The organism is Lysobacter sp. Soil_N_23 (assembly GCF_057656135.1).
Window position 1 is genome coordinate 113,359 of the sequence record NZ_JBDGKY010000005.1, and the last position, 55,795, is coordinate 169,153.

The window sequence follows — 55,795 nt, forward strand, 5'->3', positions numbered from 1 at the left end:
CCGACGGCGGCATCCGCTACTCGGGCGATATCGGCAAGGCGCTGGTTGCCGGTGCCTCCACCGTGATGGTCGGCGGCCTGTTCGCCGGCACCGAGGAAGCGCCGGGCGAAGTCGAGCTGTTCCAGGGCCGCAGCTACAAGAGCTACCGCGGCATGGGCAGCATCGGCGCGATGGAGCAGGGCTCCAAGGACCGCTACTTCCAGGACGCGTCGGATGCCGACAAGCTCGTGCCCGAAGGTATCGAAGGTCGCGTTCCGTATCGCGGTCCGCTGCGCAACGTGGTCCATCAGCTCGCCGGCGGCCTGCGCGCGACGATGGGCTATGTCGGCTGCGCGACCATCGAAGACATGCGCAAGAAGCCCAGCTTCGTGCGCATCACCAACGCCGGCGCGCGCGAGAGCCACGTGCACGACGTGCAGATCACCAAGGAACCGCCGAACTACCGCGCCGGGTGATGCCGGCGCCGTTCGGCGTTTGTTGTTACCGCCGCAGTAGACCGTCATTCCCGCGAAGGCGGGAACCCAGCGACTTTGCTTCGAGCGAATGATCGCTGGGTTTCCACTTGCAACCGGGGACGACATCAACAGCGCAAGACACTGGGTTCCCGCCTTCGCGGGAATGACGAGCTGCAAGAGAGATCTGGCCCGAATTCCGATGACCGACATCCACAGCGACAAGATCCTGATCCTCGACTTCGGCGCGCAGTACACGCAGCTGATCGCCCGCCGCATCCGCGAGATCGGCGTCTACTGTGAGATCTGGGCCTGGGACCACGATCCAGCCGAGATCGCGAAGTACGGCGCGAAGGGCATCATTCTCTCCGGTGGCCCGGAGTCGACGACCGAGCACGGCGCGCCTGCCGCGCCGCAGGAAGTGTTCGATTCGGGCCTGCCGATCCTGGGCATCTGCTACGGCATGCAGACGCTGGCCGCGCAGCTGGGCGGCGCCACCGAAGCCGCCGATGCGCGCGAGTTCGGTCATGCCGAGGTCGAGCTGGTCGCGCGCGACGCGCTGCTCGGCGGCCTGTCCGACCACGACGGCGAGCCGCGCATCGACGTGTGGATGAGCCACGGCGACCACGTTGCCAAGGCGCCGCCGGGCTGGACCGTCACCGCCGTCACCGACCGCATCCCCGTCGCGGCAATGGCGCTGGAATCCAAGCGCTGGTACGGCGTGCAGTTCCACCCGGAAGTGACCCACACCAAGCAGGGCACGACCCTGCTGCGCCGCTTCGTCACCGAGATCTGCGGCTGCAAGACGCTGTGGACCGCCGCGCACATCATCGATGACCAGATCGCCCGCGTGCGCGAGAAGGTCGGCTCCGACGAAGTCATCCTCGGCCTGTCCGGCGGCGTCGACTCCTCGGTCGTGGCCGCGCTGCTGCACAAGGCCATCGGCGAGCAGCTGACCTGCGTGTTCGTCGACACCGGCCTGCTGCGCTGGAACGAGGGCGATCAGGTGATGGCGATGTTCGCCGAGCATATGGGCGTGAAGGTCGTGCGCGTGAACGCTGCCGACCGCTACTTCAAGGCGCTTGAGGGCGTCAGCGACCCGGAAGCCAAGCGCAAGATCATCGGCAACCTGTTCGTCGAGATCTTCGACGAGGAGTCGTCCAGGCTCGCCAACGCCAAGTGGCTGGCGCAGGGCACGATCTATCCGGACGTGATCGAGTCGGCCGGCAGCAAGACCGGCAAGGCGCACGTGATCAAGAGTCACCACAACGTTGGCGGCCTGCCCGAAGACATGAAGCTCGGCCTGGTCGAGCCGCTGCGCGAACTGTTCAAGGACGAAGTGCGGCGCCTGGGCGTCGAACTCGGCCTGCCGCGCGCGATGGTCTACCGCCATCCGTTCCCGGGTCCGGGCCTGGGCGTGCGCATTCTCGGCGAGGTCAAGCGCGAGTACGCCGAACTGCTGGCCAAGGCCGACCACATCTTCATCGAGGAGCTGCGCAAGGCCGAGCTGTACGACCGCACCAGCCAGGCCTTCGCGGTGTTCCTGCCGGTCAAGTCGGTTGGTGTGGTGGGCGATGCCCGTGCCTACGAGTGGGTGATCGCGCTGCGTGCCGTTGAGACCATCGACTTCATGACGGCGCATTGGGCGCACCTGCCGTATGACTTCCTTGGCAGGGTTTCAAACCGTATTATCAATGAGTTGCGCGGTGTATCTCGGGTTGTTTATGACATAAGTGGCAAGCCGCCCGCGACCATCGAGTGGGAGTAGGCGGGGCGCCACATTTACAGGGAGCGTAAATGAAGAAGATCGTGTTGCTGGTGATTCTGGCGGGGCTGGCATTCTGGTATTTCGATTTCAGTCGCCGTATGGATGAGGCGTCGATTCGCGAGGCGTATCGGGAACAAGCCGGGGCCATCGAGGCGGCCAACGCTTCAGCAGTGTGTTCGCGGATGACCGACGATTACCGCATGGTCGACACAACCTTCGGTCCGGAGGGTAAACAGACGCGGACGATGGGGCGCGAGGAAGCCTGCGCGGAACTGGAACGGTCACTGAAGATTTTCGACCGGCTTGGCGATGCGTCGGGCGGTTTGTTGAGCCCGGAATTCGATGTCGAGATCAAGCGCATCGAATTGTCGCCCGACCGAAAGACCGCCACCGTGGACGGGGTCAGCACTATCAGGATCGGTGGCACCATGGTTGCGCGCAGCCGCGGCCAGGACCGGCTGATCCGCCGTGCCGGCCGGATCCTGAGCCAAGGCGGTGAATCGAAGTCTTGGGTATACGCGCAGTGACGGATCTCCTCGCCATCGACACGCAATGGATGCGCCACGCGCTGGCCCTGGCCGAGCGCGCCGAGCGCGAGGACGACGAGATTCCCGTCGGCGCGGTGCTGGTCTCGGCGGCCGGCGAGGTGCTCGGCGAAGGCTGGAACCGCAACATCACCGAGCAGGATCCGACCGCGCACGCCGAGATCGTGGCGATACGCCAGGCCGGACGCCGACTGGGCAATCATCGACTGCTGGGCACGACGTTGTACGTGACCCTGGAACCGTGCGCGATGTGCGCGATGGCGATGGTGCATGCACGCATCGGGCGCGTGGTCTTCGGCGCCAGCGACCCCAAGACCGGTGCGGCGGGCAGCGTGTTCGACCTGCTCGCCGATCCGCGCCACAACCATCGCGTGCTGGTGCACGGTGGCGTGCTGGGTGAAGAGTCCGGTGCGCGATTGACGGCCTATTTCCGGCGCAAGCGCGGCAAGGTCTGAGTAGTTCCGACCCCTCTCCCGCGTGCGGGAGAGGGGTTGGGGTGAGGGCGATCGGAAGCGACAGCGCAAGAGCGCCCTCATCCGCCCCCGTATCAAGTACGGGGCAGGCTCTCCGGGCCCCTTCTCCCGCAAGCGGGAGAAGGGGCACATCGCTCAGAGTTCCGAGCCCCTCTCCCGCGTGCGGGAGAGGGGTTGGGGTGAGGGCGATCGAAGCGACAGCGCAAGAGCGCCTTCATCCGCCCCCGTATCAAGTACGAGGCAGGCTCTCTCCGGGCACCTTCTCCCGCGAGCGGGAGAAGGGACAGATCGCTCAGAGTTCCGAGCCCCTCTCCCGCGTGCGGGAGACGGGTTGGGGTGAGGGCGATCGGAAGCGACAGCGCAAGAGCGCCCTCATCCGCCCTTCGGGCACCTTCTCCCGCAAGCGGGAGAAGGGACAGGTCGGTCAGTCGTTGCTCAGGTCGATCCTGTCCTTGGCCAGCTGCTCGTTGAGCTCCAGGTCGAGCATGTGCAGGCCCAGCTTGGCCTCGCGCCCCAGGCACAGCGAGGCGGCGAACATCAGCAGCACGCCGACCATCGCCAGCCCGGTGGGCAACAGGTCGAGCCGGTAGCCCAGGAACGCATCCACCGCGATGCCCAGGCTGGTGCCGACGAACGCGCTGATCGACGCATACAGCATGCGCACCGACGCCAGCACCAGGTAGGAGCGGCGGCGATGGGTGGCGATGCGTGCTTCCAGCGCGACCCGGGCCGGTCCCTGTTCGGTCGCGCGCAGCACCTCGATCTCGCTGCGCATGCGATCGACCACGCGTGCCAGGCGGTTGTTCGACGAGATCAGCAGCGAGCTGGCGGCGGTCAGGAAGAACGCGGGCGTGATCATCGCCGAGACGACGGCGTAGTGCGACGGGTCGATCGCGAGGGGTGAAGGCATGCGGATTCCGTGACTGCGTTGCGGGCGGCGCGGGTGCGGGCTGGCTGTATGATGCTACCGACATCCCTTCAGTGCGAGCCCATGGCTGCGAGCAACGACGAGCATCTGATCTGGATCGATCTGGAAATGACCGGCCTGGATACCGACAACGATTCGATCCTCGAGATCGCCACGCTGGTGACCGACAAGCAGCTCAACATCCTGGCCGAAGGGCCGGAGCTGGCGATCGTGCATCCGGTGTCGCGCCTGGAAGCGATGGACGAATGGAACCGCAACCAGCATGGCAAGTCCGGCTTGTGGAAGCGCGTGGTCGAAAGCAGGGTGACCCTGGCCGAAGCCGAAGCGAGCACCCTGGCGTTCCTCGCTCACTGGGTGCCGGCCGGCCGTTCGCCGATGTGCGGCAACTCGATCTGCCAGGACCGCCGCTTCCTGCATCGCCTGATGCCGCGGCTGGAGCGCTACTTCCACTACCGCAATCTCGACGTCAGCACCGTCAAGGAACTGGCCCGGCGCTGGGCACCCGAGGTGCTGGCCGGCGTCAGCAAGGACGCGCGGCATACGGCGCTCAGCGACGTGCACGACTCCATCGCGGAGCTGCGGCACTACCGGGCGTCGATGGGGAAGCTGGGCGGGTTGTAGGCCCGCCGGCTGCTACTCCGGCTTGGCCGGTGTCGGGGTCACCACCACCTTCACCCCCTGGTCCTGCGCCACGTGGTGGTACATGCGCACGTCGCGCTGGGGGTAGGGGATGCTGATGCCATCGCGGTCGAAGGCGGCCTTGATGCGCTCGTTGAGATCGCACTTGGTGCTGAAGTGGTCGGCGTTGCTGACGTGGCAGCGGATGCCCAGCTTCACCGCGCTGTCGGCCAGCTCGTAGACGACCACGTCCGGCGCCGGCTCGGGCAGGATCCGCTTGTCGGCATGCATGATCGACAGGACCGCCGCGCGTGCGGCCTCGATGCTGTCGTTGTAGCCGATGCCGACGATCAGCTCGATGCGGCGAACCGTATCGGGCGTGAGGTTGATGATCGGTGCGGTCGTGATCAGGCTGTTGGGCAGCACGATGGTCTGGTTGTCGGAGCCGCGCAGCCTGGTCTGGAAGATGCTGACCGATTCGACCTTGCCGCTCTTGCCGCCGATGTCGACGATGTCGCCGACGCGGAACGGCTTGAGCGTCACCAGCATCACGCCCGAGGCGACGTTGGACAGCGAGTCCTTCATGGCCAGGCCGATCGCCAGGCCGGCCGCGCCGAGGACGGCGAACAGCGATGCCGGCGAGACCTTCAGGAAGATCTGCAGGATCGCCAGCACGAACACCATCAGGATCAGCACGTACGTCACGCGGCTCAGGAACTGCTGCGCCGTGGGTTCGACGTGGGCGCGCGTCAGCGCGCGCGCGACGGCGCGTGCGAGCCACTTGGCGACCTGGATGCCGATATAGAGCGCCAGCAGCGCCGCACCCAGGCGCAGGCCCCATTCGATGGCGACGTCGGACCAGCCATCGGCCCGCTTGATCTCGTTGACGATCTGCTCGGGAGTCAAAAGACACCTCCTTCAAAATGCGACGCCCCGCATCAGCGGGGCGTCAGGTTCAGCGCAAGTCTAACGGCACCGGCGTTAGTGGCTCGTCATCGGTCGACAATCACGCCGTCGAAAATCACACCGCCGAAAATCACGCCGCTTTCGACTTGGCCTTGGCCTTGGCCAGGCGCAGCCAGGTGTCGACGACGGTGTCGGGGTTCAGCGAGACCGACTCGATGCCCTGGTCCATCAGCCACTCGGCAAGGTCGGGGTGATCGCTCGGGCCCTGGCCGCAGATGCCGACGTACTTGCCCTTGGCGCGCGCGGTCGAGATGGCCATCGCCAGCAGCTTCTTCACCGCCGGATCGCGCTCGTCGAACAGCTTGGCGACGATGCCCGAGTCGCGGTCCAGGCCCAGGGTGAGCTGGGTCAGGTCGTTGGAACCGATCGAGAATCCGTCGAAGATCTCGAGGAACTCCTCGGCCAGCAGGGCGTTCGACGGCACTTCGCACATCATGATGATCTTGAGGCCATCCTTGCCCTGCTCGAGGCCGTTGGCCTTGAGCACTTCGACCACCTTGCGGCCTTCATCGAGCGTGCGCACGAACGGGATCATGACCCAGCAGTTGGTCAGGCCCATTTCCTCGCGCACCTTCAGCACCGCGCGGCATTCCAGCGCGAAGGCGTCGGTGAAGCTCGGGTCGACGTAACGGCTGGCGCCGCGGAAGCCGATCATCGGGTTCTCTTCATGCGGCTCGTAGCGGTTGCCGCCGATGAGGTTGGCGTACTCGTTGGACTTGAAGTCCGACAGGCGCACGATCACGGGGTTCGGCGCGAACGACGCGGTGATGGTGGCGATGCCTTCGGCCAGGCGGTCGACGTAGAACGCAACCGGGTCGCCGCCGTAGCCGGCGATCTTCTCGTCGATCTTCTTCTTGGTCTCGGCGTCCTGCTGCTTGTACTCGAGCAGGGCCTTGGGATGGATGCCGATGTGGCTGGCGATGATCATTTCCAGGCGCGCCAGGCCGACACCGGCGTTGGGCAGCATGGCGAAGTCGAAGGCACGCTCGGGGTTGGCGACGTTCATCATCACCTTGAGCGGGGCCTCGGGCATCTTGTCCAGGTCGGCGGTGTGGCGTTCGAAGGGCAGGGCACCGTCGTAGATGAAGCCGGTGTCGCCTTCGGCGCAGCTGATGGTGACTTCCTGGCCGTCCTTGATGGTGTCCAGCGCGTTGCCGGTACCGACCACGGCCGGGACGCCGAGCTCGCGGGCGATGATCGCGGCGTGGCAGGTGCGGCCGCCACGGTTGGTGACGATCGCCGCCGAGCGCTTCATCACCGGCTCCCAATCGGGGTCGGTCATGTCGGCCACCAGCACGTCGCCGGGCTGCACGCGGCTCATGTCGGCCAGCGAGCGGACCACGCGGGCCACGCCGGTGCCGACCTTCTGGCCGATCGCGCGGCCTTCGCAGATCACCTCGCCACGCTTGCTGAGCTGGTAGCGCTCGATCTGGGTGGCCTTGGCGCGCGACTTCACGGTTTCCGGACGCGCCTGGACGATGAACAGCTTGCCGCTGACGCCGTCCTTCGCCCACTCGATGTCCATCGGGCGGCCGTAGTGCTTCTCGATGACCAGCGACTGCTTGGCCAGTTCCTGCACGTCCTCGTCGTTGATCGAGAACGTGTTGCGCAGATCGGCCGGCGTCTCTTCGATGCGCACGCGCTCACCGGGCACGTCGGAATAGACCATGCGCTGCTGCTTGGCGCCGATGCCGCGGCGCAGGATCGCCTTCTTGCCCTGCAGCAGGGTCGGCTTGTAGACGTAGAACTCGTCCGGGTTGACCGCGCCCTGCACGACCATCTCGCCCAAGCCGTAGCTGGAGGTGATGAACACCACGTCGCGGAAACCCGACTCGGTGTCCAGGGTGAACAGCACGCCGGAGGAACCGAGGTTGGAGCGCACCATCAGCTGCACGCCGGCCGACAGGAACACGTCCTCGTGCTTGAAGCCGTGGTGCACGCGGTAGGCGATGGCGCGATCGTTGTAGAGGCTGGCGAACACTTCCTTGACCTTGTGCACGACGTCGTCGGCACCGGTGACGTTGAGGAAGGTCTCCTGCTGGCCGGCGAACGAGGCATCGGGCAGGTCTTCGGCGGTCGCCGAGGAGCGCACGGCCACGGCGACTTCACCGCCGCCGTTCTCGTCGCACAGCTGCTTGTAGGCGGTGCGGATGTCGGCATCCAGCTGCGGCTGCAGCGGCGCGTCGATCACCCACTTGCGGATCTCGCCACCGGCCGCGGTCAGCGCCGGCACGTCCTCGACGTCGAGCGTGGCGAGCTTGTCGTAGATGCGCTGGTGCAGGTTGTTGTGGGCGATGAAGTCCTTGAAGGCTTCGGCCGTGGTGGCGTAGCCGCCCGGGACGGAAACACCCAGGCCCGCAAGGTTGCCGATCATCTCGCCGAGCGAGGAATTCTTGCCGCCGACACGGGCCAGATCGGTAAGGCGCAGCGCGTGCAGCCAGAGGATGTTCTCGTTCAAGCGGGCGGTCTCCAGGGGGTGGGGCACATGCCTGCGCAGGGGGCGGGGCGCATGCGGGCGCAGTGATCCGGATATGATCGCCTCTGCGTCGGATGCATACAAGCTTGATTCGACGGGGTTTTTCGTATTGTGAATGGCAAATTCAGACGGAGCGGGACCATGGCAGGCGTGCGACCGGTGTTCTACGTGTCAGACGGAACGGGCATCACCGCCGAAACCATCGGCCACAGCCTCCTCACCCAGTTCACCGATACCCGGTTCGTGACCGACCGGATCGCCTTCGTCGACAGCATCGACCGGGCCCGGGAGGCGGCGGAGAAGATCCGCGGCGCCGCCGAGATCCATGGGGTCCGCCCGGTCGTCATCAACTCCTGCATGGACGCCGACGTCAGCGCGGCCCTGGCCGAGAGCGGGGCGCTGATGCTGGACGTGTTCGCGCCCTTCATCGAGCCGCTGGAGCGCGAACTGGAGCAGACCCGCCAGCGCTACGTCGGCCGCGCCCACGGCATGGTCGACTTCGACACCTACCACCGCCGCATCAACGCGATGAACTTCGCCCTGACCCATGACGACGGCCAGGCGATCGACTACGCCGATGCCGACCTGGTGCTGGTGGCGGTGTCGCGGGCGGGCAAGACGCCGACCTGCGTGTACCTGGCGCTGCATTACGGCATCCGCGCCGCCAACTACCCGCTGACCGAGGAAGACCTCGAGCACGACCGCCTGCCGCCGCGCCTGCGCCCGTACCGCAACAAGCTGTTCGGGCTGACCATCGACGCGGGACGCCTGCAGCAGATCCGCCAGGAGCGCCGACCGAACTCGCGCTACGCGCAGCTGGAAACCTGCAAGCGCGAAGTCGCCGCGGCGGAAATGATGTTCCGCGCAGAGAGAGTTCCGACGCTGAGCACGACCCATACCTCGATCGAGGAGATCGCGAGCAAGGTGCTGACGACGCTGGGAATCCATCGCGAGATGTTCTGAAGCGCCGTTGCGGCGCGAAAGCCCGGGTGGGAAGGCCCGAAAAACGGCCCGGAAACAGCCTCGGAAAAGCAACGCGAGGAATGCTTACCGTAGGCCTACCGGGGCAGTGCGTCAACGCTGCCGCGCGGGCGCCATGGCGTGTAGGATCGGGCGCATGATGACGTCCCTGGCCACGCGAACCGCACGCATTCCCCGCCTGAGCCGCTTCGGCTGGCTGATGGGTCTGTACGCGGAGAACCACGACAGGTTCACGCGGATGTTTCCGCCGGCGGGGCTGCTGGTCGGAACCTACTGTTCCAGTGCCGGCGACCACCTGGACCTGCAGCTGGACGTGATCGAGCAGCACCGTTACACCACCGAGCTGCGCATGACCTACGCCATGCGCGATCCGGTCACCGGAGAGCCCGATCCTTCGGCTTTCCTCCGCCTTTACCACGACGCCCGCCAGCTCGAAGTCACCCATTGCTACGTCGGGCGACGCTGGCAGGACGTGATCGGGATGTACCCGCCACCGGCGGAAGTGCTCGACCACCGCACGCAGATGAACACGTTTCTCGGAAAGTGGCTCGAGTATCTAGCCGAGCGGGGACATGGTGTGGCAACATTGCGCCCCGTTGACGCCGGCACAGCCGCTGGCGGACACGACGAAAGAAATCTGGCAGCGAACGCTTGACGACATCGCTGAACGCCCGCTAGAATTTTCGTCTTTCCAGCACACGTGGGGCCATAGCTCAGCTGGGAGAGCGCCTGCATGGCATGCAGGAGGTCGGCGGTTCGATCCCGCCTGGCTCCACCATCTCTTCGACGGGATGTGTGCCGAGAGTTTCACAACCAAGTTTTGTCCCCATCGTCTAGAGGCCTAGGACATTACCCTTTCACGGTAGCGACCGGGGTTCGAATCCCCGTGGGGACGCCATACTAACCCCGGCCGAAAAGCCGGGGGCCACCAGAAGAATCGGTGGCAGCATGTTTAACTTAGGGCTGCCGCAAGGCGGCCCTAATTTTTTGGAAAGATCATGGACAAGATCGACCTCGGTCAGGCCTTCCTGAATCGTGAAGTGATTCCTGGCGTGTCGTACTTTCATAACGATTTCGTCCGGGTCACTGCTGGCAGATATGCCGGAAATTCAGGCTCTTTGGTGACTGTCCTTGCGTTGGAACCGGAGCCGAAGTTCGTACTAGAACTCGAGTCGGGTTTCGACGTGGAAGTCACGCAATCGGAAATCAGTCTCGTCAGTCGGGAATGATTCCCGGGTCGCCACTCCGTCGCCGGCGTCCGGCAGGTACCTGGAAGGCCACTACCGCGCGGATTGTGGGGCCGGGGTTGCCAACCAATCGCCGTGGGGACGCCAGTTGGACAAGCAATCAGGGCTGCCGAGAGGCGGCCCTGATTGTTTTTGGCGATTGAGTCTTCTGCGAATGCCTGGTCTGCGCTGGCGCGCTACCTGTTTCGACCTGCCGCTCGAAGGATCAGCTCCGCGACTTCCCTGGGATGCGACACCAGCGAAAGGTGGCCGGCGTCGAGTTCGATGGTCGTTGCGTTCATCCGCTTGGCCAGGAATCGCTCCAGGTCCGGATTGATCGTCTGGTCGAGCCGCGACACGGCGTAGTACGAGGGTTTGGTTTTCCAGGCGGCCTGGGTGGTGCGTCCTGCGAACAGGGACGATGCGGTCGAACCTTGCACGGCGTACAGCGTCTTCGCCTTCGTGGGCTCAACGCCATTGGCGAAGAACTTCAGGAAGGCTTCCTCCGCCAGCAGGGTGTAGCCGTCGTAGGTCTGTATGCCCGCGCGCACCGCGCCGGTGGGAAACTTTGCCGACAGCGCGACGAAATCCTCGGCGGCATCCGGCGCGCGCGCCGCGACATACACCAGTGCGCTGACCTTTGGATCGGTGCCGACTTCGCTGATCACGGTGCCGCCCCAGGAATGGGCGGCCAGCACCGTGGGGCCGTCCTGCAAGGCCAGTGCCCGGCGCGTTGCAGCCACCGAATCCTCCAGCGAACTGAGCGGATTCTGCGCGGCGGTGACTTTCAGGCCCCCGGCCTGCAGTCGCGGGATCACCTCGGCCCAGCTGGAGCCATCGGCCCACGCGCCGTGCACCAGCACGACGTTGGTTGCTTTGGCAGGTGCGCTTGTCTGCGCGTTCGCGGCGGGCAAGGCAAGCAGGCAGGACACGGCAGTGAACACCGCGAACATCCAGCCATTGGCACGGATCGATGGTTTCATCGTGTCCACTCCACGAGTTCGTGAGCAAGGCACGCCGTGGTCCTGGCACGCCGCCTGCCACATTGGCTGACATGGCGTAAACGCGGAGTCGTTGCCGCGGCTGCCTGCGGGCATACGCAAGCCGTTAACACCGCCCGGGGCATATTCCGCAGCAATGCCGCGTCTACGCGGACATGCAGGAAAGTGCCATGCCAGCTGCCGACACCCGTCCGAGCCCGATGCCTGAAACCATCCTGCCTGCCGGAACGATGGCGCCGGATTTCACCCTCGGCGCCACGCCGGACCAGACGCTGTCGCTGAGTGAACTTCGCGGGCGTCCCGTGATCCTGGCCTTCTATCCGGCCGACTGGAGCCCGGTCTGCGGCGACCAGATGGCGCTGTACAACGAAGTGCTGCCGGCGTTCAAGGAAGCGGGCGCGACGTTGCTGGGGATCTCGGTCGACAGCGTCTGGTGCCATCAGGCCTTCGCCCAGGACCGCCATCTTCACTTCAACCTGCTGGCCGACTTCGAGCCGAAAGGGGACGTGGCGCGACTCTATGGCGCCTACGATGCCCAGCACGGCATGACCCGACGGGCGCTGTTTGTCGTCGACAAGGAAGGCGTGATCGCCTGGAGTCATCTATCGCCAACGGCGGTCAATCCGGGTGCCGACGGCATCCTCGATGCGCTGGACAAGCTCCAGGCCCCATCTCCCGGAAAGGCTGGATAAACCGCCATGGCGAATCTCAAGAATCCGGTTGGCCCGGACGATCACGTCCAGGGCGATGAAAGCGCCGCGGTGACCCTGGTCGAGTACGGGGATTATCAGTGCCCCTATTGCGGCGAGGCCTATCCACAGGTGAAGCAACTCCAGGCGGAATTTGCGCAGGATCTGCGATTCGTGTTCCGCAACTTCCCGATAACCCAACTGCATCCCAACGCAGCCAGTGCGGCGGCTACCGCGGAGTTCGCGGCGAGCAAGGGTCACTTCTGGGAAGCGCATGACGCGCTGTACGAGAATCAGGAAGATCTCGGTGCGCCGTTGTATGTGGAACTGGTCAGTCGGCTGGGGCTGGATCCGGTCGAGCTTCGCGACGCCATCCAGGCCGACGCTTTCGACGAGAAGATCCGCAGCGACTTCAACGGCGGTGTGCGCAGCGGCGTCAACGGAACGCCCTCGTTCTTCATCAACGGTGTGCGCTTCGACGGGCCGGATTTCGAGGCGCTGCGTGACCGCATCAGCGATCTCATCTCAGGCGCGCGCCAGTGAGCGGCATGGACGCATCGATGGCCGTTCCATACGGAACGCGAGCCGGACGACAGTGATCGTCGGCTGATTCGTGCCGAAAGGGAACCATGGCGTTGCCGCCTGCACCGGTACCGGGTACCGCTGCTGCATGCTTGAATCGAGCCAGATCAGGCATCCCATGCCAACGTGCTATCGATCATCGCGCCGCGGTCTGGCCTGATGGCGGTCGTCAGTTTTCTGTCGCGCAGTGCGGATCGCACGGAGACCCACCATGGACAAGCCTGCAACGGAACCTCTCGACCAGAACCGCCGCCTGTTGCTGGGCACTGCGGCATTGGGCATGGCGATGACGCCGCTGGCGCTGGCCGGCGGCGCCCAGGCGCAGACGCCCCCCGAACCGGCGACCGCATCCGCGGCCGGGCGGTCGAGCCGCAATTCCTTCACGCCACTGAAACAGGTCCGCGCCGGTGTCCTGGATGTCGCCTACGTGCAGGAAGGCCCGGCCTCCGGTCCGCCCGTCATCCTCCTGCATGGCTGGCCGTATGACATCTACAGCTATGTCGATGTCGCGCCGCTGCTGGTGTCGGCAGGTTATCGCGTGATCATTCCCTACCTGCGCGGCTACGGCACGACACGTTTCCAGTCCGCGCAAACGCCCCGCAATGGTCAGCCCGTCGCGCTGGCGCAGGACGTGATCGACCTGATGGATGCGCTCGCAATCAACAAGGCCATCGTCGCCGGTTATGACTGGGGCGCGCGCTCGGCAGGCATCGTCGCCGCGCTCTGGCCCGAGCGGGTCAAGGCCCTCGTGTCGGTGAGCGGTTACCTCATCGGCAGCCAGAAGGCCGCGCAGGCACCGCTCGCGCCGGAAGCGGAGCTGCAGTGGTGGTACCAGTTCTACTTCGCCACCGAACGCGGCCGCGCAGGCTACGACAAGGACCGGCATGACTTCGCCAAGCTGATCTGGAAGCTGGCGTCGCCGAAGTGGGCGTTCGACGATGCGACCTTCGACCGCAGCGCGGCGGCGTTCGAGAATCCCGATCACGTCGCCATCGTCATCCACAACTATCGCTGGCGCCTGGGTCTGGCCGAGGGCGAAGCGAAATTCGACGCGATGGAAAGCCGGCTCGCCGAATTTCCCTCCGTGACCGTGCCGACGATCACCCTGGAAGGTGATGCCAACGGCGCGCCGCATCCGCCGCCGGAGTCGTATGCGAAGCGTTTCACGGGCAAGTACGAGCATCGCCTGATCACCGGCGGCATCGGCCACAACCTGCCGCAGGAAGACCCGCATGCGTTCGCGCAGGCAGTGATCGATGTCGATCGGCTCTGATTCAATCAAAGGAGAAGCGGATATGAAGACCCTGTTGGTCGCGCTGGCCCTGGTCGCCGGCACCCTTGTTGGCGCCGACGCCGCTGCGCAGGCGGCAAAGCCGACCATCGTCCTGGTGCATGGTGCATTCGCGGATGCGTCGAGCTGGAACGGCGTGATCGAGATCCTGAAGAAGGACGGTTATCCGGTGGTGGCTGTGGCCAATCCGCTGCGCGGTGTCGCCAGCGATGGCCAGTATGTATCGGATGTCGTGGCCAGCGTGACCTCGCCGGTGGTGCTGGTCGGGCATTCGTACGGCGGCAGCGTCATTTCCGCGGCGGCGCGCGGCCATGGCAACGTCAAGGCGCTGGTGTTCGTCAGCGCGTTCGCGCCCGAAGCCGGGGAGACCGCGGCCGGGTTATCGGGCAAGTTCCCGGGTAGCACGCTCGGTCCGACGCTGGCTCCACCGGTGAAGCTGGCCACTGGCGGCACCGATCTGTACATCCAGCAGGACAAGTTCCATGCGCAGTTCGCTGCCGATGTGTCGTCGGCGGATGCGGGCCTGATGGCGGCCACACAGCGTCCGATCACCGAAGCCGCGCTCAACGAGACCTCCGGCACGCCGGCCTGGAGCAGTGTGCCTTCGTGGTTCATCTATGGCGACAAGGACAGGAACATCCCGCCGCAGGCGCTGGCATTCATGGCCAAGCGCGCCGGATCGAAGCAGACCGAGGTCGTTGCCGGCGCATCGCACGTGGTGATGGTGTCCCATGCCGGGGCCGTGGCGAAGTTGATCGAGCGCGCTGCGGCGACGCGGTGATCGTCATTCCGGCGCAAGCAGTCGGCGGGCAGCGTCGCCCACCGTGCCCGCGTGCGCCAGGTCGTCGAGGATGGGGCAGTCGGGCCGGTCGTCGCCATGGCAGCGACGGGCGAGGTCCTGCAGGGTGCGTTGCATCGCCTGCATCTCGTTGATCTTCACCGTCAGCTCGTCGACGTGCGCCTGTGCCAGCTTCTTCACTTCGGCGCTGGCGCGGCTGCGATCGTCCCAGAGGCCGAGCAGGACCTCGATCTGCTTCATCGAGAATCCAAGCCGGCGCGACCGGTGTATGAAGCCCAGGCGGTGCACGTCGGCGTCGCTGTAGATGCGGTAGCCGGCAAACGTGCGACCGGCCTGCGGGATCAGGCCGATGCTCTCGTAGTGCCGGATCATCTTGGCGCTGACGCCGCTCAGTTGCGCCGCTTCGCCGATATTGTGCAGGCCTTGCTGGCGGGCATCGGCGAGTTCGGGGCGTGGAGGACGGGGCATGACGGGATTCCTCTGTACGTCCTGAATCAATGGTGGGGGTGCCAGCGCCGCAGCAACAGGGTATTGGACACCACGCTCACCGACGACAGTGCCATCGCCGCGCCGGCCACGACCGGATCGAGCAGGCCCCATGCGGCCAGCGGGATGCCGACCACGTTGTAGACGAACGCCCAGAACAGGTTCTGGTGGATCTTGCGGGTGGTGCGGCGGGAGATGTCGATGGCGTCGGCGACCAGGCCGGGCTCGGGCCGCATCAGGGTCACGGCCGCCGCGTGCATGGCGACGTCGGTGCCGCTGCCCATGGCAATGCCGACGTCGGCCGCGGCCAGCGCCGGGGCATCGTTGATGCCATCACCGACCATCGCCACCACGCCGTGTTCGCGCAGCGATGCGATCGCCGCGGCCTTGTCGGCTGGCGCAACGTTGGAGCGAACTTCCTCGATGCCGGTCTGGGTGGCGATCGCATTGGCGGCGCCTTCGTTGTCGCCCGAGATCATCACGGTGCGCACGCCGATGCGATGCAGCCGCTGCACCGCCTCGCGTGCGCCTGGCCGCGGCTGGTCGCGGAACGCCAGCAGGCCGAGCAGGCGCAGGCGGTCAGCGTCGCCAAGCCAGGACACCGTGTGCCCGGACATGGCCAAGGCCTGCGCCTGGTCGCGCAGTGGCGCGATGTCGATGCCGGCGTCTTCCATCATCGCGCTGCTGCCGATCAGCAGCGCGCGGCCGTCGACCGTCCCGCGCAGACCGCGGCCCGGCACTGCGCGCACGTCAACGGCAATCTGGCTGCGCGGCAAACCACGCGCGGCCTCGACCACGGCCTTGGCCAGCGGGTGCTCGCTGCCTGCCTGCAGCGCCGCGGAGAGAGCCAGCAACGCCGGCACGTCACCATCGACGGCCACGGTATCGGTCAGCTCCGGCCGCCCTTGCGTCAGCGTGCCGGTCTTGTCGAACGCCACCGTTGCGATGCGGTGCGCGTTTTCCAGCGCCTGCGCGTCCTTGATGAGAATGCCCGCGCGGGCGGCGACGCCGGTGCCGGCCATGATCGCCGTCGGCGTTGCCAGGCCCAGCGCGCACGGGCAGGCGATGACGAGGACGGCAACGGCATTGAGGATGGCCTGGTTCCAGTCGCCCGATGCCAGGCCCCAGCCGAGCAGGGTGACCAGCGCGATCGCGATGACGACCGGCACGAACACCGCGCTGACCCGGTCGACCGTTCGCTGGATCGGCGCCTTGCCGGCCTGCGCGTCCTCGACCAGTCGGATGATCCGCGCCAGCGCGCTTTCGGCGCCGACGGCCGTGGTTTCCACCACCACCAGCCCCTCGCCGTTGACCGCGCCACCGGTAACGCGGTCGCCCTCGGACTTGGCCACCGGCAGCGATTCACCGGTGACCATGGACTCGTCGGCATGCGTACGGCCTTCGGCGATCACGCCATCGACCGGAAAGCGTTCGCCGGGACGAACGATCACCAGGTCTGCGAGCCGCACGTCATCGATGCGGACATCGACGTCGCTGCCGCTGCGACGTACACGCGCCGTGGTCGGGCGCAAGGCCTGGAGTGCGCGGATCGCTTCGGTGGTCTGGCGCTTGGCGCGTGATTCCAGCCACTTGCCCAGCAGCACCAGTGTGATGACCACCGCCGATGCTTCGAAGTACAGCGCAGCAGTGCCGTGGTGCGCGCTGGCGCTGAGCAGGCTGGCGTTGAGTAGGTGATAGACGCTCAGACCGTAACCGGCGCTGGTGCCGAGTGCGACCAGCAGGTCCATGTTGCCGGTGCCGGCCTTGAGTGCGTGCCATCCGGCCTTGTAGAAGCGCGCACCGAGCCAGAACTGCACCGGCGTGGCAAGGGCAAACTGCAACCAGCCCGGCAGCATCCAGTGCTGACCGCCAAGGAGGCCGACCATCGGCAGGACCAGTGGCAGCGACAACGCGATCGCGAGCAGCAGGTGGCGCGTTTCGCGCGGCATGCCGACGCGGCCCGCGGTCATCGTGTCCGCGGTTGGCGACGTGTCGGGCTGTTGAGCGCTGTAGCCCGCTGCGCGTACCGCGGCCTCTAGCTCGGCCGTAGTGACGCGGTCGATGGCGCGCACCTGGGCACGTTCCGTTGCCAGGTTGACGCTGGCGTCCAGCACGCCGGGCACTGCACGCAGCGCCTTCTCGATACGGCCTGCGCAGGAGGCGCAGGTCATGCCGCCGATGACGAGGTCGATGGTGCGGGTCGGCACCGAATAGCCGCTCGCGGCGACGGCGTCGGCAAGTGTGGGCAGAGCGACCGTGCCGTCGGTTCCGACTTCGGCGGTTTCGGTGGCGAGGTTGATCTCGGCGTGGGTCACGCCGGGCAGGGACTTGAGGGCGCGTTCGATACGGCCGGCGCAGGAAGCGCAGGTCATGCCGGCAACGCCGAAGCGCCAGTGGCCGGACTCGGCCGTCACGGGGAGGGCAGTGCTCATGTCGGACTCCTTTCAGATCAATCAGATGGAGCAAGCCTGAGGGTTCCCATGATGGGAAGGTCAACCCGCGTGGTCCATACGGCTTGACTTTGAGTCATTAATTCGTAAATTCGCGAACTATGGAAATGACATCCGCTCTGGCAGCCCTCAACGCCCTCGGCCACGAGTCGCGCCTTGCCGCCTTTCGTCAGCTGGTACAGGCCGGGCCCGACGGCATGTCCGTCGGCGAACTGCGGGAACGGTTGGGTCTGGCCCCGGCCACGCTCACGGCCCATCTGAACGTGCTGCGCGCCGCCGCCCTGGTGCATGACCAGCGCGAGGGCAGGGTGATCCGGATTCGCGCCAACTACCTGCAGATGAACGACCTGCTGGCCTACCTCACCGAAAACTGCTGTGCCGGCGTCGCCCAATGCGAACCGGCCGTCGCATGCGTCCCTCGCAGAACAGGAGCTTCACAATGAACCGCTTCCACGTGCATCTGAACGTCGCCGACATTGCCGCCAGCATCGACTTCTACACCGAACTGTTCGCGACGCCGCCGTCTGTTGTGAAGGACGACTACGCCAAATGGATGCTCGCCGATCCGCGCGTGAACTTCGCCATCTCGAACACGGGGCGCGCACCCGGCATCGACCACCTCGGTTTCCAGGTGGAGAGCGAGGGAGACCTGGCGGAGATCGGTCGGCGCCTGGACGTGGCCGGAGGCACGGTCGTGCCCGAGCAGGGGGCCGTCTGCTGTTACGCACGATCGGACAAATTGTGGACGCACGATCCGCAAGGCACGCGCTGGGAAACGTTCCGCACCGTCGGTGAGGCAACGACCTACCACGGCGAAGAGGCTGCCTGCGCTGCCGGTGAGGCGAACTGTGGCCCGGGCATGGAGTCGGTGAAACCAGATGTGGAAAAGGTCACATCCTGCTGCACACCGCAATCGGCCTGCTGCTGAGCGAAGTCGGTTAGCGAAGAACACCGTCTGATCTGTCCTGCTTCCGCAATCTGCATGACCAAACCTATTGGAGCGCCTCCGTGAGCGAACGGACCTATGAAGTGTTGTTCCTGTGCACGGGCAATTCCGCGCGCAGCCAGATGGCCGAAGCCCTGCTCAACGTCATGGGCAAGGGGCGTTTCCGCGCCCACAGTGCCGGCAGTCATCCGGCCGGAGCGGTCCAGCCGATGGCCGCCGAACTCATTGCCGAGTTGGGCTACCCGGTTGCGGGCCTGCGCAGCAAGAGCTGGGACGAGTTCGCCACCCGCGATGCGCCCGAGATCGACATCGTCATCACCGTCTGCGACAACGCCGCCGGCGAGGCCTGCCCGGTCTGGCCCGGCCTCCCCGCCGTGGCCCACTGGGGCGTGGAGGATCCAAGGCCTGGCGACCTGCAATCATTCAAACAAGCCTGGGTGACGTTGCGTCGCCGTATCGAGTTGCTGCTTGCACTGCCGATGGAAAAGCTCGATCGGCTCGCACGCGAACAGCACCTGCGACAGATTGCCCAGGACACCTGACCCTACCGTGATGCCTCAATCCATGAAACGTGTCCTGTTCGTCTGTATCGAAAACTCCAACCGCAGCCAGATGGCGGAAGCCTTTGCCCGGATCCACGGTGGTGAGGAAGTGGAAGCCCTTAGCGCAGGCTCAAAACCCTCGGGCCAGATCAACCCCAAGGCGATCCGCTTCATGTCCGAGCTTGGCTACGACCTGAGCGGGCACGCCTCCAAGTCGCTGGACGAGGTCGACGGCGAGTTCGATGCCGTCATCACCATGGGCTGCGGCGACGACTGCCCCTGGGTGCCGGCTACGCGCCGCGAGGACTGGGCCTTGCCCGATCCCAAACACATGGACGATGACGGCTATCGCGCCGTGCGCGACGAGATCTCGTTGCGGGTGAAGAACCTGCTGGCGCAATTGTGATGCAACCGACACTGCTGCAGAGGCTGACCGCGGAGTTCATCGGCACCGTGCTGCTGCTGGCGACGGTGGTGGGCTCGGGGATCATGGGCGTTGCCCTGTCGGCGGGCAACGATGGCATCGCGCTGCTGGCCAATGCCGCTGCCACGGCCGGGGCGCTGTATGTGTTGATCGTGTTGTTCGGTCCGATCTCCGGCGCGCACTTCAATCCGGTGGTCACGCTGGCGATGCGAGCCCGCGGCGAGCTGCGCAGCGACGTCGCCGCGGCCTACATCGTGGTGCAGGTTGTCGCGGCGATCGTTGGCGTGGTGCTCGCCCACGCCATGTTCGGGCTGGCGCTGATCCAGCCGGGTGACCACGTGCGCAGCGGACCTTCGCAGTGGCTCAGCGAGGCCGTTGCGACGTTCGGGCTGCTGCTGACGATCCTGCTCGGCATTCGCCATCGAGCGGCGGCAGTGCCGGCCCTGGTCGCCTGCTACATCTTTGCGGCGTACTGGTTCACCGCGAGCACGTCGTTCGCAAACCCGGCGGTCACACTGGCGCGGGCGCTGACCCGCACCTTCGCAGGGATCCGGCCCGACGACATCCTCGGCTTCGTCGCCGCGCAGCTGGTCGGGGCCCTGGCGGCACTGGCGGTCTCGCAGGTGCTGGTGCCCGTGGACAAGCACACGCGTCGTGCAGTGCCGGCGCCACTGGTGAAGTGGTGGTCGGCCCGTCGTCGTTGACGGGCCGACCCATTCGCTCAGAACCAGAGCCTGAGGCCCGCGACGAAGCGGGTGTCGCGCGCATCCTCGCCTTCGGCCCGCCGATAGTCCGCGGTGTCGCCGAAGGCGCGCTCATGGCTCACGCCGATGTAGGGCGCGAACTGTCGCGTGACCTCGTAGCGCAGGCGCAATCCGGTCTCGACCGTGCTCAGTCCCGATCCGATGCCGCGGCGGGGATCGTCCTTGCCGTACAGCTCGACTTCCAGCAGCGGTTGCAGGATCAGGCGGTTGGTCAGCAGCACGTCGTACTCGGCTTCGAAACTGGCGGCGCTGCGGCCGTCTTCGCCCAGGTACACGGTGGCCTCGATCTCGAACTTGTAGGGCGACATGCCCTGGACGCCGAACGCGGCCCAGGTCCGCGAATCGCCCGGCTTGAAGTCGTGCTTCACGCCGGCGACGAGATCCCACCACGGCGACACGCTGTGCCCGTACAGCAGCTCGACGTCGGCCGATTCGGTGTGGCCGCGTGCGCGTTCGCCCTCGCTGCGGAACCAGAGGCGATCGATGTCGCCACCGGCCCAGCCCTGCAGTTCCCAGGCTTCACCACTGCCGTGGTCGAGATCGACCGCTTCGAGCCGGTCGATCAACACGTAGTGGTTGATCCCGGCCCCATGCTCCATCGAATGGCTGAGATCGGGAAACGCCGCTGCGCGATCGGCGTCGGTCACCGGCGGGATGGGTTCGACCGGTGCGACGGGTTGACCGGATGCGTCGTGACCCATCGCAGCGTGATCGTGCACCGGCACCTGTGTCGGAGCGGAAGTCGCATGGCCTGCATGCGGGTCTTCGATCTTGGGCTCCGGCTGCGCGTGATGCGCGTGGTTCACGTTGTCCTGGGCCAGGGCCGGCGCTGCCACGGCAAGCGCGAGCGCGGCGGCAAGCATGGAGTGATGCAATGAAGGCAGCATGCTCATTCCTCCACCCGCACTTCGCGCATCATGCCCGCTTCCATGTGGTAGAGCAGGTGGCAGTGGTACGCCCACCGGCCGAGGGCATCGGCGCGAACGCGATAGCTGCGCTTCGTGCCTGGCGGCATGTCGATGGTGTGCTTGCGCAGGTGGAAGGCGCCGTGCCCGTCCTCCAGGTCGCTCCACAGGCCATGCAGGTGGATCGGGTGGGTCATCATGGTGTCGTTGACCAGCACGATCCGCATGCGCTCGCCGTAGTTCAGCCGCAACGGTTCGGCATCCATGAACTTCTTGCCATTGAACGACCAGGCGAACTTTTCCATGTGCCCTGTCAGGTGCAACTCGAGCGTGCGGCTGGGCTCGCGGCCATCGGGATCGTCGAACAGGCTCTTCATCGCGGCGTACGTGAGCACCGTGCGACCGTTGTCGCGTAGGCCGATGCCGGGATCGTCCAGTTTCGGCAGCGGCGACATGGTCTGCATGTCGACCAGCGGATTGCCGGTTTCGCTGGCCGGGTGTGACTGCATGCCGCCACCGGAGTGATCCATCCCCGGCATGTCATGGCCCGTGCTGTCATGAGCAGTGCTGTCATGACGCATGTTCGCGCCGCATCCGCCTTCCATGCCCTTCATGCCCATGTCGGCGCCACAGCCGCCTTCCATGCCCTTGCCCTGACCGCCGTGTCCACCATGTCCACCGTGACCCATGTCGGACATGGTCAGGATCGGTCGCGAATCCAGTGCCGGCAACGGCGCTTCCAGGCCTTGGCGCACCGCCAGGGTGCCGCGCGCATAGCCGGTGCGCCCCATGTCCTGGGCGAAGATCGCGTAGGCATCCTGGCCGCTGGGCTCGACGATGACGTCGAAGGTTTCGGCCACCGCGATGCGGAACTCGTCGACCGTGACCGGATGTATGTACTGGCCGTCGGCGGCCACCACCGTCATCTTCAGCCCCGGGATGCGCACATCGAAGTAGCTCATCGCCGAGCCGTTGATGAAGCGCAGCAGCACCTTCTCGCCGCCACGGAACAGCCCGGTCCAGTTGCCTGCCGGCGCTTGGCCGTTGAGCAGGTAGGTGTAGGTATTGGCGTTGATGTCCGACAGGTCGGTCGGTGTCATCCGCATCCGGCCCCACTCACCGCGGTCGCGGAGCGTGGCCGACAGGCCGTCGCGATCGGCATCGCGGAAAAAATCGCCGACCGTGCGCTTGTAGTGGTTGTCGTACTCCGACATCTTCTTCAGGCGCCGGAACAGCGCAGCAGGGTCCTGGTCGGTCCAGTCGGACAGCAGGATGACGTGCTCGCGGTCGTGCCGGTACGGCGCCGGTTCGCGCGGGTCGATGACGATCGCGCCGTACAGCCCGGCCTGTTCCTGGAACAGCGAGTGGCTGTGATACCAGTAGGTGCCCGACTGCCGGATGTCGAAGCGATAGGCGAACGTTTCGCCGGGATGGATACCGTCGAAGCTCAGGCCGGGCACGCCGTCCATGTTGGCCGGCAGCAGGATGCCGTGCCAATGCACGGAGCTGGCAACGTCGAGGCGGTTGGCCACGCGCAGCGTCACCGTGTCGCCTTCGCGCCAGCGCAGGATCGGTGCGGGCAACGAGCCGTTCACGGTGACCGCTGGCCGGACATGGCCGGTGAAGTTGACCGCCGCGGCGCCGATGGAAAGGTCGAACTGCGTGCCTGTCAGCACCTGCGGCGCAGTGGCGATGCCGGGGTTGGCCATCGCGGGCAGACGCCACAGGCCCAGGCCGGCGGCAACGCCACCGGCCGACAGGCCGGTGACGAAGCGGCGGCGGGATTGGCTCGGCGCCGAATCCGGGGCAGAGGGATCAAAGGACATCAGGGAAACTCCGTGTAGTGCGATCGAGTGCGAGAGCGAAGTGCCGACCGCAATGCGATCCCCGCAGGGCAGGGTCACGCCGGTGCAGCATCAACGCCATTGGAACGTCGGCACCAGCGGTGCCGGGCACTCAACCAATCGGAGGTCGTATCGGGTTTGCCAGCGCCGGTGCGACGTGGCTGGGGCTCAGTGCGCGAATCGCTGCCGCGTGCTCGATCACGGCGGGCAGGGCGGGCACATCGGCGAGGGTGGCCGTCGCGTACTGCAGGCAATCACACGCGCATTGCGAGGACTGGCAGCAGTCAGGCGCGGCCTGGCTGCCGTGGCTGTCGCCACAGGCAGCCGACGATGCCATCTCTGCCATCATGTGCATGGTCGATGCGGCGCTGCCCTCGTCAGGCTGCTCGTGGCAGGGCGGGGCAGTCCGCGTCGCGTCAACCGACGAAGCCTGCGTGGCTGCCACGTGCATCAGCTGCATCTGCGTGGACGCGACTGCGTAGCCGGATCCATTGAGGACCAGGCTGAGGCAGAGCAGCGCACGGAGCAGGAAGGCACGCAGGGACATGGGCCGCAGTTTAGCGCGGGCACGCGATGCATGCGACCACGCCGCTGCGGCACTTCATCTGCGGTCCACGATATGTCGGTGCGGGCCGGTCAGCCCTTGATCCGCACCGACACGCTGTCCGTGCCGGGACCTTCGACGAATACGCCCACGCGCTCGTTCAGCCGCTTGAGGACGAGGTGGACGTGGGTGGCGGCGATCGGCACGCGGCGCACCACGATCTCGTCGATGCCGATCGGCAACTGCGGGCGGTCGAGCAGGATCTCCGAGTGCGCCCCGTCGATCGTGATCCCCAGGCACGCCTGCACCAGCATGAACGCCGAGCCGGCCGCCCAGGCCTGCGGCAGGCAGGCCACGGGGTAGGCGACCGGGGCACTGCCGTGCGAGCGCGGGAAACCGCAGAACAACTCCGGCAGGCGCATGTTGAAATGCACCGCCGCCTCGAACGCACCGCGCAGCAGGCGCACGGCTCCCGAGCGCGGGCCGTAGGCGGCGATGCCGGCGGCGCAGAGGGCCGAATCGTGCGGCCACACCGAACCGTTGTGATACGACATCGGGTTGTAGTGCGCCTGGTCCTGGGCCAGCGTGCGGATGCCCCAGCCGCTGAAGAACGGCGCGTCGAGCAGTTGCGTCGTCACCGATGCCGCGCGCTCGCCGTTTGGCAGGCCGCTGTACAGCAGGTGTCCGGCATTGCTGGCGCGCACCGCGCACAACTCACCGGCGCCGTCGATGGCGATGCCATAGAAATTGCTGTCGGCCATCCAGAAGCGTCGCTCGACCTCGGCACGAAGTCGCTCGGCGCGTTGCACCCAGGCGTCGGCCTTGGCTTCGGCGCCGCGCATCCGTGCCATCGCGGCCATCGCGCGCAGCGCGGCAAATGCATAGCCCTGTACCTCGACCAGGGCGATCGGCCCTTGTGGCGAGCGACCATCGGCATGGAACACCGAATCGGAACTGTCCTTCCAGCCCTGGTTGGACAGGCCGCTGGCCTCGCCGCGCGCGTAGTCCAGGAAGCCGGCAGGATTGGCATCGCACACACGCTCGATCCATGCCGTGGCCGCTTCCAGCGCCGGCCAGATCGCTTCGATCAGGCTGCGGTCACCGGTGCGTTCGAGATAGGCCCCGGCCAGGCCGACGAACAAGGGCGTGGTGTCGACGCCGCCGTAGTAGCGGCCGAATGGCAACTCGCCCAGTGCCGACATCTCGCCCTTTCGGGTCTCGTGCATGATCTTGCCGGGCGAGGAGTCCATGAAGGACGACTCTTCCTGCGCCTGGTGACGGGCCAGGAACGTCAACACGCCGCACGCCAGTTGCGGATCCAGCCACAGCGTCTGCAGCGCGGTGATGACCGCATCGCGGCCGAACGGCGTGGAGAACCAGGGAATGCCGGCGTACGGATAGGGACCGGTGTCGAGCTCACTGGTCAGCATGGTCAGGTCGGCGCGCGACCGCTCCATCCAGTCATTGAACAGCGGGCCTTCGCTGCGGACCCGGGCACTGCGCCGGTTGCGAACGCGCATGCGCTTGCGGGCATGCGCGGCGGCGGCGCGGAAGCGGCTGCGGTCGGCCGGCGCCTGTTCGCTGCCCACCTCGACGAACATGACGCGTCGCGCGCCGGGCGCGAGCGCGACGACAAAGTTCGCCTCGCAGGCATCCACGCGGTCGGGCAGGTCGGAGAAGGTCACGCATGAGGTACGCAGCTGATCGTCGAGGCCGCGATAGCGGTAGACCTGGCCATGCTCGAGCACCTCCACCGGCAGCAGCTCGCCGCGACGCTGGCGCGTACTTCCGCGCACCTCGAACATGTCGGCGAAATCGGCGCCGACATCGAAGCACAGCGGAATGTGTGCCGGTTCGCTGCCGTAGTTGAGCAGCTTGAACCGCTCGTACATCCGGTCTTCGTGCAGAAAGCGCACACGCTTGATATAGACCAGCCCTTCACCGGTGGAGGTTCCGCCGAGCGGCGGCAGCAGCCGGTTGGTCATGTGGGCGACGAAGAAGACGTTGTCGCGCGTGACGTAGGAGCTCAGCAGCACCGGACTGGTGTCGCCAAGGCGCAGCCGGAACCGCGACAGCATCCGGGTGTCATTGTGGAAATGGCCGTCGGCGCCGCCCTCGATGTCGCCCTGTCGGTTGGCGACGACGAACGTTTCGCCCTCCTTGAGGACGTAGCCGGTGTTGAGCGAGGCCGCGGCAGAAGGGTCCATGCTCGTCCCTCAGCCGGTGCGACGATGCTGTGCGGCCTCACGCAACAGGCGCCAATAGAGCTCGATGTATCCCCGCGCCATCACCGCCGAGGTGAACCTGTGCCCGAAGCTGTCACGGATCGCGCGACGGTCGAGCGCGAGCAGGGCAGGCAGGGTCGCGATCGCCTCGCTTTCGGAGGAGACGATGAACCCGGAGACGCCAGGTTCGACGACTTCCGGGACCGATCCGCAGTTCCAGGCCAGCACCGGCGTGCCGCAGGCCATCGCCTCGATCATCACCAGACCGAACGGCTCGGGCCAGTCGATCGGAAAAAGCAGGGCGAGCGCGTCGCCCAGGAAGCGGTTCTTCTCGGCGTCGGAAATCTCGCCGATGTACTCGATGCCGGGAGAATCGAGCAGCGGTTCGATCTGCGCGTGGAAGTAGGCGCGGTCGACCGCATCGACCTTGGCGGCGATCCGAAGCGGCAGGCCCGCGGCGAGCGCGATGGCGATGGCGCGATCGACGCGCTTTTCCGGCGAGATCCTTCCCAGGAAGGCGAGGTATCCGCCCTGCGGACGCGCCGAGAAGTCGTACAGGCGCTCGGGCAATCCGTGGTGGATGGTGTCGACCCAGTTCAGGTCTTCCATCGAGCGGCGCTGGCTGTCGGATATCGACACCAGCGGAAACTGCGGCCAGCGGCCGTGGGCGTTCGCCAGGTCCTTGAGGTCGAGGCGACCGTGCAGCGTGGTCACGGTCTTTTCCGCACAGCGTTCGAAGAACGGGTAGTGCAGCAGGTCGACGTGGAAATGCAGCACGTCGAACTCGTCGGCGCGCCGGCGTACTTCGTGGAGCATCGAAAGGTGCGCGGCCAGGTCCGACTTCAGGGGCGCCGGGTCCAGTCGGATGGCCTGGTCGCGCATGGCCACCAGTTCGGCGCGAGTGCAGGTATCGGCCGAAGCGAACAACGTGACTTCATGACCCTCTTCGACGAGGGCATCGGTGAGGTGCGCAACCACCCGCTCGGTTCCGCCGTAGAGCAGGGGCGGCACGGCCTCGTAGAGGGGGGCGATCTGGGCGATGCGCATCGATTCAAATTACGCCGGCGCCGGTGTAGGCAGCGTGCTCCCCACGCCTTAACGGGGATCAGGGCGGCACGACGGAAGCCGCTCCGCGCGACGCCGGTTCTCCAGGTGCTGGAGCGAACCCGGCGCCGGCGTTGCCTAGAGCAATCCGTGCTCGCGCGCGTAGGTGTACAGGTCGATGTCGTTCTCGATGCGGAGCTTCGCCATCGCATCGACCTTCTGCCGGCTGACGGTCTTTACGCTGCGATTGAGTTGCCTGGCGATCTGCGACACGGTCAGGCCGGAGGCAAACAGGCGGAACACCTCGGATTCGCGAATCGACAGCCCGACCTTTCCGTCCGTGGCCTGGGTCGATTGCAGCGCCTGCTCCATGGCGGCGCCGAGGTAAGTGCGTCCCTGCGCCACGGCCTCCACTGCCAAGGGCAGTTCGCCGAGGGCTTCGGATTTGTTGACCAGTCCGCGGGCGCCGGTCGCCATGATCGAATGGAGCACGCCCGGATTGCTGACGATCGTCAGCACTACCACCGGCAGGTCGGGCCACTTGCGGTGGAGCATCCCCAGCAGGCTGAGGCCGTCCGACATGCGGCCGCCGGGCATGTTGAAGTCGGTGATGACCAGGTCACACGGCGTCGCATCGAGCACGCGGTGCAGTTCATCGGCCGTGGCCGCTTCGGCGACCACCTTCACTGTCTGGTGGTCGCGCTCCAGCAGGGTGCGGACGCCGCTACGGACGATCGGATGGTCGTCGGCCAAGACGATGCGCATGGTCGCCTCGGTTGGCTATGGGGTGCGCCCAAAAGGATAAGACATTTCCTCAGTGTTACAGCGCAAATTTGCAAATTGCGCTTGAGGCCTTGTCCAAATCCGGCAAATAGCTAAGCCGGTTCCTTCTCCAGGGTGACGCGCTTGATCTCTGCTTCGAGCAACTGCGGATGCAGCTGGAACTGGTCGCTCTCCAGCAGCTCGCGGCCGCGGCCGTGCACGACCACGCGCTCGAGCTGCAGCAGCGGGCCATCGCGGAACAGCTCGATATAGCTGTCGAGCACGCCGCTGAGCGTTCCCTGCGCGGTATCGGGCGCGGCGACGATCAGCTGCAGTCCGAGCGATCGCAGGTAATTGGTCGTGGCGCGCGCGTTCTGGGCGTCGATCTTGTCGCCGAACTCGTCGAGCATGATCACCCCCAGGCCGCCCTGCTGGCCCTCGGCCTTGCCGTAGGCCGCCGCCAGTGCCGCGCCGGCGATGACGTAGAGCGGCGCACGGTGCTCGCCGCCGGAGCCCGAGCGCATGCGCTCGCTGAGCGTGCCGATGACCGTTTCTTCCTGCTTGATGACGACCTCGAAGCTGAAGAAGCGACGGTAGTCGTCCAGTGGCGAGGGCGTGTTCGCGCCCTTGCTGCCGATCTTGTCCTCGATGATGTCGCGGAACGCGGCGGGGACTTCGCCGGCGCTGCCGAACAGGGTGTCGGTCTGGCCGACATCGGCCGCCTTGTTGATGAAGCGGTGGAGGTCGCGGAACTCGGGGGCGACGTCGTACTTGAACTGATAGCGCTCGTTGTTGGAGAAGGCAGGACTGCGCTGCAACGTGCGGTTGAGCGTGTTGATCTGGTGCCGCAACCGGGTGAAGTTGTCGTAGAGCGCCGAGGCGACGTTGGAGCGGAAGGTCTCCACCGCTGTCGAATAGGCCTCGTCGGCGGCGGCCTGGTGCTGGACCAGTTCGGTGCCCTTGAGGTGATCGATTTCCTTGTGCAGCAATGCGTTGGCCTGGCGCCATTGCCCCGGCTCCATGTCGAGCACCAGCCCATGGTCCTTGCCGTACTGGGCCAGTCCGCGCCAGGCCTCGGGCAGCAGGCCGTTGAGGATGCGATCGCTCTCGTCGGCGCGGCTCTGGCAGCGCTGCAGGCGGTCGGCGAGCTCGGTGATCTTGCCGTCGAGTTCCTCGCGCTGGTGCTCGACCAGGTTGGCGTCGACATCGGCATGCGAGAACGCCTCGCTGGCGCGGCGGGCGACGGCATCGCTTTGTTCGCCAAGCGCCAGCAGCGCGGCCTCGGCTTCGGCGCATTTGCCGGTGGCGACGGCTTCTTCGCCGACCAGGCGCTCGACCAGGGCCTCGAGTTCCTGCCGGCGGCGTTCGGATTCGTGCGCCTGTTCGCTCAGGCGGATCAGGTCGGGATCGCTGGCGGCGTCCTGGTTGTCCTTCAGGGCGCGGTAACGGGCGGCGGCCTGGCGGTGCTTGAGCAGCAGCTCGTGGGCGTCGCGGGCCATGTCCTCGGCGTTGCCGATGCGGGCCAGGCCGGTGGCGCTGGCATGCACCGGGCGCCATTGCGATTCCAGTTCGCCGATACGACGTTCGGCCGCGTCCAGTTCCTCGCGCAGCAGCTTCTGCCGCTCGCGGCTGCTGGAGGCGCCGATCTTCAGTTCGCTTGCGGCAGGCAGGCGCAGTCGCTCCACGCCGCCGCCCTTGGCGACCAGGCCGTCATTGCTCAGGCCATGGCGGCTGCGCACGACTTCGGCCTCGGTGGCGACACAGCGCAGGTCGCCGAGCTGCCGCCGCAGGTAGGCGAGGGCATCCTCGTTGTCGCCGGTCAGCAGGGACGAGACCTGGCCGGCTGCCGGCGTGGCATCGCCACGGGATTGGCGCGCATGGCTGCACAAGGCCAGCTTGACCCCGTACACCGAGCGCGCGCCCTGCAGCGAGCGGTACAGGCGCACGGCCTGCTCCTCGTGCTCGGGCGCGATCAGCAGCGCCTCGACATGGCTGCGCAGATAGCCTTCGATCGCGCGTTGCCAGGCAGGATCGCTTACCTGCACTAGGTCGCAAACCGGCCGCGCTTCGACGCCGGCATCGGCGAGGTAACTCATCATGCGGGCCACGTCCGGGCGCAGCTCGGATTGGCCGGCATTGAGGCGGGCAAGATTCTGGCGCGCGGTCAGCGCGCCCTGACGTGCCTGGTCGAGGGCATTGTGGCGTTCGCGCTCGTACGCGGTCACTGCCGCAATGATCGGCGCGGCGTGCTCGATGGCCTGGCGCAGCTCATCGTGCAGGGCTTCGGGCGAGACCAGGATGTCGGCATCGGCCACCAGCGCGGCGAGCTGGTCGTACAGCGCCTGCCACGGCGCGACGGCGCCCTTGAGCAGATGCGCGTCGACGCCGGGCAGGCCGAGTTTTCCCGCCGCCTGCAGCTGGTCGCGGACGAAGCCGGCGCTGCGCATGAGTTCCTTCTTCAGGCGCGCCAGTTCCTCCTGGTAGGGCGCGGCGAGCTGCTCGAACGATGCCTGCTCGTGGTAGCCACGCGTGCCCTGCAGGCGCTTGCCGGCCTCGTCCGCGGCCAGGCGCGCGTTCTCGCGGTCGCTGCGGGCCTGGGCGAGGGCGAGTCGCTTGCCGCGCAGCGTTTCGTGCGAGGTCGCCAGCGTCTGTTCGGCGGCATCGACGCGCTCGGAATGGAGGTCGCGCTGGTACTCGGCACCCAGGGCGCGGTAGGACGCGGCCCGCGTCGCCTGCTGGGAAACCTTCTTGTACTGCTGCTCGACCTGTTCGGCTTCGTCGATCCGGCGTGCGACCTGTTCGATCTTCTCCTTGATCAGGCGAAAGCCATCGAGCAGTGCGCGGAACTTGCCGATCTCGGTCGGGCGCTCCTCGGCCACCAGCGTGCGCACGAACAGGTCGACGTCACTGACCCGCTGCAGGTTGAGGGCGTTCTGGAATGCCTTGCGGTAGGCCACCGCGTCCAGTTGCGCGGCCGGGCCGGGGCGCAACCGGAACAGCAGGTCCTTCACGAAGCGGTCGCTGCTGCTGTGCAGCTCGGCCTTGCTGCCGGTGGCCTTGCAGCGCTGCGCGATCAGCTCGCGAAAGCGCGACCACTCCTGCGGCAGCTGCTCGCCCTTGACCACTTCCAGATGGTCGTCGAGCGAAAGCGCCACGCGCGGCAGCAGGTACAGGCCGTTGACGCGGTGATCGGGCTCGGCCGCCGACGCCGCCAGGGCGATGCCCGCGGTCAGCGTCTCGCCGCTGTCCTGGTCCTCGAACACCAGGCTCAGGTAGGTCGTGGCCGTTTCGCGGTCGCGGCCGTCGTCGCCGGAGCGGTACACGCCCAGGCAGTAGTCGCGGATGGTCCGGGCACGATGGCTGCCGCCGGCCTGGGCATTGAAGCGGATCTGGTTGCGGTCGCCGCCGAGCATGACGATCTGCAGGGCGTCCAGCAACGCGCTCTTGCCGGCGCCGTTGGGGGCGATGATCGCCGTGCTCAGGTCCAGCTCGAGCGTTTGCGCCTGGAACAGGAAGAACTGGACGAGATGGGCGCGCTTAAGCTGATACATCGTCGGGCTCCATGGAAAGCTCGTTGCTGGCCTGGCCGTCATCGTTGTTGATGGCCGCGACGTCGTGCGTATTGTGCTGGTCCAGGCGCTGCAACCACTGCGCGCCGACGATCTCGACGATCGCCGGCCGCACCAGGATGCGGAAGGGTTGCGGGTCACCCGGGTCGCATTCGGTAATCCGGCATACCGACCAGCGCTTGAGCGCGCGCAACTGGCTGCGCAGCGCGCCGGTCTCGGGCAGCTCGCGGCCGGTCAGCGACTGGTAGGCCTCCTGCAGCTCCGGCAGTTCCACCAGCACGTCGCCGTGGTCTTCCACCTGTCCCTGCCGCATCGCCTCGTCGTAGCGCTGGCGCAGCACCAGGATCAGCAGCGTCTCGTCCAGGCTCACTGCCGTGCCTTCGCCGTGCGCGGGCAGGGCGGTGACATAGCGGAAGTGTGCATTGCGCTCCAGGCGGATGCCCAAGGGTTCCAACGCGGCGGCGAAATCGGCCAGGTAGGTTTCCACCAGGTGGTAGGCGTTGCGCGACTTGCGGTCGGCGCTGTAGAGCACCTGCTCGGTGACCAGCCGGTAGGCCGTGCGTTCGAAATCCTGCGCGGTGTACATGCCGCCGGAGAGTTGGCTCAACGTGGCCCATGAGCGTTTCATGCGGCGTCCTTCAAGTGGATGTCCTTGTGCGATGCAGGACGAAGCGCGGCGACTCCAGGAAGGCGTTGGCGGTCTGCTCGCCATCGCGCAGCTGGATGCGGAATCCGCGCAGCATCCGGTGGATCGGGTCGTCGCGGCGCAGGCCGCCCTGGCGGCGGCTGCGCAGCGCGAGCGTGATCAAGGTCTGGTAGGCGCGGAAATCCTCGATGCTGGCGATCTCCATGGCCTCCGAATCGACGCTGTCGGTCGCACCGAAGTGACGATCGACGTAGTGCAGCAGGTCCTCGGGCTTGACCAGGCGCGCGCGCGTCATCTGCCGCAGCAGGTTCAGCCGCGCCAGCTGTTCGGGCGTGGGTTCGCGGCTGGTGTTGGCCGTGCGCGGGATAGGCCTGGGCCGCTGCTGTGGCGCTCGCAGGCGCTGCTCGTCCATCAGCGGCCCGGGCGCAACCGGCAGGCGCAGTGCCTCCTGCGGCGCCGCGAGCACGCCGCGGCAGGCGCGCCGCAGCAATACGTCGAGCTTGTCCGGCGCGCGCAGGCGGTAGTCGAGGAAGGCCAGTGCGCGGCGGTTGGCCTGGCGGATGTCGTCATCAAGGCGGGCCAGGTATTCGTCGATGCGATCGATCTCGTACAGACGGCGCAGGCTGCGTTGCAGGCGCTGCTCGGCACGGACGAGATCGCCGCCCGTCGCGCGCTCGGTGTACCACGCGATGAGCTGCCCGCGAATGTCGGACTGCTCGATGTCGCGGACCATGGTCAGGATCGCGGTGCGACGGGCGAGGGGATGGTCGGCGTTGTGCAGCTGTGCGTAGTCGCCGACGAACAGCTCGCCGACATAGCGCTCGAACAACTGGCGTGCGAACTGGGCGGTGCTCTCGGCCTTGATCAGTTCCGGCATCAGATCGCGGACCTGCACGCTGATCGCCGAGACATAGGACAGCAGCTGCCGCGACTGCTCGGCGGCTTCATCGAGACTGTCGCCGCCGGCATTGCCGGCCACGACCTGCTGCAGCTGCAGCTCGATCGAGCGCACCTTGGCGCCGAAGAAGGCCGGTCCGCGCTCGGCGAAATCCATCAGGGTCGCCAGCAGCTGCGCCACCGCATGGGTCATCGACACCATTTCGCGGGCACCAACGCGTTCCTGGCGCAGCCAGCCGGCGGCGCGGAAGCGCTCGTGGATCGCATTGGCGCGCATGGCCAGCGGTGCGTCGGGCGCCGCGCCGTCGTCCTCCCACGGGTCGTCGGTCAGCAGGTAGCGCTCGATGGCCGAGGTGATCTCGCGACGCGGGAAGCCGACACTGGGCGGCATCGGTGCGTCGGGACCGAAGAACTCGGCGAACAGCTGGCACAGCAGCCGCCAGTAGTGGAGCCGGTTGGAAGAGGCGAGGGGTCCGAAGAGACCGTCGGGAACAACAGCAAACAGCGGCGGTGCCGGCGAACTGTACTCAGTCAAAAAACGCTCCGATGCCGGTCCTGGTTGCTCTAGCTGGGTCCTTGCGCCGGGCGGCCGCCTGCAGGGCGGGCGCCCACGCGCAGGGAAATGTATCCCGGCAAGGGATATGTGGGAATCGGAATGCCGTCCTGGCAGATGTATTACCTGCGATGTGCGATGTAAGTTATTGATATTGCGTAACCTGGGGCGGCACTCCGGGCGCATCCCTCACGTCACCGTTATCGATGCGCGCCAAGACTCCCAGCCGGTGCGCCCGGATCGAGGGCGCCGGGAATCGCTGACGCCGATGGCAGACGCCACGCTCTTCTTCAGCCTTTTCACGACCCTGCTGGCGATCATCAACCCGCTGGAAGCCATCCCGGTGTTCCTCAGCCTGATGGATGGCAAGGGCGATGACGAGCGTCGGGCCACCGCGCGCAAGGCGTGCATCAACGTCCTGCTGCTGTGCCTGTTCTTCCTGGTATTCGGCAACGTCCTGCTGCGTCTGTTCGGGGTGCCGTTGAGCATGGTGCGCGTGGTCGGCGGCGTGATCCTGATGCGGATCGGCTTCGATCTGTTCTCGCCCAGCCCGAACAGCATGCTGTCGGGCGGGAAGGGCAACGGTGGCGATGTCTCCTTCATTCCCCTGGCCATGCCGATCATGTTCGGGCCCGGCGTGATCGCCACGGTGATCGGCTTGACCTCGCTGGTGCGCAAGTCCGACCACCTGGTCGTCTCGTTCGCCGTCGTGGTCGCCGCGATCGCCGCGGCCGTGCTGTGCACCTATGTGTCGTTGATCTACGCGAAGAAGATCCTGAGCAGGATCGGCCCGCAGGGCGTCGATGCGGCGACGAGGATCGTGGGCTTCTTCGTGTCGGCCATGGGGGGCGGCCTGATATTCCACGGCACGGTGGAGTTCCTTCAGTCCTACGGCGTCCTGCTTGGCGGACCGTCCGCGAGCTGACCGGCTCGGGTGGCCTGTTCGAACACCGTACGACGTACGCGGCTGATAGCGCTCTCAGGAATCGGGGGATGGGCGCGAAGCGCAACGGGGCTGGTTACGGATGAAACTTTCTCGAGCACGTCGGGCGAGCGGTTGCTGTTCCGAGTCTGGCGAATTCATAGCCAAATTTTGCTGCACTGCACGGTGACATGTATGGAAACTTAATGTTTAGTCTCGGCCCAGATGATAGCGCTATCACTTTTGCCCGCCGCAGCGGGTACCTGGAGGTCCACCGAAACGCCACCGACCCACGCGGACTGGAATCGAAACTAGAAATGCCAAGCCAACAGCGTTGCTGCACGGGCGTCGATTGACGCTCGTTCCGGAGTAGCAGGCACGGGCCTGCAGGCGCCCTTCAAGGGCAATACATCCATCGATCGAAGTTGAGGGGGTAAGACCATATGAGTCGGTTTCGGTGCCACGTTCTGTGGGCGTCCTTGGTGCAGGCGACAGCTGGGCGTCGTGCCGTGGATACGGCAACAAGTGGTTCCCCTTCTGGGAGGACTTCGCAATGAGCCAGATGTCAAAGCGGTTCAAGAAGCGCTTCAAGTCCACCGCGATGTTCACCTTCGTCGGTGGCGTGCTGGTCATCAATCCTGCCTATGCGCAGGACGCCGCCGCAGCGGCCGCCACGCCGACCACTACCGCGCAGACCACGACTGCACAGACGACAGCGGCCCAGGCCACGACCGCGCAGTCGTCGTCGGACGAGGCCACGACGCTGGACACGGTCACGGTCACCGGCATGCGCAACAGCCTCAACCAGTCCATGGAGATCAGGCGCAATTCGGCCGGTATCGTCGATGCGATCAGCGCCGAGGACCTGGGCAAGTTCCCTGACACCAACCTTGCCGAGTCGTTGCAGCGCATCACCGGCATCTCGATCGAACGACGCGACGGCGAAGGTGCGCAGGTCACCGCGCGCGGCTTCGGCCCGCAGTTCAACATGGTCACCCTCAACGGTCGCACCATTCCGGGTGCGGACGCATTCGGCGCGCCCGGCCAGGTGCCGATCGGCGGCGTGGACGGCGGCACGCGCGCGTTCAACTTCGCGCAGCTGGCGTCGGAGGCGATCTCCACGCTGCAGGTCTACAAGACCGGACAGGCCAACGTCCCCAGCGGCGGCATCGGTGCGACCATCGACATCGAGACCGACCGTCCGTTCAACCACCAGGGTCTTGTCGCCACTGCCGGCGCCAAGGGCGTGTACGACGACTCCCAGCCTTTCGACACCGACATCACGCCGGAAGTGTCCGGCATCTTCAGCTACACCAACGACGACAAGACCTGGGGCGTCGGGCTCTCGGCGAGCTACCAGAAGCGCCACGGCGGTTCGGTGCAGGCCACCGAAAACGCATGGAACATGCAGCGCTGGACCGGCACCGACCCGTCCCTGCGTCCGGACGCGGTGGTGACCAATGCGCCGGCGATCGGCCAGCTGTACGGCATGCCGAACGATCTGCGCTATGCGTTCGCCGACTTCGAGCGCGAGCGCATCAATGGCCAGGCCGTGCTGCAGTTCGCGCCCACCGATGCGTTGACGTTTACCCTGGACTACACCTACTCGACCAACGAGATCACCGAAGACCGCGCCGAGCAGACCATCTGGCTGCAGCGCGCCAACAGCTTCACCGACCTCACGTTCGACACCGGCCAGGCAGTGGCCACGCCAACCTTCATCCGCGACATCGTCGGCACCAAGGACTTCGGTTACGAGCAGCAGCACCAGGAGCAGGAGTACAAGCTCGATTCGCTGGGCTTCAACGCCGCCTGGGACGTCACAGATCGCTTCCGCCTGACCTTCGACGCCCACAACACGACCTCCGAGAGCCGACCCAACGATCCGGTCACCGGCGGTGGCTCGACCTTCTTCAGTATTGCCGGCACCAACAACTGCACGGTCGGTCCTTACTGCGGCGGCAACTTCGCTCAGGAGCTTTCCTTCAACAGCGGCCTGCCGATCGGCTCGTTCACCTGGTTCCCGACCTCGGCTGACGCCATCGCCGGCACCAATGGGACCGTGAACCCGGCCTTCCCGAGCGAACAGATCGGCTCGCAGGTGCTGCGCATCAACTACCAGCGCCAGGAGACCGAGATCAAGCAGGGCCGCATCGACGGCGAGTACGTGTTCGACGACGGCCGCTTCCAGTTCGGCGTCGATTCGTCGCAAACGACGATGACGCGCAAGCAGGCCACCGAGGCCTACTCGACGCTGGGCGACTGGGGCGTGGCCAATACCGGCAACGAACCGGGCCTGGCCGAGCTGATCCGCCCGATCGACATCGTCGGCATGTTCGACGACTACAGCGCTCCCGGTGCGGCCCACGGCGCATGGCTGGGAAGTGCCACGGCCGGTGCATTGTGGGCGGGCGACTTCTACGGTGCCACCACCCGCTACAACCCGCAGCTGGCCGCCGACAACCGCGTGAAGGAAGACACCGACGCGGTGTACGGCCAGATCGACCTGGAGGGCACGCTGGGCGGATACCCGACCCACACCCGCATCGGCGTGCGCTACGAGAAGACGTACCTGACCTCGACCTCGCAGGTTGCCCTGCCCAGTGCCATCCAGTGGCAGGCCAACAACGACTTCCGCATCCTGCGCGGCGACGAACAGGTGCCCTTCAGCGAGACGCACAGCTACGACTTCGTCCTGCCGAACCTCGACTTCGCCCTCGACCTCACCGATGAGATCAAGGCCCGCGCATCGTTCAGCAAGACCATCGCGCGCGCGCCTTACGGCAATCTCTATTCGGGCCCGACGCCGAACCAGCCGACCGGTTCGATCCTGATCAACCCGTCCACCCGCGCCAACGGCGACGCTCAGAACCCGATGCTGGATCCGCTGGAATCGGACAACCTCGACCTTGCGGTGGAGTGGTACTTCGCCGACGCCAGCTTCATCTCGGTGACTTTCTGGAACAAGGACGTGAAGAACTTCATCGGCACCTCGGTGGTGCGCGAGCCGCTGTACGGTCTGACCGACCCGACCTCCGGCCCGGATGCGCAGGCCGCACTGGCCTTCCTGCAGAGCACGACGTGCAGCGACCAGGTCAACGCCGCCGGCAACGACGTCGCCCAGGCCTGTTCGGCCAACGACACCGCGTTGTTCGCCGCGCTGGCGATGCTGCGCAACCCCGAGACCGGCGGCCTGGCTGCCTACGACGGCAGCTCGGCGCAGTCGCTGGCGATGGAAAACACCTACGACCTGGTGGGCGAGGCCGACGATCCGCTGTATGAGTTCGACGTCAACCGTCCGGTCAACCAGAACGACGCCAACCTGCATGGCTGGGAAATGGGTGGCCAGTACTTCTTCGGCGAGTCCGGCTTCGGCGTGTACGCCAACTACACCCTGGTGCAAGGCGACGTCGCCTTCGACAACACGGTGATCGAGCGCGACCAGTTCGCCCTGCTGGGACTGAGCGACACGGCCAACGTGATGCTGATGTACGAGAAGTACGGCTGGTCGGTGCGCCTGGCCTGGAACTGGCGTGACGAGTACCTGATCCTGGCGAACCAGAACGGTTCCAACCGCAACCCCTACTACGTCGAGGAATACGACCAGTGGGACATGAACGTGGGCTACGACTTCAACGATCACTGGTCCGCCAGCTTCGAGGCGATCAACCTGACCGGTGAGGACGTGCGCTGGCACGGCCGCTCCGACAAGCAGATCATCAAGCTGCTCGATCAGAGCCCACGCTACATGCTGGGGGTGCGCTACAAGTTCTGAGGACCCTCCCAGGGTATTGAACCAGGGCAGGGCCGCTGCGCGAGCAGCTGTCCTGCCCGTTTTTTTGCGCTTCAACATCAATGTGATCCGCGGGTGTCCGGGGGGCTTTCCTTCTTCGCCCGGCAAGCGCATAACATCGTGCAAACCCGTCCTCGTTCCGGCCATGCCCCAATACGAACTGCTCAACAACATCAAGCACAAGGACCTGCGGGTCATCACCCGCTTCGGTCGCGAGTTCGGCGACGATATCGGGGTCGTGGCGGCCTTTCCGACGGAGTTCGCGGAGCTCCAGCGCGAGTACCCGATCTTCTTCCGCAAGGACCCGGAAGGGGACGCATGGCAGGCGGTGGCGTTGCTGGGTTTCGATCGCAACGAGAACCTGTTCCTGCACGAAGGACGCTGGAATGCCGCCTACCTGCCGGGCGTCGTCGCCAAGGGGCCGTTCCTTATCGGCTTCCAGGAGCAGCGCATCGAGGGTGAACTGCGCCACGAGGCGGTCATCCACGTCGACATGCAGCATCCCCGCATCAGTTTCGCCGAGGGTGAACCGGTGTTCCTGGCGCACGGCGGCAACAGCCCTTACCTCGAACATGTGTCCACCGTGCTTCGCGGCATCCGCGACGGCGTGGATGCGGGCAAGGCGATGTTCGCCGCGTTCGATGCGCTGGGGCTGATCCAGCCATTGAAGCTCAGCCTGCAGCTGGACGAAGAGCACCGCGTCAGCCTGGCCGGCCTGCACGGCATCGATCGCGAGCGCCTGGCGGCGCTGGACGCCCGCTCGCTGCACCAGTTGCACCTCGCCGGCTACCTGGAAGGGGCGTTCCTGGTGCAATCCTCGGTGCACAACCTGCGCCGGCTGATGGCCGAGAAGCAGCGTCGCCTGCGCCTGGCGGCGGAGGCGCAGTGATGGGCGCGGCCGTCGACGTGGCGGCCCGGATCCGCGTCATCGACTGCGCAGGCTCCGCCTCGCCGCCGATCGAGGAACTGCTCGCTTCCGGGCAACCGGCCGTGCTGCGCGGCCTGGCCTGCGACTGGGGACTGGTGCAGGCGGCGTCGCGCTCGATGCACGAGGCCATGGAATATCTGCGTGGGTTCTACAACGGCCAACCGGTGACCTACTCCTGGGGCGGGCCGGAGGTGGCGGGACGACCGTTCTACAACGCCGACTTCACCGACTTGAACTGCGAGGTGCGGCGCGGCGACCTGGGGCAGGTGCTCGACGAGATCGCCGCCCATGCCGACGATTCGCAACCGCCGACCTATTACGTCGCCTCGTTGCTGGTCGACAGCCGCTTGCCCGGCATGCGCGCCGACAATGACCTGGACCTGGCGGCCCAGGGCATCGAGGCGCCGCCGAGCATCTGGATCGGCAATCGCGTCACCGCGTCGTGCCATTACGACGCCCTCAACAACATCGCCTGCTGCGCTGGCGGCCGCCGCCGTTTCACCCTGTTTCCGCCCGCGCAGATCGACAACCTCTATCCAGGCCCGCTGGAACCCACTCCCGGTGGTCAGGCGGTCAGCGTGGTCGATTTCGCCGCGCCGGATTTCCAGCGCTATCCGCGCTTCCGTGACGCGCTCGCGGCCGGGCAAAGCGCGGTACTCGAGGCCGGCGATGCGATCTTCATTCCGAGCCTGTGGTGGCATCACGTGCAGGGGCTGGAGCCGTTCAACGTGCTGGTGAACTACTGGTGGAGCAGCGTTTCCGCCCATGTTCCAACGCCCATGCACGCGCTGTATCACGCGCTGTGGACCATTCGCGACCGGCCCCGGCGTGAGAAGGAGGCATGGCGCGAGATCTTCGACTACTACGTCTTCGGTCCGGCAGATCGCGCCGGCGAGCATCTGCCGGAAGCGGCACGCCAGGTCCTTGGCAGCATCGATGAAACGCTGGCGCGGCAGCTTCGGGCGATGCTGATCGCAAAACTCAACCGTTGAGCCGGCGCGCCGGCAACCACCACACGCAGAGGAGAAGGGAAGGATGGAGAAGGGCAGGATTCGAAAGGTGGTGATCGCCGGCGGCGGCACGGCGGGCTGGCTCGCCGCGACCGCACTGACGCACCAGTTCCGCGAGCTGCTGGACGTGGTCCTGATCGAATCCGAGCAGATCGGCACGGTCGGCGTCGGCGAGTCGACAGTGCCGCCAATCCGCAACTTCCACCGTTTCCTGCAGATCGACGAGCAGGAGTTCCTGCGCTCGGTCGCAGGCACCTTCAAGCTGTCGATCTCGTTCGAGAACTGGCGCCGTCACGGCGAGCGCTACATCCATCCGTTCGGTATCACCGGCCAGAGCACGCTGGTCTGCGGCTTCCATCACTTCTGGCTCGACAGCATGCGCCGCGGCATGCAGTCGGACCTGGGCGACTACTGCCTGGAGACGGTGGCGTCCCGTGGCGACCGGTTTGCCCTGCTGGAGTCGCCGCAGGTCAATTATTCCTACCACCTCGATGCCGGGCTGTACGCGCGCTTCCTGCGAGGCAAGGCCGAGAGTTACGGGCTCCGGCGCGTGGAAGGCAAGATCCGCGAAGTCAGGCAGAACGGCGAATCGGGCTACGTCGAATCGCTGGTGCTGGAAGACGGGCAGGTGATCGAAGGCGATCTGTTCATCGACTGCACCGGCTTCCGCGGCCTGCTGATCGAGCAGACCCTCAAGACCGGTTACGAGGACTGGAACAACTGGCTGCCCTGCGACCGCGCAGTCGCGTTGCAGACCGAATCGGTCGGTCCGCCGGTGCCCTATACGCGGGCGATCGCGCACGAGGCCGGCTGGCGCTGGCACATCGCGCTGCAGCACCGGGTCGGTTGCGGGCTGGTGTACTCCAGTCGCCACATGTCCGACGACGAGGCGCGCGACAAGCTGCTGCGCGACGCGGCAGCCCCGGTGATCCGCGAGCCCTGGCCGGTGCAGTTCCGCACGGGGCGGCGCTTGAAGGCGTGGAACAAGAACGTGGTCTCGCTCGGCCTGGCCAGCGGCTTCATCGAGCCGCTCGAGTCGACAAGCCTCCATCTTTCGATGACGTCGATCGTGCGGCTGATCGAGTCGTTCCCGCTCGACGGCATTCCGCAGTCGCTGGTCGACCTGTACAACGCCACCGGCCGCGCCGAAATGGAGCACGTGCGCGACTTCATCATCCTGCACTACCACGCCAACCAGCGCGATGAAGCGATGTGGAAGCAGTGCCGCGAGATGGAGGTGCCCGACTCGCTGAAGGTCCGCCTGCGCGCATGGCGCGAGCGTGCGCATGCCTGGCAGGGCGCGAACGAGCTGTTCCGGGTGGATTCGTGGACGCACGTCATGCTCGGGCAGGGCATCGTGCCCGAGCAGCATCATCCGTTGTCGGGCGGACTGTCCGACGAGGACATGCGCCGGCTGTTGCCCGCCATCCGCAAGCCCATCGACGAGGCGGTCGCGCGCATGCCATCGCAACAGGAGTTCATTGACCGCTACTGCAAGGCCGCGCCCGAAGTCTGGGCGGCAAGGCCGAAAGTGCCGGCCTGAGGATCCGCCATCCGGTCAGGGCGATGCCGAAGGCTCGTCCTGACCGCGACCGGTTGCCGCGTCAGAACACGAAGCCGAAGCCAACCATCGGCCCGCTCATGGTGAGGTCGATCTTGCGGCGCTGGTCCTCGACCTCGACCGACAGGTGCCGGTACCCGAACAGCCACTGGCCGTAACTCACCTGATACTGGCCAACGATGCTGGCGTTCCAGGTGCCGTCGGTATCGCCGAACGAGCCATCACCGCGCAGCGTCAGGCGCCAGCGCTCGGCGAAAGCCCAGGTGTATCGGGCCCCGAGCATCAGGTCGCTGTAGGAATCGTTGGGGTTGAGTTCGAGTGAGCCAAAGCGCGGGTCGTGCGGGTCGAAGTTGACGCTCAGATCGACGTCGATGTAGCGCAGCCCGCCGAACAGTTCGATGCCCTTGAGCGACCCTTCACCCGGGCTCCATACCGCGGCAGCCTCGAACAGGTAGGCGTCGAGTTGCGAGCCGGTGTCGAGTCGCTCGAAATCCTTGTTGTCGCCCAGCCCGATATAGGTGAAGTCGGCGAACATGCCGAAGCGATCGTTCTGGCCTTCCACATGCGCCTGGAACGCGCCGTCGATGTCATCGATCAGATTGGGGAATCTGGATCCGCCCTCGCTCACGGGAAACGGCGTGGTCAGGTCCGTGCCGACGCTGGCCGCCCACAGGTAGGGCGCGATCATCCATTTCCATTCCCCGTTCTGCTGCGCGTGCGAGGGCAGGGGGGCGGCGGCGAGGCAGGCCGCAACCGCGGCGGTGGACGTGATGCTGTTCAGCCTCATTTCCGCTCCTTCCTGCTGCGTGTGGATCGTCTGGCGCCCCATGCGGCGTTCGAACTGGCTCTCAGAGTGGTGCGCCAGAACCCGGCAAAGGTGAGCCCGGAGGCATTCATTGCCGGTGAAGGACTATGCCTTCACCGGCAATGGCCATCCGGCACAACCTCACCCCTGCGGCAGTGTGATCGTGGCGACGAGTCCTCCACCGTCACGCCCGCGCAGCTGAAGTCGCGCACCAATGGCGATGGCCAGCTGCTGGGCGATGGCCAGGCCGAGGCCGGCGCCGCCGGTGTCACGATTACGCGAGGCTTCCACGCGGTAGAACGGCTCCAGCACCGAAGCCAGTTCCGCCTCGGCGATGCCGGGCCCGCGATCCATCACGGTGATCGACACCGCGCCGTCGGCTTCGACCGATGCGGCAACTTCCGCGGCACCGGCATACTTCACGGCGTTGTCGATCAGGTTGCCAACCACTCGCCGCAGTGCACGCGGTCTGGTGGTCACCGGCACTGCCGCATGGGTGATCAGGCTGACGGGCTTGCCGGTGTCCTGGTAGTCCCAGACAAGGCTGTCGAGGAAGGCATCCAGGTCGACCTTGATGGCCGGCTCGATGCCGCCATGGGCACTGCGGGCATAGGCGACGCCGTCGCGGACCAGATGCTGCATCTCGTCGAGGTCGGCCAGCAGTTTGCCGCTGGCCGGCGATTCGTCCATGGTCTCCACGCGCAGCTTCATGCGCGTGATGGGGGTTTGCAGGTCGTGGGAAATGGCCGCCAGGATCTGCAGCCGTTCCTTGAGATGCAGCGCGATCCGGTCCTGCATGGCGTTGAATGCCGATACGGCCTTGGCCACCTCCGCCGGGCCGCCTTCGGGCAGGTGCGGGCTGCCACCGGTCGGGCTCAACGAATCGGCGGCATCGGCCAGTTGCGCCAATGGCCGTGTGATCTGGCGCACCGCCAGCCAGGCGCAGGCCAGCAACAGGATCAGCTGCGCGGCGAGCACGTACGGCAGCCACTGCGCGATCGGCATCACCGAAGGCGTGAGTTCGATGGTCACGGGGGCGCCATCACCCAGTTGCAGGTGGACCTGGACGCGTTCGGGCTTCAGCGACGTCGTATTGCCGCGCACCCGATAGCGCGGGCCGAGAACGCCGCCGATCAGGCGCGTCAGCTCCCGCGCGCGCTCGGTCTGCAGCTCGCCGCCGGCTTGGCCGGGGCCGAGGATGTAGCGGTAGGTCCTGCGTTCGAACTTCGGAACCCAGGCCGGGCGCTCCGCCGCCGGCAGCCGGTCGAGCATCGCGATCGATGTCGACACGTCCTTCTCGAGGTTGCCCATCAACATCGATGTCGCGGACTCGTAGCGCTCATAGAACAGCAGTGCGAACGACAGGCCGTGCGCGACCAGCAGCCCGGTGAACAGGATCAGGTACAGCCGCGATGCGATCGTCCGCGGCAGCAGGCGCGACAGCATCGAAGGTCGCGTGCTCATGCACCCTCGTCCAGCAGCGTGACCGGCAGGCTGAACACATACCCTTCGCTGCGGACGGTCTTGATGTAGGAAGGCTCGCGCGGATCGTCCTTCAGGCGCTGGCGCAGGCGGCTGACCAGCAGGTCGATCGAGCGGTCGAACAGCTCGGCCTCGCGGCCCTGGGTCAGGCTCAGCAACTGGTCGCGGCTGAGTATGCGTTGCGGATGGTCGAGGAACACCCGCAACAGCCGGAACTCCGCGCCACTGAGGGCGACGGCGGTGCCCTGCGGGTCGAGCAGGTGGCGGGCGGTGGTATCGAGCCGCCATTGCCCGAACTCGAGCAGGCGGCTGGCCTCGGTGACCTGCAGGTTGGGCGGCAGCATGCGTGTGCGGCGGATGACCGCGTTGATCCGGGCCAGCAGCTCGCGCGGCGAGAACGGCTTGGTGACGTAGTCGTCGGCGCCCATCTCCAGGCCGATGATGCGATCGGTGGCATCGTCGCGCGCGGTCAGCATGATCACCGGGATGGCCTTGTGCTTGCTGGCGCGCAGGTTGCGGCTCAGCACCAGGCCATCGTCGCCGGGCATCATCACGTCCAGCACGATCAGGTCGACGGCATTGGTGTCGAGGATGGCGCGCATCTCGCGGCCGTCCGCCGCCAGCGAGGTGCGGAAACCGTTCTTGCGCAGGTAGTCGGCAACCATCTCACGGATGTCGTGGTCGTCGTCGACGACCAGGATGTGGTCAACGTGTTCCATGAAGCAGGTCCTTGCCTGGGTTTGATCGGAACATTCGGATCGGAGCGCGCAGGTGCCGGCCGCAGTGGCGTGGCACCGTTGCGATCTGCTTATTTTTCCTGGAGGAGGCTTCGTACCTTGTCTTCGGTTTCGGCGTAGTTGCCTTCGCCAAAGTGGTGGTACACGACGTGTCCGTCCCGGTCGATCAGGTAGAGCGCCGGCCAATAGCGGTTGTTATACGCTTCCCAGGTGTCGTAGCCGTTGTCCTGCGCCACCGGGTACTCGATGCCGAAACGCTTCACGGCGTCCTCGACATTGCCGCGGATCTTCTCGAATCCGTACTCGGGCGTATGCACCCCGACGACGACCAGACCCTGGTCCTTGTAGCGCTGGTGCAGCTCCTTCACGTGCGGTAGCACGTGCACGCAGTTGATGCACGAGTAGGTCCAGAAGTCGACCAGGACCACCTTGCCGCGCAACTGCGACATGGTCAGCGGGGCGCTGTTGATCCAGTGGTTGATGCCCTGGAACTCCGGAGCCAGAGGCGCGGGGGAGATGCTGGTGCCCGGCACGGGATCGGCAGCGCTGGCGCCCGGCGTGCAGGCGACGGCAAGCACGCTCATGCAAAGGGCAGTGAGGAGGGGCTTGATCACGTTCATGGTTATAGACCCGTTGAGACTGAGGGGAGCCACTGCGTGGCCCAGGCGGAGAACAGGACGTCGTACTGGAAGAGCTGAAGCACCGCGACGGCGATCGCGATGGCACCGAACACACGACGGAACAGCTCGGCACGGCGGTTGAGGAAGGAAAGTCGCGAAGTCACCCAGCGCCCGCCATAAGCGATCGCGAGCATCGGCAGACCGGCGCCCACCGCATACACGGCGAGCAGCGAGGTGGCCTTGCCCGGCGCCTGCGAGCTGGCCGCCAGCGAAAGCACCGAGGCCAGGATCGGCCCGGCGCACGGCGTCCAGGCCAGGCCGAGCGAGGCGCCGACGAGGAGCGCAGCAACGTTGCCAGTGCGCTGCGCACGCGGCGGCGAAGCACCGGTTCGCGCCGAGCGCCACTGCTGCACGCGTGCGACCAGCCAGTTGAACGGGGCCGGCCACAGGCAGGCGAGGCCGGCGACGAGCAACAGCCAGATCGAGCCGGTGCGGACCGCCTGCTGCAACTCACCGGAGGACGAAGACAACGCTCCGATCAGGATTCCGCTTGCCGCGAACATGCTGACGAACCCGGCGATGATCAGCGCCGGTTCGAACCGGCTGCGGCCACTGCTGGTGGCCAGCACGATCGGCAGCACCGGCAGGATGCAGGGCGAGAGGATAGTGGCGATGCCGGCGGCACCGGCGAGTGCGTATTCGACCACTGGCGCGATGGCGTGCGCGGTCATGGCTCATCCCTCCGCGTGGACGAGCACCACGGTGGGCTCGGGCTCGGCGTGACTGGGGTGTGCCAGTTCCGGCGACAGGGCGGCGGCGGAAAGCAGCGCGAGGGCGAGGGCATTGCGGAACATGTCGGGACCGTCGGGAGAGGTTGGGATGCCATTGCAGCGCCGGGGTGTATCCCGTGGGTGTCGGCGCGGAGCCGATTTGTATGCAAGCGGCGCGCAGTACGCCGAAGCTACGTTTGCTTACAAAGAGGCGGCGATGCCTGCAGTCGGTGCGTCTCGGACGCGATCGCTGCCAAGAGATGGACGCGAGCGCGCGAGCAGGCAGCCGACCGGTTGCCCGGCCGACTGTCTGGTTTCGGTCGTTGCCGGCCCGCCTGAAAATCAGACGGTCCCGGCAGGGAGGCTCAGACGAGGTTGATCGTCACGCCGATGTTGCCGCGCGTGGCCTTCGAGTACGGGCAGGTCTGGTGCGCGGTCTCGACCAGTTCGCGGGCGATGGCGGCATCGATGCCAGGCAGGCTGACGTTGAGGCGGGCCTGCAGGCCGTAGCCGTCGGCGTTCTGGCCCAGGTCGACTTCGGTGTCGACGGCGAGGTCGGCTGGAAGCTTGATCTTCTTGCCGGCGGCCGCGATACCGATGGCGCCGATGAAGCAGGCCGACCAGCCGGCCGCGAACAGTTGTTCGGGATTGGTGCCCGCGCCGGAAGAGCCCGGCGAGGACAGCTTGATGTCGAGGCGTCCATCGGAACTCTGCGACGAGCCGTCGCGGCCGCCGGTGGTGTGGGTCTTGCCGGTGTAGATGACTTTGTCGAGCTGGGTGGTCATGGCGATACCTGGTAGCTGGGGGATGTGGGGAACATCGGCTTGCCGGCAACGCGGGGAACGCAGGAGGCAGGTGCAATCCGATGGACGCAATTCTTCCCGGGAGCTGTTCGCCGGATGTGTCAGGTATCGCGGGTAATGCAAGTTTGTGTGGCCGCCAGGCGGGCCGATACAGTTCGTTACAAATCGCTCATGCGGTTATTGATGGCCGGCCGTCAGAGGGCAAGCCGTCAAAGGACAACCGAACGCGGTCGCTGCGGCACGCGCGCAGGCGCGGTGGTCGCCAGCACGACCGTTCGCGGCCTCTCGTTGACTGAATCGACATGGCATCCCGTCGCCTCGATCGCGTTGACCACGTCGTCTCCCCAGAACCGGCCTTCGATGCGCACGCTCCGCCGCTGCAGGTCGATCTGGATCCTCGCGCCAAGGTCGACGCGGAGCAGGGCGCGCAGCAGCTCGCCTTCTTCTGCCCCCGTGGTGGCGAGCGTGAGTTCCAGATGCGAATGGGGTTTGCTGGTGTTCATTGCATTGCCTCCTGCGGCCGGTACACGGCCGTTGCAAAACAGGTCGTAAGCCAGTCCTGGTCCGGCCACCAATTCGACGCCTTAACCATGGCGCTCGCCTCGTCGTGCGGCTTCCTCGATGTCGCGACTTTCCAGCACGGCGTTTTCGGCACCGTCGCGGGCGACCGCGAGCATCGCCTGGCCGATGCGCTGCGTGGACAGGATCGTGTGCGGAAACAGCGTGCGTGCGAGCGACAGCAGCGGACTGCTCAGGGTGTAGGTCCGCTGGATCCAGTCGGTCTTCGAGCGCACGCCATGCAGCGGCTGGATGACGCCAGGGCGGAACAGATAGACGGCCTTGAACGGCAGCTGTTGCAGTGCATTCTCCGTGCGTCCCTTGACCCGCGCCCACATGCTGCGGCCGCGCTCGCTGCTGTCGGTGCCGGCGCCGGTGACATAGACGAAGGTCATCGCGGGGTTGAGGCGTGCGAGCGTGGTCGCCGCCGCCAGGGTGAAATCGTAGGTCAGGTGCGTGTAGTCGCTTTCGCTCATGCCCAGCGATGACACGCCCAGGCAGAAGAAGCAGGCATCGAATCCCCGGAGCTGATCCTCGACAGCGCTGTAGTCGAGGAAGTCGCGGTGAACCAGCTCGTGGAGCCTTGGACTTGTCTGGCCGGTGGCAGTGCGTCCGACGGTCTGCACATGGCTGACGTCTTCGGCGAGCAGGCACTCGCGCAGCACGCCCTGGCCGACCATGCCGGTGGCGCCGAAAATCAGGACCTTCATGGCGTGCGCTCCTGCGGGTTCGTCGAAAGGAAGATCGGGGTGGTGGGGATGGACATGAGGGGATCCAGGCAACGTGGGGGAAGGAGCATTTCTGAGTGTTCACGCACTCATTAATAAGGGCAAAAAAAGGGATCAGCCGGAAGCGACGGCCCGCCAGAACGCTTCGAAACCTGCCATGCGGTACTGATCGGCGGCAGCCGGCTCCTTGAGCATGAAGTCCATGGTGACTTCGGCGATCGCGACCAGGATCGCGCCGACATAGGCCGGCGGATGCTCACGCAGCAGTCCCTTGGCCATGCTTTCCTGCAGCATCGACTGGAACTCGGCGAATCCCGCCGAGGCGACGGCGCGGGTGGCGTCGGTGATGCGATCGGACACTGCCAGCTGCGCCACGACCTTGCGCTTGTCGATATTGACCAGGCCCCAGCCGACATACTCCCGCCACACATGGCCCGCCCGCTGCTTGATGTCGGCGGCGCGGGGGTAGGTGGAGAGCATGGCCTCCCGCAGCTCGCGCTTGATCTCCATGTAGAGCTGGTTGAGCAGTTCGTCCTTGTTGCTGAAGTAGGTGAACAAGGTCCCTTCGGCGACGCCGGCGACCTTGGCGATCCTGGCCGTAGGCGCATTGATCCCGTCCTCGGCGAACACCCGGACGGCGGCCGCCAGCAAGGCGTTTCGTTTGTCTTCGCTGCGGGGGCGGGCCATCGGGATCAACTTTACTGAGTGCGTACTCAATCATATTCCCGATCAGCCGGGCGGCGCAACCCCATCGGATGACATCTGAGGGGGTAGGGGTCGCGGTTGCTGGCGGTGGTGGCAACGGTTCGCGACGACCCCTTCGTTCCCGAGAATGCCGTGCGCCTGAAAACCATCGCCTGGTGCATGCTCGGTATCGAACTGCTGAGGCTGACGTTCGGAATACTGGCCGGCACCATGAACGCCGCCGGTTCCAACATCGACTGGAAGTTCTCGGCGAGCGGATGGGTCGCGGTGGTCCTGCTGTTCGTGCTGGCGCAGGTCTTCGAAGTCGGAACGCGCATGCGCGCCGACCTGGACACGCTGATCTGAGGCACGCTGATCCGACATGGCCATCTACGTGAAACTCGACGAGGTGCTGCACGATCGGCGCATGACCCTCACCGAACTGTCCGGGAAGGTCGGTATCACCCTTGCCAATCTGTCGATCCTCAAGACCGGCAAGGCGCGTGGCATCCGCTTCACGACACTGCAGGCAATCTGCGAAGCGCTCGACTGCCAGCCGGGCGATCTACTTGTGTACCGCCGGGATTCGCAGGCCGAAGTGGCGGTTCCCGGCGAGGCCGGCGAAGAAGACCTTTGAGCGCCGATCGATCAGGAATCGAGAAGCGCCGGAGCCCAGACGCATTCAACATCACGATCCACCCAGCTTGCTCGTCTTCAAAAGGAGATTCCCTTGAACTGGAACCATTGGATTCGGCAGTTCCACCGTTGGGTGGCCATCGTCTTCACGGTCACCGTCATCGTCACCTTCATTGCCCTGGCACAGGAGAAGCCGGTCGTCTGGATCTCCTACATTCCGCTGCTGCCCCTGGCCCTGCTGCTGGTGACGGGTCTGTACCTGTTTGCGCTGCCGTATGTGGGCAAATGGCGCAGTCGGCGGCGTGTATCCGAAGGGGGATGATGCTGGCGGAACCTGTCTTGCAACCTCCCTGGCCCAGGTCATGTAGCGGAACCGGGCCGCAAAACGCGTACGCCGAAACGGCGGGTGAACCCCGCCGTTTCGCCAGTCAATCCGACGACATTACTGCTTGGTCGGAATATTGACCTTGTCGATGCCATGGATGACGCCGTTGCTCGATCCGATGTCGGCCGATGTCACCACCGCGCCGTCAATGCTGACCTTGTCGTCGGTCAACTGGATCGGGGCGGACTGACCGTTGACGGTCTTGGCATGTTCCCATTTGCCGATGTCGGCGACGAGCTTGCGGCCGCTGACAACGTGATAGTTGAGCAGCGAGACGAGTTCTTCCTTGTTCTCGGGCTTGAACAGGTTTTCCAGCTGACCGGCCGGAAGCTTTTCGAACGCCGCATCGGTTGGCGCGAAAATGGTGAACGGACCCACGCCGCGCAGGGTGTCAGTCATGCCCGCACGATCAATTGCCTGCCCAAAGGTCTTGAATGAGCCATTCGCAGCGGCGGTGTCGACGAGGTTCTTGCTGTTGGGGGAGTTGTTGACGGTGTCCATGGAATTGGTTGCCTTTGATGCGATCCGCAGTAGCACGGAATCGAGGACGGCCGAAGCCAGGCTCCTGCCGGCGGCAGGGGCGAAAGGGCTCAGTGCGGATGGGGAATGGGTCGTGCTGCGCGGCTGAGTGGCCGTTACGACATTGCGTCGTAGTGCCAGCGGAGCTTGCGCTGCCAACTGTTAGTTGTTCGTGATCCGGCGATGGATTCGCGATTGTGTTCATCGTGCGGTGTGCTCGGTAATCTTCTCGACGCACGCTTGAAGGATTCACGTCGGTTGTCAGTGGGTTGCCCCTGAAAGCCCGGTTTGCCTGCGGCAAAGGTGCTACATTGAAGCCTGCACCGCGTCGTCGAACGCGGATGCCGTTAGGTCTGCCATGGACAGACCTGTCATGGACAACATGATTGAAATGCGACGCCGAACCGCGATGGTCGAGGCGGAAGGCCACGAGAAGATGCTTGCGCTGTGCTGGGCGTTTCGCGCGCAGTTGGAGGACGTCCAATCGCGCCTGTCTCCCGCGGACTACAGCTACGCCGAAGCTCTCAAGACGTTCCTCCTGCGGGCTCGCGGCATCTGACGCCAATGGAGGCCATGGGCATGTACCTGCATGAGTCCGAGCTGGTCGCCGATCTGGATCGCCATGACAAGCTGGTGCGTCTGTGCGCTTCCGGGCGCCTGCCGTTCTGGGATTTCTGCGCCAGCTACGACAACTTCTACTGGAGGTCTGCGCTGGACGGCGATGGGGCCGGCCCGACGGATCTGGCTGTCCTGGGCAAGCTCGCCGATCGCATAGCTCCCCATCAGCATCTGGCCGAATCCGTCCTTGCGAGCGTCTGCTCCGACAGTCATCCGGAGAAGGGCAGCTATGGCCGGCCGGGTAGATTTGGTCCGGAGGAGGCGATGGTCCGGCTTCGAGCAATCGCCGATTGCCTACCACATGGAGCGGCCTGACAAAGCACCGGCGAATGCAATCGCAGGAGTCACCCATGGCCCAAACCGACACCACGCCGTCCGGTCCCGACCTGGCTCAGGGTGTGCCGCTGGACAGCATCCCGCTCGGGCAGATGCTCGCCGGCCATGTCGATGGCGCCCCGATGCTTCTGGTTCGGCTGGAGGATGGCTTCCACGCAGTCAGCGGCACCTGCACCCACTACGGCGGACCGCTGGCCGATGGCCTGCTGGTCAATGGCGAAATCCGGTGTCCATGGCACCACGCATGCTTCAGCCTGCACACGGGTGCCGCGCTGCGCGCCCCCGCATTCGCTCCGTTGGCGACGTGGAGCACCGAGGTCGTCGGCGACACCGTATTCGTTCGTGCGCAGAATGCGGCCACACCCTCTTCACCTCCAAGTCTGCGTTCCGAGCCCGGGCGAATTGTGATCGTGGGCGGTGGGGCGGCGGGATTCGCGGCGGCGCAACGACTGCGCGAGTCGGGCTTCGGTGGCGTGCTTTCGATGCTCAGCGCCGACACTGCGGAGCCCTGCGATCGGCCGAATCTGTCCAAGGACTATCTGGCGGGCACCGCGCCCGAGGAGTGGATTCCGCTGCAGGACCCCAAGTTCTACACGGAACAGCGTATCGACCTGCGTCTGGATTGCGAGGTCACCGCGGTCGATACCTCGTCCCGTTGCGTGCTGACCTGCTCCGGGGAACGCGTTCCCTATGACGTCCTGCTTCTCGCCACGGGCGCGGAACCTGTGCGATTGCCGCTGCCCGGGTTCGACCGCCCCAACGTGTTCACACTGCGCACGCTGGCGGATGCTCGCGCGATCACCGCGGCGTGCGCGAATGCATCGTCGGTGGCGTTCATCGGGGCCGGTTTCATCGGCATGGAGGCCGCCGGCGCGTTGCGCACGCGGGGCCTGGAAGTGCATGTGGTGGCGCCGGAGGAGGTTCCCATGGAGCGCGTCCTGGGACGCGAAGTCGGCGCCTTCATCGCAGGTTTGCATGAAGACCAGGGCGTGGTGTTCCACCTTCGCACCACGGCGACGACATTCGACGGCAACACCCTTACCTTGGAAGACGGCACCGAGGTCCGCGCTGATGTGGTGATAGTGGGCGTCGGAGTGAAACCGCGCACACAGCTCGCGGCGGTGGCCGGTCTGGCGGTGCAGGACGGCATCCTGGTCGATGAGCATCTGCAGACGTCGATTGCCGGGATCTACGCCGCCGGTGACGTCGCGCGCTATCCACACGGCGCGGACCGGGTTCGAATCGAGCACTGGGTCCATGCGGAGCGGCAGGGCCAGGTCGCGGCGATGAATCTGCTTGGAGGCGTGCAGGCGTTCACCGACGTGCCGTTCTTCTGGACGAATCACTACGGCCTGGACGTTCGTTGTACCGGCGTGACGCTTGGATGGGATGAAATTCGTATCGACGGCTCGTTGCCGGATCGCGACTTCACGGCATGGTACTTCCACGCGGGCAAGCTCATTGCCGCGGTTTCCGTCGGGCGCGATCTGGAGAACCTGTCCGTCGAGGCCGAACTGCACGGCAGCGGCGTTATTGGACCCTGAGCGGACAAACGGGTAGGGCGCCTGATGGGGCAGGGCTTCCGGGACGGGCCTGCGGATTCCTTGCAGCTATAGTGGCCGGCACCATCCCAGCAAGGGGCGTTGCCGTGATCAGGTCCAGCCTTCCGCTCGTCGTGCTGTTGGCAGCCGCTGCTACCGCGTCGGCCGGTGCGGTGCACGGGATACATCCCGAGGACATCAATCGCAACGGCAATGCCTGCACCGACTTCTTCGACTACGCCAATGGTGCGTGGCGGCAACAGAACCCGATCCCGAACTACATGGACCGCTGGAGCCGGCGCTGGCAATCCGGCGAGGTCAACAAGGAGCACGTGCGCGACATCCTCAACGAGCTGTCCGCGCGCACGGACTGGCCCAAGGGCAGCGCGGGCCAGCTTGCGGGAGACTTCTACGCCGCGTGCATGGATGAGTCGCGGGTCGATGCGCTCGGCAGCAAGCCGGTGCAGCCCTGGCTGGCCGAGGTTGACTCGATCAAGGACAAGACCGACCTGCAGCGCATGATCGGCAAGCTGCAGGCCGTGGGCGTGTCGGCGCCGTTCGCGCTCTTCGCTGGCGAGGACCTGCACGAACCGTCCAGGACCATCGCACACATCCATGCCGGTGGCCTGGGCATGCCGGACCGCGACTACTACCTCAAGACAGAGCCGCGGTTCGTCGAGTCGAGGGCGAAGTACCTCGTGCACGTGGCGAAGATGTTCGAGTTGGCCGGCGTTCCCGCCTCGCAGGCCAAGCAGGATGCCAACACCGTGTTCGCCTTCGAAAAGCGCCTGGCGCAGGCCTCCTTCGACAACGTGCAGCTGCGGGACCCGAAGCTCCAGGACAACCCGACGGAGTTCGCCGATCTGGCCAAGCTCACTCCCGGCTTCGACTGGACGCAGTACTTCGACGCGGCCGGAATGCCGCACGATGCGTTGAACGTGACCCAGCCGAAGTTCCTGCAGCAGGTCCAGACCGAACTGGCGACGACCCCGCTGCCGCAGTGGAAGGTCTACCTGCAGTGGCACGTGCTCAATACCGCCGCGGACTCGCTGTCGCAACCGTTCGTCGAGGAGAACTTCGCCTTCAACGGCAAGTTCCTCACCGGCGCCACCGAGATCAAGCCGCGGTGGAAGCGCTGCGCCGAACTCACCGACAATCAGCTCGGCGAAGCGCTCGGCCAGAAGTACGTGGAGAAATACTTCCCGCCGGAAGCCAAGGCGCGCATGCAGGACATGGTGAAGAACATCCTGGCGGCGATGGACGACACCATCGCCGGCCTGGACTGGATGGACGAGGCGACCAAGAAGAAGGCGCTGGAGAAGCGCGCGACGTTCTTCCCGAAGCTGGGCTATCCGGACAGGTTCAAGGACTACAAGGGCGTGGTCGTCTCGCGTGATTCGGCATGGGACAACCTTGTCGCGGCCTCGCGCTGGAACGTCGCCGACAACCGCAGCCAGGTTGGCAAGCCGACCGATCGCAGCCGTTGGGGCATGACACCTCCGACGTCGAATGCGTACTACAACCCGCTGCAGAATGAGATCGTGTTTCCGGCCGGCATCCTGCAGCCGCCTGCGTTCGACGTGAATGCCACCGACGCGGTCAACTATGGCGCGATCGGCGTGGTCATCGGCCACGAGATCAGCCACGGCTTCGACGACCAGGGCGCACAGTTCGATGCACAGGGCAGGTTGGCCAACTGGTGGACACCCGAGGACAACCAGCAGTTCCAGGCGAGGGGCCAATGCGTGGTCGACCAGTTCGAGGGCTACTTCATCGAGCCGGGCGTCCATCACAACGGCAAGCTGGTGCTGGGCGAGTCCATCGGCGACCTGGCGGGCGCCAAGCTTGCCTACCGCGGCTATCTGAAGTCGCGCGAAGGCAAGGGCCCGGAACCGACCATCGACGGGTTCACCCCCGAGCAGCAGTTCTTCATCGCGTGGGGCCAGTGGCGCGGCGATGAAACGCGAATGGAAACCCAGCGCACCATGGTCCAGGGCGACCCGCACCCGATTGCCAAGTACCGCGTCAACGGGCCGCTGTCGAACCTGCCGGAGTTCCGCGAGGCATTCCAGTGCAAGGCGGATGCGCCGATGGTGCGGCCGCAGGCGGATCGCTGCGAGGTGTGGTGATCACACACGCCACGGCAGGGCGGTCGTCGTAACCCTGCAGGCACGCCGGCGGATGCTGCGGTGACGATCGACGGTGGCCACTGCGGGCCGCCCGTTACGTAAAGTCGTTGAGGGAGGTCCCTTTGTCCCCAAGGATGGTCACCTGGCCTTGGCCGTGATCCTTCCGCGGTTGGAGCCGTTGCGAGCGAGCCAGCCATGCCAACGACGATCAAAGTGAATGGAACCCCGCACACCGTGGACGTCGACGACGACACGCCATTGTTGTGGGTGCTGCGCGACGTGCTGCAGCTCACCGGCACGAAATTTGGATGCGGTGTGGCGCTGTGCGGTGCCTGCACGGTGCATATCGACGGAGTGCCCAGGCGGTCGTGCATCACGCCGATCGCCGCGGTCGCCGATGCCGAGGTGCGGACAATCGAAGCACTGCATGAAGTTCCCCTTGGCCGCGCACTACAGGAGGCCTGGCTGGAGAAGGAAGTGGTGCAGTGCGGCTACTGCCAGTCCGGCCAGCTGATGTCGGCAGCCGCGCTCCTTGCCGGCAACGCCGCCCCCACCGACGACGACATCGACAGTGTCATGAGCGGCAACATCTGCCGCTGCGGCACCTACGAGCGCATCCGTGGCGCCATCAAGCTGGCGGCGCAGCAGGTGGGCGGCCAAGGTCAACGGCACTGCGAAGTTCGGCATCGACGCGCTGCCCAAGGGCGTGCGCTTCGCCGCTGTACGGGCCACGCCGGTGTTCGGCGGCCGTGTCGCAGGTGTCGACCAGGCCCCGGCACTGGCCGTGCGCGGCGTCAAACAAGTGGTGGTTCTGGACGACCTGGTGGCCGTGGT

At 66.0% G+C, this 55,795-nt stretch carries 54 protein-coding genes, 2 tRNA genes and 2 pseudogenes (2 of these 58 running past the window's edge); 33 read left to right on the plus strand and 25 right to left on the minus strand.

Going from position 1 to position 55,795, the window contains the following annotated elements; all coding sequences use genetic code 11:
• From guaB to tadA, 4 genes are all read left to right on the plus strand, one after another.
• Positions 1–455, plus strand: the 3' portion of a protein-coding gene (gene guaB / locus AC3A3X_RS05850) for an IMP dehydrogenase (RefSeq protein WP_487582096.1). 1,003 nt of this gene lie to the left of the window's left edge; 455 of the gene's 1,458 nt are visible here — the last part of the coding sequence; its start codon lies off the left edge, out of view; the stop codon is at positions 453–455.
• Between the two features lie 199 nt (positions 456–654).
• Entirely contained in the window at positions 655–2,220 is a 1,566-nt protein-coding gene (guaA, locus tag AC3A3X_RS05855; RefSeq protein ID WP_487582097.1) for a glutamine-hydrolyzing GMP synthase, read from the plus strand.
• 29 nt (positions 2,221–2,249) lie between these two features.
• Positions 2,250–2,747: a Cif family virulence factor gene (locus AC3A3X_RS05860; protein WP_487582098.1), complete on the plus strand. Its 498-nt coding sequence runs from the start codon at positions 2,250–2,252 to the stop codon at positions 2,745–2,747.
• A gap of 29 nt (positions 2,748–2,776) precedes the next feature.
• A complete protein-coding gene (tadA, locus tag AC3A3X_RS05865; protein ID WP_487582199.1) occupies positions 2,777–3,220 on the plus strand; it encodes a tRNA adenosine(34) deaminase TadA in 444 nt (147 codons plus the stop codon).
• A 442-nt stretch (positions 3,221–3,662) separates the two neighbouring features.
• Here tadA and AC3A3X_RS05870 read toward each other — a convergent pair whose 3' ends face one another.
• On the minus strand, positions 3,663–4,148 hold the full coding sequence (locus AC3A3X_RS05870) for a DUF2721 domain-containing protein (RefSeq protein ID WP_487582099.1): 486 nt from the start codon (positions 4,146–4,148) through the stop codon (positions 3,663–3,665).
• Positions 4,149–4,229: 81 nt separating this feature from the next.
• Here AC3A3X_RS05870 and orn point away from each other — a divergent pair, with 81 nt between their 5' ends.
• Positions 4,230–4,787, plus strand: a complete 558-nt coding sequence (gene orn / locus AC3A3X_RS05875) for an oligoribonuclease (protein ID WP_487582100.1) — start codon at positions 4,230–4,232, stop codon at positions 4,785–4,787.
• 12 nt (positions 4,788–4,799) lie between these two features.
• Here orn and AC3A3X_RS05880 read toward each other — a convergent pair whose 3' ends face one another.
• Positions 4,800–5,690 carry a mechanosensitive ion channel family protein gene (locus tag AC3A3X_RS05880; RefSeq protein ID WP_487582101.1) on the minus strand — a complete coding sequence of 297 codons (891 nt, stop codon included), beginning with the start codon at positions 5,688–5,690 and terminating at the stop codon, positions 4,800–4,802.
• A 130-nt stretch (positions 5,691–5,820) separates the two neighbouring features.
• Positions 5,821–8,208: a phosphoenolpyruvate synthase gene (gene ppsA / locus AC3A3X_RS05885; RefSeq protein ID WP_487582102.1), complete on the minus strand. Its 2,388-nt coding sequence runs from the start codon at positions 8,206–8,208 to the stop codon at positions 5,821–5,823.
• A gap of 159 nt (positions 8,209–8,367) precedes the next feature.
• On the opposite strand from ppsA, the gene ppsR reads away from it, so the two are divergent.
• The 5 genes from ppsR (at position 8,368) to AC3A3X_RS05910 (ending at position 10,436) form a co-directional block, all read left to right on the plus strand.
• Positions 8,368–9,189 carry a posphoenolpyruvate synthetase regulatory kinase/phosphorylase PpsR gene (ppsR, locus tag AC3A3X_RS05890; RefSeq protein ID WP_487582103.1) on the plus strand — a complete coding sequence of 274 codons (822 nt, stop codon included), beginning with the start codon at positions 8,368–8,370 and terminating at the stop codon, positions 9,187–9,189.
• Between the two features lie 157 nt (positions 9,190–9,346).
• Complete coding sequence (locus AC3A3X_RS05895; protein ID WP_487582200.1) at positions 9,347–9,862, plus strand: DUF1249 domain-containing protein; 516 nt, start codon at positions 9,347–9,349, stop codon at positions 9,860–9,862.
• Between the two features lie 47 nt (positions 9,863–9,909).
• A tRNA-Ala gene (locus AC3A3X_RS05900) sits at positions 9,910–9,985 on the plus strand.
• Between the two features lie 44 nt (positions 9,986–10,029).
• Positions 10,030–10,105 (plus strand) — tRNA-Glu (locus AC3A3X_RS05905).
• 100 nt (positions 10,106–10,205) lie between these two features.
• Positions 10,206–10,436: a hypothetical protein gene (locus tag AC3A3X_RS05910; RefSeq protein WP_487582104.1), complete on the plus strand. Its 231-nt coding sequence runs from the start codon at positions 10,206–10,208 to the stop codon at positions 10,434–10,436.
• A 194-nt stretch (positions 10,437–10,630) separates the two neighbouring features.
• Here AC3A3X_RS05910 and AC3A3X_RS05915 read toward each other — a convergent pair whose 3' ends face one another.
• The gene (locus tag AC3A3X_RS05915; RefSeq protein ID WP_487582105.1) at positions 10,631–11,386 is read right to left on the minus strand and encodes an alpha/beta fold hydrolase; all 756 of its coding nucleotides are present in this window, start codon (positions 11,384–11,386) and stop codon (positions 10,631–10,633) included.
• A 218-nt stretch (positions 11,387–11,604) separates the two neighbouring features.
• On the opposite strand from AC3A3X_RS05915, the gene AC3A3X_RS05920 reads away from it, so the two are divergent.
• From AC3A3X_RS05920 to AC3A3X_RS05935, 4 genes are all read left to right on the plus strand, one after another.
• Complete coding sequence (locus tag AC3A3X_RS05920) at positions 11,605–12,126, plus strand: redoxin domain-containing protein (RefSeq protein ID WP_487582106.1); 522 nt, start codon at positions 11,605–11,607, stop codon at positions 12,124–12,126.
• A gap of 6 nt (positions 12,127–12,132) precedes the next feature.
• The gene (locus AC3A3X_RS05925) at positions 12,133–12,666 is read left to right on the plus strand and encodes a DsbA family protein (protein WP_487582107.1); all 534 of its coding nucleotides are present in this window, start codon (positions 12,133–12,135) and stop codon (positions 12,664–12,666) included.
• A gap of 250 nt (positions 12,667–12,916) precedes the next feature.
• Complete coding sequence (locus AC3A3X_RS05930) at positions 12,917–13,978, plus strand: alpha/beta fold hydrolase (protein ID WP_487582108.1); 1,062 nt, start codon at positions 12,917–12,919, stop codon at positions 13,976–13,978.
• A 22-nt stretch (positions 13,979–14,000) separates the two neighbouring features.
• Positions 14,001–14,777 carry an alpha/beta fold hydrolase gene (locus AC3A3X_RS05935; protein WP_487582109.1) on the plus strand — a complete coding sequence of 259 codons (777 nt, stop codon included), beginning with the start codon at positions 14,001–14,003 and terminating at the stop codon, positions 14,775–14,777.
• A 3-nt stretch (positions 14,778–14,780) separates the two neighbouring features.
• Here AC3A3X_RS05935 and cueR read toward each other — a convergent pair whose 3' ends face one another.
• Positions 14,781–15,263 carry a Cu(I)-responsive transcriptional regulator gene (cueR, locus tag AC3A3X_RS05940; RefSeq protein WP_487582110.1) on the minus strand — a complete coding sequence of 161 codons (483 nt, stop codon included), beginning with the start codon at positions 15,261–15,263 and terminating at the stop codon, positions 14,781–14,783.
• 26 nt (positions 15,264–15,289) lie between these two features.
• Complete coding sequence (locus tag AC3A3X_RS05945; RefSeq protein ID WP_487582111.1) at positions 15,290–17,713, minus strand: heavy metal translocating P-type ATPase; 2,424 nt, start codon at positions 17,711–17,713, stop codon at positions 15,290–15,292.
• A 125-nt stretch (positions 17,714–17,838) separates the two neighbouring features.
• Between AC3A3X_RS05945 and AC3A3X_RS05950 the strand changes: the two genes are divergently transcribed.
• The 5 genes from AC3A3X_RS05950 (at position 17,839) to AC3A3X_RS05970 (ending at position 20,347) form a co-directional block, all read left to right on the plus strand.
• A complete protein-coding gene (locus AC3A3X_RS05950; RefSeq protein WP_487582112.1) occupies positions 17,839–18,174 on the plus strand; it encodes an ArsR/SmtB family transcription factor in 336 nt (111 codons plus the stop codon).
• Positions 18,171–18,659 (plus strand): ArsI/CadI family heavy metal resistance metalloenzyme, encoded by a 489-nt coding sequence (locus tag AC3A3X_RS05955; RefSeq protein WP_487582113.1) that lies wholly within the window; start codon positions 18,171–18,173, stop codon positions 18,657–18,659. Before AC3A3X_RS05950 ends, AC3A3X_RS05955 begins: the two co-directional genes overlap by 4 nt.
• A gap of 80 nt (positions 18,660–18,739) precedes the next feature.
• The gene (locus AC3A3X_RS05960; protein ID WP_487582114.1) at positions 18,740–19,219 is read left to right on the plus strand and encodes an arsenate reductase ArsC; all 480 of its coding nucleotides are present in this window, start codon (positions 18,740–18,742) and stop codon (positions 19,217–19,219) included.
• A 22-nt stretch (positions 19,220–19,241) separates the two neighbouring features.
• On the plus strand, positions 19,242–19,625 hold the full coding sequence (locus AC3A3X_RS05965) for an arsenate reductase ArsC (protein ID WP_487582115.1): 384 nt from the start codon (positions 19,242–19,244) through the stop codon (positions 19,623–19,625).
• On the plus strand, positions 19,625–20,347 hold the full coding sequence (locus tag AC3A3X_RS05970) for an aquaporin (RefSeq protein WP_487582116.1): 723 nt from the start codon (positions 19,625–19,627) through the stop codon (positions 20,345–20,347). The genes AC3A3X_RS05965 and AC3A3X_RS05970 overlap by 1 nt, the downstream gene beginning before the upstream one ends.
• A gap of 17 nt (positions 20,348–20,364) precedes the next feature.
• Here the strand turns inward: AC3A3X_RS05970 and AC3A3X_RS05975 are convergent, their stop codons facing one another.
• The 9 genes from AC3A3X_RS05975 to AC3A3X_RS06015 form a co-directional block, all read right to left on the minus strand.
• Complete coding sequence (locus tag AC3A3X_RS05975) at positions 20,365–21,294, minus strand: copper resistance protein B (RefSeq protein ID WP_487582117.1); 930 nt, start codon at positions 21,292–21,294, stop codon at positions 20,365–20,367.
• Between the two features lie 2 nt (positions 21,295–21,296).
• Complete coding sequence (locus AC3A3X_RS05980; RefSeq protein ID WP_487582118.1) at positions 21,297–23,138, minus strand: copper resistance system multicopper oxidase; 1,842 nt, start codon at positions 23,136–23,138, stop codon at positions 21,297–21,299.
• A gap of 130 nt (positions 23,139–23,268) precedes the next feature.
• Positions 23,269–23,703: a CopL family metal-binding regulatory protein gene (locus AC3A3X_RS05985; RefSeq protein WP_487582119.1), complete on the minus strand. Its 435-nt coding sequence runs from the start codon at positions 23,701–23,703 to the stop codon at positions 23,269–23,271.
• A gap of 89 nt (positions 23,704–23,792) precedes the next feature.
• Complete coding sequence (locus tag AC3A3X_RS05990; RefSeq protein WP_487582120.1) at positions 23,793–25,907, minus strand: amylo-alpha-1,6-glucosidase; 2,115 nt, start codon at positions 25,905–25,907, stop codon at positions 23,793–23,795.
• Positions 25,908–25,916: 9 nt separating this feature from the next.
• Entirely contained in the window at positions 25,917–26,972 is a 1,056-nt protein-coding gene (locus AC3A3X_RS05995) for a glycosyltransferase family 4 protein (RefSeq protein ID WP_487582121.1), read from the minus strand.
• Between the two features lie 135 nt (positions 26,973–27,107).
• Positions 27,108–27,734, minus strand: a complete 627-nt coding sequence (locus AC3A3X_RS06000; RefSeq protein ID WP_487582122.1) for a response regulator — start codon at positions 27,732–27,734, stop codon at positions 27,108–27,110.
• Positions 27,735–27,844: 110 nt separating this feature from the next.
• Positions 27,845–31,282 carry an SbcC/MukB-like Walker B domain-containing protein gene (locus tag AC3A3X_RS06005; protein ID WP_487582123.1) on the minus strand — a complete coding sequence of 1,146 codons (3,438 nt, stop codon included), beginning with the start codon at positions 31,280–31,282 and terminating at the stop codon, positions 27,845–27,847.
• Positions 31,269–31,928 carry a DUF4194 domain-containing protein gene (locus tag AC3A3X_RS06010; protein WP_487582124.1) on the minus strand — a complete coding sequence of 220 codons (660 nt, stop codon included), beginning with the start codon at positions 31,926–31,928 and terminating at the stop codon, positions 31,269–31,271. The genes AC3A3X_RS06005 and AC3A3X_RS06010 overlap by 14 nt, the downstream gene beginning before the upstream one ends.
• Before the next feature lie 10 nt (positions 31,929–31,938).
• Complete coding sequence (locus AC3A3X_RS06015) at positions 31,939–33,378, minus strand: Wadjet anti-phage system protein JetA family protein (protein WP_487582125.1); 1,440 nt, start codon at positions 33,376–33,378, stop codon at positions 31,939–31,941.
• Between the two features lie 286 nt (positions 33,379–33,664).
• On the opposite strand from AC3A3X_RS06015, the gene AC3A3X_RS06020 reads away from it, so the two are divergent.
• The 5 genes and pseudogenes from AC3A3X_RS06020 (at position 33,665) to AC3A3X_RS06040 (ending at position 41,592) form a co-directional block, all read left to right on the plus strand.
• Entirely contained in the window at positions 33,665–34,321 is a 657-nt protein-coding gene (locus AC3A3X_RS06020; protein WP_487582126.1) for a MarC family protein, read from the plus strand.
• 577 nt (positions 34,322–34,898) lie between these two features.
• Positions 34,899–38,093: pseudogene (locus tag AC3A3X_RS06025) on the plus strand (TonB-dependent receptor); the annotation flags it as partial.
• Between the two features lie 163 nt (positions 38,094–38,256).
• A complete protein-coding gene (locus AC3A3X_RS06030) occupies positions 38,257–39,000 on the plus strand; it encodes a SapC family protein (protein WP_487582127.1) in 744 nt (247 codons plus the stop codon).
• Positions 39,000–40,031 (plus strand): cupin-like domain-containing protein, encoded by a 1,032-nt coding sequence (locus tag AC3A3X_RS06035; protein WP_487582128.1) that lies wholly within the window; start codon positions 39,000–39,002, stop codon positions 40,029–40,031. The genes AC3A3X_RS06030 and AC3A3X_RS06035 overlap by 1 nt, the downstream gene beginning before the upstream one ends.
• Before the next feature lie 43 nt (positions 40,032–40,074).
• A complete protein-coding gene (locus AC3A3X_RS06040) occupies positions 40,075–41,592 on the plus strand; it encodes a tryptophan halogenase family protein (RefSeq protein ID WP_487582129.1) in 1,518 nt (505 codons plus the stop codon).
• 61 nt (positions 41,593–41,653) lie between these two features.
• On the opposite strand, the gene AC3A3X_RS06045 is transcribed toward AC3A3X_RS06040, so the two are convergent.
• From AC3A3X_RS06045 to AC3A3X_RS06085, 9 genes are all read right to left on the minus strand, one after another.
• Entirely contained in the window at positions 41,654–42,397 is a 744-nt protein-coding gene (locus AC3A3X_RS06045; RefSeq protein ID WP_487582130.1) for a hypothetical protein, read from the minus strand.
• Positions 42,398–42,556: 159 nt separating this feature from the next.
• Positions 42,557–43,879, minus strand: a complete 1,323-nt coding sequence (locus AC3A3X_RS06050) for a sensor histidine kinase (protein WP_487582131.1) — start codon at positions 43,877–43,879, stop codon at positions 42,557–42,559.
• A complete protein-coding gene (locus tag AC3A3X_RS06055) occupies positions 43,876–44,616 on the minus strand; it encodes a response regulator (protein ID WP_487582132.1) in 741 nt (246 codons plus the stop codon). The genes AC3A3X_RS06050 and AC3A3X_RS06055 overlap by 4 nt, the downstream gene beginning before the upstream one ends.
• Positions 44,617–44,705: 89 nt before the next feature.
• Positions 44,706–45,218: a thioredoxin family protein gene (locus tag AC3A3X_RS06060; RefSeq protein WP_487582133.1), complete on the minus strand. Its 513-nt coding sequence runs from the start codon at positions 45,216–45,218 to the stop codon at positions 44,706–44,708.
• A gap of 38 nt (positions 45,219–45,256) precedes the next feature.
• Complete coding sequence (locus tag AC3A3X_RS06065) at positions 45,257–45,985, minus strand: cytochrome c biogenesis CcdA family protein (protein ID WP_487582134.1); 729 nt, start codon at positions 45,983–45,985, stop codon at positions 45,257–45,259.
• Between the two features lie 404 nt (positions 45,986–46,389).
• A complete protein-coding gene (locus AC3A3X_RS06070; RefSeq protein ID WP_487582135.1) occupies positions 46,390–46,809 on the minus strand; it encodes an organic hydroperoxide resistance protein in 420 nt (139 codons plus the stop codon).
• A 227-nt stretch (positions 46,810–47,036) separates the two neighbouring features.
• Positions 47,037–47,330 (minus strand): hypothetical protein, encoded by a 294-nt coding sequence (locus AC3A3X_RS06075; protein WP_487582136.1) that lies wholly within the window; start codon positions 47,328–47,330, stop codon positions 47,037–47,039.
• A gap of 81 nt (positions 47,331–47,411) precedes the next feature.
• On the minus strand, positions 47,412–48,095 hold the full coding sequence (locus AC3A3X_RS06080) for an NAD-dependent epimerase/dehydratase family protein (protein WP_487582137.1): 684 nt from the start codon (positions 48,093–48,095) through the stop codon (positions 47,412–47,414).
• A 132-nt stretch (positions 48,096–48,227) separates the two neighbouring features.
• The gene (locus tag AC3A3X_RS06085; protein WP_487582138.1) at positions 48,228–48,800 is read right to left on the minus strand and encodes a TetR/AcrR family transcriptional regulator; all 573 of its coding nucleotides are present in this window, start codon (positions 48,798–48,800) and stop codon (positions 48,228–48,230) included.
• A gap of 108 nt (positions 48,801–48,908) precedes the next feature.
• Between AC3A3X_RS06085 and AC3A3X_RS06090 the strand changes: the two genes are divergently transcribed.
• The 3 genes from AC3A3X_RS06090 (at position 48,909) to AC3A3X_RS06100 (ending at position 49,755) form a co-directional block, all read left to right on the plus strand.
• Positions 48,909–49,163, plus strand: coding sequence for a DUF2975 domain-containing protein (locus AC3A3X_RS06090; protein ID WP_487582201.1), 255 nt, complete (start codon positions 48,909–48,911; stop codon positions 49,161–49,163).
• A gap of 16 nt (positions 49,164–49,179) precedes the next feature.
• Positions 49,180–49,434: a helix-turn-helix domain-containing protein gene (locus AC3A3X_RS06095; protein WP_487582139.1), complete on the plus strand. Its 255-nt coding sequence runs from the start codon at positions 49,180–49,182 to the stop codon at positions 49,432–49,434.
• 93 nt (positions 49,435–49,527) lie between these two features.
• On the plus strand, positions 49,528–49,755 hold the full coding sequence (locus AC3A3X_RS06100) for a hypothetical protein (protein ID WP_487582140.1): 228 nt from the start codon (positions 49,528–49,530) through the stop codon (positions 49,753–49,755).
• A 120-nt stretch (positions 49,756–49,875) separates the two neighbouring features.
• On the opposite strand, the gene AC3A3X_RS06105 is transcribed toward AC3A3X_RS06100, so the two are convergent.
• Complete coding sequence (locus AC3A3X_RS06105; RefSeq protein ID WP_487582141.1) at positions 49,876–50,319, minus strand: fasciclin domain-containing protein; 444 nt, start codon at positions 50,317–50,319, stop codon at positions 49,876–49,878.
• Positions 50,320–50,728: 409 nt separating this feature from the next.
• On the opposite strand from AC3A3X_RS06105, the gene AC3A3X_RS06110 reads away from it, so the two are divergent.
• The 6 genes and pseudogenes from AC3A3X_RS06110 to AC3A3X_RS06135 all read left to right on the plus strand — a co-directional run.
• A complete protein-coding gene (locus tag AC3A3X_RS06110) occupies positions 50,729–50,896 on the plus strand; it encodes a hypothetical protein (RefSeq protein WP_487582142.1) in 168 nt (55 codons plus the stop codon).
• Between the two features lie 20 nt (positions 50,897–50,916).
• Positions 50,917–51,270, plus strand: coding sequence for a hypothetical protein (locus AC3A3X_RS06115; RefSeq protein WP_487582143.1), 354 nt, complete (start codon positions 50,917–50,919; stop codon positions 51,268–51,270).
• A 35-nt stretch (positions 51,271–51,305) separates the two neighbouring features.
• Positions 51,306–52,835 carry an FAD-dependent oxidoreductase gene (locus AC3A3X_RS06120; RefSeq protein WP_487582144.1) on the plus strand — a complete coding sequence of 510 codons (1,530 nt, stop codon included), beginning with the start codon at positions 51,306–51,308 and terminating at the stop codon, positions 52,833–52,835.
• Between the two features lie 104 nt (positions 52,836–52,939).
• A complete protein-coding gene (locus tag AC3A3X_RS06125; RefSeq protein ID WP_487582145.1) occupies positions 52,940–54,961 on the plus strand; it encodes a M13 family metallopeptidase in 2,022 nt (673 codons plus the stop codon).
• 195 nt (positions 54,962–55,156) lie between these two features.
• A pseudogene (locus AC3A3X_RS06130) lies at positions 55,157–55,534 on the plus strand ((2Fe-2S)-binding protein); the annotation flags it as partial.
• Positions 55,535–55,580: 46 nt separating this feature from the next.
• A protein-coding gene (locus tag AC3A3X_RS06135; protein WP_487582146.1) for a xanthine dehydrogenase family protein molybdopterin-binding subunit crosses the window boundary here: on the plus strand, positions 55,581–55,795 show its beginning. The gene runs 1,366 nt beyond the window's last position; only the first 215 of its 1,581 coding nucleotides appear in the window; its start codon is at positions 55,581–55,583; its stop codon lies off the right edge, out of view.

What these genes read in the sequence shown, in the direction of transcription:
- AC3A3X_RS06095 (WP_487582139.1), top strand. Translation starts at nt 49,180, where the DNA reads ATGGCCATCTACGTGAAACTCGACGAGGTGCTGCACGATCGGCGCATG.
- AC3A3X_RS06045 (WP_487582130.1), bottom strand. Translation starts at nt 42,397, where the DNA reads ATGAGGCTGAACAGCATCACGTCCACCGCCGCGGTTGCGGCCTGCCTC.
- ppsR (WP_487582103.1), top strand. Translation starts at nt 8,368, where the DNA reads ATGGCAGGCGTGCGACCGGTGTTCTACGTGTCAGACGGAACGGGCATC.
- AC3A3X_RS05870 (WP_487582099.1), bottom strand. Translation starts at nt 4,148, where the DNA reads ATGCCTTCACCCCTCGCGATCGACCCGTCGCACTACGCCGTCGTCTCG.
- AC3A3X_RS06120 (WP_487582144.1), top strand. Translation starts at nt 51,306, where the DNA reads ATGGCCCAAACCGACACCACGCCGTCCGGTCCCGACCTGGCTCAGGGT.
- AC3A3X_RS06050 (WP_487582131.1), bottom strand. Translation starts at nt 43,879, where the DNA reads ATGAGCACGCGACCTTCGATGCTGTCGCGCCTGCTGCCGCGGACGATC.
- AC3A3X_RS06035 (WP_487582128.1), top strand. Translation starts at nt 39,000, where the DNA reads ATGGGCGCGGCCGTCGACGTGGCGGCCCGGATCCGCGTCATCGACTGC.
- AC3A3X_RS05915 (WP_487582105.1), bottom strand. Translation starts at nt 11,386, where the DNA reads ATGTTCGCGGTGTTCACTGCCGTGTCCTGCCTGCTTGCCTTGCCCGCC.
- AC3A3X_RS06065 (WP_487582134.1), bottom strand. Translation starts at nt 45,985, where the DNA reads ATGACCGCGCACGCCATCGCGCCAGTGGTCGAATACGCACTCGCCGGT.
- AC3A3X_RS05995 (WP_487582121.1), bottom strand. Translation starts at nt 26,972, where the DNA reads ATGCGCATCGCCCAGATCGCCCCCCTCTACGAGGCCGTGCCGCCCCTG.
- AC3A3X_RS05985 (WP_487582119.1), bottom strand. Translation starts at nt 23,703, where the DNA reads ATGTCCCTGCGTGCCTTCCTGCTCCGTGCGCTGCTCTGCCTCAGCCTG.
- AC3A3X_RS06010 (WP_487582124.1), bottom strand. Translation starts at nt 31,928, where the DNA reads ATGAAACGCTCATGGGCCACGTTGAGCCAACTCTCCGGCGGCATGTAC.
- AC3A3X_RS05950 (WP_487582112.1), top strand. Translation starts at nt 17,839, where the DNA reads ATGACATCCGCTCTGGCAGCCCTCAACGCCCTCGGCCACGAGTCGCGC.
- AC3A3X_RS05955 (WP_487582113.1), top strand. Translation starts at nt 18,171, where the DNA reads ATGAACCGCTTCCACGTGCATCTGAACGTCGCCGACATTGCCGCCAGC.
- AC3A3X_RS06075 (WP_487582136.1), bottom strand. Translation starts at nt 47,330, where the DNA reads ATGAACACCAGCAAACCCCATTCGCATCTGGAACTCACGCTCGCCACC.
- tadA (WP_487582199.1), top strand. Translation starts at nt 2,777, where the DNA reads ATGCGCCACGCGCTGGCCCTGGCCGAGCGCGCCGAGCGCGAGGACGAC.
- AC3A3X_RS05975 (WP_487582117.1), bottom strand. Translation starts at nt 21,294, where the DNA reads ATGCTGCCTTCATTGCATCACTCCATGCTTGCCGCCGCGCTCGCGCTT.
- AC3A3X_RS05930 (WP_487582108.1), top strand. Translation starts at nt 12,917, where the DNA reads ATGGACAAGCCTGCAACGGAACCTCTCGACCAGAACCGCCGCCTGTTG.
- AC3A3X_RS05910 (WP_487582104.1), top strand. Translation starts at nt 10,206, where the DNA reads ATGGACAAGATCGACCTCGGTCAGGCCTTCCTGAATCGTGAAGTGATT.
- AC3A3X_RS06080 (WP_487582137.1), bottom strand. Translation starts at nt 48,095, where the DNA reads ATGAAGGTCCTGATTTTCGGCGCCACCGGCATGGTCGGCCAGGGCGTG.
- cueR (WP_487582110.1), bottom strand. Translation starts at nt 15,263, where the DNA reads ATGCCCCGTCCTCCACGCCCCGAACTCGCCGATGCCCGCCAGCAAGGC.
- orn (WP_487582100.1), top strand. Translation starts at nt 4,230, where the DNA reads ATGGCTGCGAGCAACGACGAGCATCTGATCTGGATCGATCTGGAAATG.
- AC3A3X_RS06055 (WP_487582132.1), bottom strand. Translation starts at nt 44,616, where the DNA reads ATGGAACACGTTGACCACATCCTGGTCGTCGACGACGACCACGACATC.
- AC3A3X_RS05860 (WP_487582098.1), top strand. Translation starts at nt 2,250, where the DNA reads ATGAAGAAGATCGTGTTGCTGGTGATTCTGGCGGGGCTGGCATTCTGG.
- AC3A3X_RS06070 (WP_487582135.1), bottom strand. Translation starts at nt 46,809, where the DNA reads ATGACCACCCAGCTCGACAAAGTCATCTACACCGGCAAGACCCACACC.
- AC3A3X_RS05935 (WP_487582109.1), top strand. Translation starts at nt 14,001, where the DNA reads ATGAAGACCCTGTTGGTCGCGCTGGCCCTGGTCGCCGGCACCCTTGTT.
- AC3A3X_RS05990 (WP_487582120.1), bottom strand. Translation starts at nt 25,907, where the DNA reads ATGGACCCTTCTGCCGCGGCCTCGCTCAACACCGGCTACGTCCTCAAG.
- AC3A3X_RS05980 (WP_487582118.1), bottom strand. Translation starts at nt 23,138, where the DNA reads ATGTCCTTTGATCCCTCTGCCCCGGATTCGGCGCCGAGCCAATCCCGC.
- guaA (WP_487582097.1), top strand. Translation starts at nt 655, where the DNA reads ATGACCGACATCCACAGCGACAAGATCCTGATCCTCGACTTCGGCGCG.
- AC3A3X_RS06020 (WP_487582126.1), top strand. Translation starts at nt 33,665, where the DNA reads ATGGCAGACGCCACGCTCTTCTTCAGCCTTTTCACGACCCTGCTGGCG.
- AC3A3X_RS05970 (WP_487582116.1), top strand. Translation starts at nt 19,625, where the DNA reads ATGCAACCGACACTGCTGCAGAGGCTGACCGCGGAGTTCATCGGCACC.
- AC3A3X_RS06105 (WP_487582141.1), bottom strand. Translation starts at nt 50,319, where the DNA reads ATGGACACCGTCAACAACTCCCCCAACAGCAAGAACCTCGTCGACACC.
- AC3A3X_RS06030 (WP_487582127.1), top strand. Translation starts at nt 38,257, where the DNA reads ATGCCCCAATACGAACTGCTCAACAACATCAAGCACAAGGACCTGCGG.
- AC3A3X_RS06110 (WP_487582142.1), top strand. Translation starts at nt 50,729, where the DNA reads ATGCGACGCCGAACCGCGATGGTCGAGGCGGAAGGCCACGAGAAGATG.
- AC3A3X_RS06040 (WP_487582129.1), top strand. Translation starts at nt 40,075, where the DNA reads ATGGAGAAGGGCAGGATTCGAAAGGTGGTGATCGCCGGCGGCGGCACG.
- AC3A3X_RS06005 (WP_487582123.1), bottom strand. Translation starts at nt 31,282, where the DNA reads ATGTATCAGCTTAAGCGCGCCCATCTCGTCCAGTTCTTCCTGTTCCAG.
- AC3A3X_RS06060 (WP_487582133.1), bottom strand. Translation starts at nt 45,218, where the DNA reads ATGAGCGTGCTTGCCGTCGCCTGCACGCCGGGCGCCAGCGCTGCCGAT.
- AC3A3X_RS05945 (WP_487582111.1), bottom strand. Translation starts at nt 17,713, where the DNA reads ATGAGCACTGCCCTCCCCGTGACGGCCGAGTCCGGCCACTGGCGCTTC.
- AC3A3X_RS06000 (WP_487582122.1), bottom strand. Translation starts at nt 27,734, where the DNA reads ATGCGCATCGTCTTGGCCGACGACCATCCGATCGTCCGTAGCGGCGTC.
- AC3A3X_RS06115 (WP_487582143.1), top strand. Translation starts at nt 50,917, where the DNA reads ATGTACCTGCATGAGTCCGAGCTGGTCGCCGATCTGGATCGCCATGAC.
- AC3A3X_RS05925 (WP_487582107.1), top strand. Translation starts at nt 12,133, where the DNA reads ATGGCGAATCTCAAGAATCCGGTTGGCCCGGACGATCACGTCCAGGGC.
- AC3A3X_RS06085 (WP_487582138.1), bottom strand. Translation starts at nt 48,800, where the DNA reads ATGGCCCGCCCCCGCAGCGAAGACAAACGAAACGCCTTGCTGGCGGCC.
- AC3A3X_RS05965 (WP_487582115.1), top strand. Translation starts at nt 19,242, where the DNA reads ATGAAACGTGTCCTGTTCGTCTGTATCGAAAACTCCAACCGCAGCCAG.
- AC3A3X_RS05895 (WP_487582200.1), top strand. Translation starts at nt 9,347, where the DNA reads ATGACGTCCCTGGCCACGCGAACCGCACGCATTCCCCGCCTGAGCCGC.
- AC3A3X_RS05920 (WP_487582106.1), top strand. Translation starts at nt 11,605, where the DNA reads ATGCCAGCTGCCGACACCCGTCCGAGCCCGATGCCTGAAACCATCCTG.